The sequence below is a fragment of the Tritonibacter scottomollicae genome (assembly GCF_032924845.1).
Classification (GTDB): domain Bacteria; phylum Pseudomonadota; class Alphaproteobacteria; order Rhodobacterales; family Rhodobacteraceae; genus Epibacterium; species Epibacterium scottomollicae.
This window is the reverse complement of sequence record NZ_CP136707.1, coordinates 57,672-115,342: the sequence shown is the minus strand read 5'-3', so window position 1 is coordinate 115,342 and position 57,671 is coordinate 57,672. Positions and strand designations below refer to the sequence as shown.

The following is a 57,671-nucleotide window of genomic DNA, read 5'->3' as shown; positions in this document are numbered from 1 at the left end:
TGAAACCATGGGTTGGGTGAGGAATATCAGGGCATGGGCGGAGGCGCACGGGGCATCCGCCCATGCCGTAACGGCGGGGCGGTGCACGGTCAGCGGGTCGCCTCAGCCGCGGCGCGGATGGCGGGCAGCGAAGGCGATTTGGCGGCCCATTTGCTGTCCCATTCGGCGATGACATCCGCAAAGAACTCTGGCCCGGCCTTGGTCATCGTCAGGTCCAGCGCCTTCAGATTGTCCAGCCACTCCGGTTCCTTGGTGGCGTAGGTGTCGATGGTGCTGTCCAGATGCCTGGCCATCAGCTCTGCGATCATCGCGCGGTCTTCTTCGCCCAAGTCCTTCCAGACGCGGGCCGAGACCAGCCCGACCACCGGGAACATCATGTGATCGCTTTGCACGATGGTTTTGGCGTGCTCATGGTACTTCAGTACCCAGATCAGTTCTGCGTCCATGTCGATGGCGTCGACCTGACCATTGGCCAGCGCATCATAGACGCTGGGCAGTGGCATCGGGGTTGGCGCCGCACCGAGCTCTTCGTAAAAGTCAAAAATCGGCGCAAATGGCGTGATCCGCAGCTTCAGCCCGCTGAGGTCTTCGGCGCTGGTCACCTCCTCGCGTGAGACGATCTGGCGCAGACCCGCCATGCCGAGGCCGAGCCCGACAACACCGGCCTTTGCCGGCAGCGGCTTCAGCATTTCGCGAGCGGTGTCGGAGCGCAGTATGCGGCCGGCATGGTCGATGTCGGTGGCGAGGTAGGGGGCATAGAAGGCGCCCAGATCCGGCACGCGGTTGGACACTTCTGCCACGGTCAGGAACGCCATGTCCAACGCGCCGGTCTGCAGCTGCTGCATCATCTGCGCTTCGTTGCCCAGCTGGCGTGCGGGGAACACCTGTACGCTGTGCGCACCGTCCGAGGCGCTGTTGAGATCGGCGGCAAAGGCCTCTGCCGCCTTGGTCCAGATGTGCGGTGGCGGGGTCAACAGACCCAGCCGGAACTCCGCCGCCTGTGCGCCGAGGGCAAGGCAGCAGGCCGTTGCCGCCGCTGCTGCGGTCTTGAGTGACTTCAGATATGCCATGTGTGGTCTCCCTTTTGCGAGCTTGGCCCAGCATGGGGAAGCAGCTGATAGTTCAGCAACTTGGAACACGGCAATCTGATATTAATTAATGATATACCAAGAGGGGCGCTTGGCGCTATGCCAGCGCCCCTTTGGGGCGGCGCTCAGTCGGGCAGCGCGCGGCGATGCCGATTGCGGGTGAAAAGGGCGATGAAGGCCAGGTTCACCACCAGAAGGGCCAGCGCCACGGGGTAGTTCGCCAGCTCCTGCAGCGATCCGCCGGTGAGGCTGTAGCTTTGCGACAAGGTGGTCTCGAACCGGCTGCCCAGAAAGAAGGCGATGATGAACACGATGACCGAGATTCCCAGCGCGCTCAGCAACAGCCCCAACAACGTGCAGGCCAGCATGGTATAAAGACCGAACATGCCACCCGCGCCCAGATAGACGCCGGTGATGCAGAGCAGCAATGCGAGGGTAAAGATTACCAGTTCCGGCGCTTTGACCACCGTGGCCCACAGCCGCATGCCAGCCTGACCGACCCAAAAGTTCATGAAGTTGGCCGCGATCATCGCCCCGAATAGCCCGTAAATCAGCTCTGCCTGCTGGTCGAACAACAGTGGCCCCGGCTGGATGCCATGGATCTTGAATGCGCCGATCAGCAGGGCGGCGCCGACGCTTCCGGGAATGCCCAGCGTTAGCAGCGGTATCAGATTGGCGCCAACTACGGCGGAGTTCGCCGATTCCGCCGCCGCAATGCCCTGGATGTTGCCCTTGCCGAAGCTTTCGGGATCCTTGGCGCTTGCGCGAGTGGCGGCATAGGCGATGAAGGCCGCCGCGGTGGAGCCGATGCCGGGCAGTGCCCCCAGCACGGTGCCGATCGAGGCACCGCGTAGCATCGCAAAGCGGCAGGACCAGTACTCGCGCCAGCTGATGCGGCGGTCGGCGGCAGGCTGGCCTGCCGGGATCTCGATCGCGGGGTGCGACAGACCGCTGCCCTGTGCCAGGCGGCGCAGCACTTCCGGCAGTACGAGGATACCAAGGGCGATGGCTTCCAGCGGAATGCCGTCATAAAGCTCGGTCTGGCTAAATATCAGTCGCGGCGTGGCGTATTCGGGATCCAGCCCGATCGTGGCAAGCAGCAGCCCGAGGAACAGCGCAACACCGCCGCGCGCGATTGTGCCGCCGACGAGGCAGACGATCACGGTAAAGGCAAAGAGCAGCAGGAACAGGATCTCCACCGGTCCCAGTTTCAGGGCCACGATGGCCAGCGGCGCGGAGACGGTAATCAGGATGATATCGCTGGCGGTGTCGCCAGTGACGGAGGAATAGAGCGCCATGCGCATCGCCTTCACCGGCTTGCCTTGCCGTGCCAGCGGAAAACCGTCGAATGCGGTTGCCGCAGCATCGGGCGTGCCGGGGGTGTTGATCAGCACCGCAGGCACCGCACCGCCAACAAGCCCGCCCTTGCCGATGCCGACCAGGAAGGAAATTCCCACGAGCGGGTCCATGACAAAGGTGAAAGGAATGGCAATGGCAATCGCCATGACCGGCCCAATGCCGGGAACCGCCCCGACAAACTGGCCGATCACCACGCCAGCCAACACATAAAGCAGCACCACCGGGGTGAATGTCCCCGCCAGCCCTGCCAGAATTACATCAAACGGCACCATCGCACCCCCTCCTCAGGGCAAGAGACGTCCCAGCAGGACTTCGAAAACGGTCCAGATCAGCAGTGGCCCGCCAAGACCGCCCAGGGCCAGCCACAGCGGCCGGCGCTCGCCGACCAGCCACAAGAGCACCAGCGCCAGCGCCGGAGCGGCCAGCAGAAAGCCGACGTGCTGCATCGCCAGCACCCCGACCAGTGCGAGCAGGAAAAAACCGGCAGTCTTTGCCCCCTGGCGCAGGTCCAGCGCGGTTGCTTCCGCGCGCTGGCAAGCCAGCGCAACGCCGAACAGGCCGATCATCGCGGCATAGAACATGGGCAGAACCTCGGGCGGGATCGAGCCATCGGGGTAGACGGATTCAGTTTGCGCCGGGATGACGCCCCAGATCATCGCCACTGCAAAAATGACAAAGAAGACACCCGTTAGGCGGTGCAGCGTCATGGTTTTCTCCTGTCGCAAAACCCCGCGGCGCGAGTTGCAGCCGCGAGGTCGGGTCTGGGATTTACTGGTCAAACAGGGCACCGACGGGTGCCAGCGAGTCGTGCATCATTTGTCGGGTGCCCTCAGCTCCGAGGTTGAGCGCAGGGGCGCTGACCGCGTTCTGCACGACCGTCTGCACCGCGTCATCTGCCACCGCCTTGTCCATGGCATCAGCCAGCGCGGTTTTCACCTCGGCGGGCAGGCCGCCGGGGGCCGCGATATAGAAATAGGGCGCAATGAAGAAATCATGACCGGATTCGATCAGCGTCGGCACATCGGGCGCCGAGCTGAGCCGCTTGTCCGACAGGCTGGCGATGGTCTTCATCTGGCCCTCTTCGACGAAGGGCAGATGGGCGCCGGTGCCAAAGGCGGCATCGACCTGGCCGCCCAGCAGCAGCTTGTTCATTTCCGCGCCACTCTCGGCCTTGACCATGCGGAAGCTAACGCCTTCCTGCTGGCCGATCTTCTGCAGGATTGCCTTTGCGTCCGGCGCGTCCCAAGCAATTTTGGCAGAGCCTTCCGTACGGGCAAATTCCACCAGTTCCCCAATCGAGGAGAACGCCGCCTCACCGCCCGCGATCAGTGCGGTCTCCGCCACGGTGACGGTGCCGATGTAGTCAAAGCTGTCCAGCGTAAAGGGCACCGAGTCGGGACGCTGACTGAGCGCCATCAGTGGCGGGATGTTGACCGCCATGCCCATGACCAGCCCGTCGGGATCTTCTGCAACCAGGGCGCTGAGCATCGCGACGCCGCCGCCGCCGGGGCGGTTTTCCACCACCACATCCCAGCCGGTCTGGCGTTCGATGGTGGCGGCCAGTACGCGGCCCATAGTGTCCGTCTCGCCGCCGGCTCCAAAACCGATGCGCAGCAGGATGGGGTTTTCCGGCGTCCAGGCGGCAGCCGTCTGCGGCAGGCTGAGCGCGGCGACAGCCGCAAAGACAGCGGTCTTCAGCAGGGTGTTGAGTTTCATGTGGTCCTCCCGTTGGGTTTGAAAAATTATTGGCCTCTGCGCGCTCGTGGGGGCTAAGGGGCACCCTTCTGCATTCTTGGGGTGCAGCTTCAGGCGCAGGGCAGGGGGCATCACGGGAGACGCCGCCAAGGCGGTTGGTCCCGTTATGTCAAGGTATGGGGAAATGCCGCGCGCTGGGCGCGGCAACCGGTCAGGTCACCGTGTTGACGACGTTGAAGCGGTCCTCTTTCCACTCCTCGGTCTTCATCACCTCGTAGAGGTGGTTGGCGGCGTCCCAGGCATCGGCAAACCGCAGGTACAGTGGCGTGAAGCCAAAGCGCATCACGTTGGGCTGGCGGAAATCGCCGATCACGCCACGCGCAATCAGCGCCTGCACGATGGCATAGCCGCCTTCGGTGTGGGTCAGCGAGACCTGACCGTTCCGCAGCGTGCCGTCCTTGGGGCTGTAAAAGCCAATGCCGAAGTCTTCGGCAAAGCTCTCGACCAGCTGGATGAACAGGTCCGACAGCGCCCGACCCTTGGCATAGAGGTCGACGACCTCGACATCGTCAAAGACCGCCAGCCCAGACTGCAGCGCGCGCATCGACAGGGTGTGCTGGGTGCCGCACAGCAGCGCTCGGGCGCCCTCGCCCTGGCGGTAGCTCTGCTCGAACTTGAAGGGGGCAGCATGGCCGTGCCAGCCTGAGAGCGGCTGGGTGAATTTGCCGTGGTGGCGCTTGGCTGCATAGGCATAGGCAGGCGAACCCGGCCCGCCGTTGAGGTATTTGTAGGTGCAGCCGACGGCGAAATCGACGTTCAGGTCGTGTAGATCAACCGGGATCACCCCGGCAGAATGGCACATATCCACCATTACCAGCGCGCCGCGCTCATGCGCGAGCTTGGTCAGCGCCTTCACATCGCGGATCACGCCAGAGCGGTAGTCCACGTGGTTCAGCATCACCACCGCGGTGTCGGCGTCGATCATATCCTCGATCCGGCCGCCGTCCCGGCCTTCCAGCGCCAGGGTGGCGCCCTCCAGTGTCGATTGCACACCTTCCGCCATGTAGAGATTGGTCGGAAATGAGCTGCCCTCTGCCACGATCTTGCGACGGCCGGGCTGCATCGAAAGTGCAGCGTGCAGGGTCTTGTAGATATTGAGCGAGGTGGTGTCGCAGACCACGATCTCGCCCTCGCCGGCGCCCAGCAGCCGGGCGAGGCGGTTGCCCAGAGTGTCGGTGAGCATGAACCAGCCGGCGGTGTTGTGGCTGCGGATCAGCCCCTTGGCCCATTCTTCGCGCATGGTGCGGTCGATGCTGTCGAATACTGCTTTGGGCGCCGGACCCAGCGAGTTGCCGTCCAGATATATGGTGCCTTCCTCGACGAAAAACTCGTCACGCTTGTGCGCCAACGGGTCCTGACTGTCCAAAGCCTCGGCGGTGCTGCGGGTGGGGGTAAGGGCCATTGGCTTTCCTTCTCGGGCTGGGTGTGCAACTGATAAAACCAATATGCACACTTCAATCGTATATGATTTGATTTATCGTATACGATTATACTTCTGAAGGTCAATCAATGGATTTACCCGCGTCGTCAAAATCGGAAATGGCCTATCAATTCCTGCTCAAGCAGTTGATTGAGGCGAAAATTCCACCCGAGGCGCCGCTGCGGATCCCGGCGCTGGGCAAAGAAAGCGGCCTGGGCGTGACGCCGATGCGCGAGGCGCTGAGGCGCTTGGAGAGCGAGCGATTCGTGGTGATGGAGAACAACCGCGGCTTCCGCGCTGCGGCGGTGACCCAGGCAGAACTCATGGATCTGGAAGGCTGTCGCCTGGTGATCGAAACCGCGCTGCTGCGCGAGGCGATTGCGCATGGCGACGACGCTTGGGAGGCGGCGATTCTGTCCAGCCACCACCTGCTGGCCAAAGCGACCGAACCGGCGGAGACCAGCGATCTGGATGAGCTGTGGGTGTGGTCGGACCGTCACCGGGGCTTTCACAGGGCGCTGCTTGCGGCGTCGCGCTCGCAGTGGCTGAACCTGTTCTACGCGCAGATTTCCAACCATCTTGACCGGCATTTTTTCAGCATGTTCACGGGGGACAACCGCGACAAGTTTCTGGGCAGCCCGGAGTTGATCGCCCATAGTCGCGCCGCCCTTGGCATTGCCCACCACACCAAGCTCATGGAGGCGGTTCTGGCACGCGACGAGGAGCAGGCGGTACGTCTGCTGGAAGAACACGCGGGCTTTACACGTCGCTTCTTTGACCGGGTAGAGGATCAGGCCTAGCGCATCTCTTGGGCGAGTCTGCAGCCTTGCTATCAGCAAACGGCATATCAGCTTTCCCGGATATCAGTTGAACGCGTGTGCCAGGCCTGCGCCTAATCGGGCCGTTCAATGCAGGAGGCGCAGGCATATGTATCCCGATCTCAACCTCTTTATCGATGGCCATTGGCGCAAGGCGGAGCGCAGCATCGCTGTCGTCAACCCGGCGACCGAGGAAGAATTGGGGCAGTTGCCCTGCGCCGGGCGCGCGGATCTGCAGGATGCACTGGCGGCGGCGGAAAAAGGGCTGGCCATCTGGAGCCGCACTGCGCCGCGGGATCGCGCCGATATCATCCTGCGCGCCGCCGCGCTGATGCGCGAGCGGCAAGAGGAGATCGCCCTGACCATCACTGCCGAGCATGGCAAGCCGTTGGCGCAGGCCCGGCTGGAAGTGATCCGCGGTGCCGAGTTCTTTGAATGGGACGCGGGCGAGGCAATGCGCGCCTATGGCCGTGTCATCCCGGCGGCAGCGGGCTCCAAGCTATCGGTTCATCATCATCCGATCGGGGTGGTGGCGGCGTTCTCGCCCTGGAACTTCCCTATGAGCCAACCCGCTCGCAAGGTCGCAGGGGCACTGGCATCGGGCTGTTCGATCATCCTGAAGGCGGCCGAGGAAACGCCCGGTGGCGCGGTGCATATCGTGCGCGCATTCGAGGATGCGGGTCTGCCAGCCGGAGTGCTGAACCTGGTGTTCGGCGTGCCTGCGGAGATCTCCGAATTTCTGATCCCGCAGCCAGCGGTAAAGCTGGTGGCGCTGACGGGCTCCACCGCGGTGGGGCGCCAGCTGACGGCGCTGGCGGCGCGCCATGACACCCGCGCGCTGATGGAGCTGGGCGGCCACGCACCGGTCATCATCTGCGAGGACGCAGATGTGGAAAAGGCCGCGCTCAGTGGCGCTACCCGTAAGATGCGCAACACCGGTCAAGTCTGCACCTCGCCAACACGGTTCTTTGTGCATCACAGTATCTTTGAGGAATTCAAGACCCGCTTCACCAAACGCGCCGCCGCCACCGTTGTGGGCAACGGTATGGAACCGGGCGTCGAGATGGGGCCGACCGCCAACGAACGCCGTATCCCGGTTCTGACGGCGCTGGTGGAGGATGCTGTCGCCAAGGGTGGTGAGCTCCTGACCGGCGGCGCGCGGCTGGGAGACCGCGGCTATTTCTTCCAGCCGACGGTGCTGGCCAATGTGCCGCCTGAGGCACAGATCATGCAGGAAGAACCCTTTGGCCCGATTGCGGTGCTGAACCCGGTGGCGGATCTGGATGCGGCCATCACTGCCGCCAACGCGGTGCCTTATGGGCTGGCAGGCTATGGCATGACCAACCGCGCCGATTACATCGACCGGATGATTGACGAGGTCGAGGTCGGCAACCTGTCTATCAACACGCTGGAGGCCTCGCTGCCGGAAACTCCCTTTGGCGGGGTCAAGGCCAGCGGCCAGGGCCGCGAAGGCGGCGCCGAGGGCCTGGACAGCTATCTGACAGTCAAGAACGTCTGGCATTCCCGGTCCATCACCTGACGCATCGCACGCAAGGCAACAGTTACAGTCCCAAGGAGGTCACAAATGTCCAACCACCCCACGCTGAAGCCCTTCAATTTCCAGAAATGGCTGGCGGATAACGCCGACAAACTGAAGCCGCCGGTTGGCAACCAGCTGCTGCACAAGGACGGCGACGGCATGATCGTCATGGTGGTCGGCGGCCCCAACACCCGTTGCGATTTTCATGACGACCCGGTGGAGGAATGGTTCTTTCAGCAGAAGGGCGATATGATGATCAAGATCGCCGACGGCGGGAAAATCTATGATGTTCCGGTGCGCGAGGGCGAGGTGTTCATGCTGCCGCCGCATGTACGCCACGCACCGCAGCGCCCACAAGAGGGCTCTATCGGCATCGTCGTTGAAGCGCCGCGCCAGCCCGGCATGACCGAGGGCTTCGAGTGGTTCTGCTTCAAATGCGAGGCGCTCGTCCACCGCGAGGAGGTCACGTTGGAAGGGACCGACGGCATCGTCTCGGCGCTGCCCAAGATCTACGAGTCATTCCACGCCGATCTCGACGCACGCACCTGCCAATCCTGCGGCGAGGTTCACCCCGGCAAGGGCAAACCCCCGGAGGGCTGGGTACAGCTCTGAATTCACGACAAAAGGCAGACAGACAGCGCGCTCCGCATAGGGGCGCGCTGTTTTTGCTGTGCTGAGCGTATGCGAAGCTTAGGTGTTTGATCCCACGATTTGATGGTGCGATCCTTTCTCAGGAATGGAAGGAAGCCATATGGGACGAGTTCGTCACGGGAGCACCACGACCACGCACGCCGTCAGAGCTGCAATACAATAATCGCAAGCTTCGCTCGGGCAGTTGAGCAAGGAGTTGGGCATCAATCCCAAGACCGTTGCGAAGTGGCGCAAGCGTGCGACGGTTGAGGATCTGAAGACCGGCCCAAAGGAGCCGCGTTCAACCGTTCTCTCTAAAGTTGAGGAGGCGATGATCGTCGCATTCCGACGGCACACGCTGCTGGGAGCGCGCTACTTTGAAGTGCGACTCCTATTAGAAAACAATGAGTTATCTAATAGGAGATCATGGCACGGGAGCCGTTTACACGCAACTGAGCTTGAAAGAACGCCGTAGAATTGAGGATTGGTGGCATGCAAAAGTGCCCGTTCGAGAGATGGCACGGGTTCTGAAGCGCTCTAAGTCGACCATTCATCGCGAGATCAAACGCAATTTCTGGGCAGACGATGCCTTCCCAAAGAAGTATGCGGGGTACTTCGGTCATGCCGCCCAGTTGCAGACGAACAAACGCCGATCCGTGCAACGAAAGCTGATCCGCCATCCGGACCTGTGCAAGACCGTGATCGCCCGGATCAAACAATGCTGGACGCTTGAGCAGATCAGCAACCAGATGATCTATGAAGAAGCCAAATTGCGCGTCTGCCAGGAGACGATCTATCGCTACATCTACTCGAAAGAAGGCATGGACCAGGAACTCTGGTGGTACCTGCCAGAGCATCGCAAAGCCCGTCGTCCACGCCGTGCCAGAAGGCGCCAGAAGCCTAAGTTCGACCGTGCTGTCAGCATCTTGTTCCGACCGGATGATGTCGCGCACCGTCGCCAGTTTGGTCACTGGGAGGCCGATCTTGTCTTGTCCAACAGCGCTTTGGACAATCGAACGTTACATCACTCGTTGAGCGCGTCAGCCGGTTTACGGTGCTTTTGAAGAACCCGAACAAGCGTACCAGGCCCGTGACCTGCTCCCCGTGGAGTCCGCGTTTTTTAGTTCGCTCTGTTCAGTTTTTGGTCCAGTATTGACCGTTGGTGATACTCCCACGGTGTAAGCCCGTCGAGGCTCATGTGTGGGCGGAGGTGATTGTAGTCGTCGCGCCAAGCAGAGATCAGATCCCGGGCGTGGCGCAAGTTGGCGAACAAATGCTCGTTGAGGCACTCGTCGCGCAGACGGCCGTTGAAGCTTTCCACGAAGCCGTTCTGCATGGGTTTGCCTGGTGCGATGTAGTGCCACTCGATCTTCCGGTCCTCCTGCCATCTCAGGATGGCGTTCGATGTCAGCTCCGTTCCGTAACACCTTCGGAATGACATTGATTTAGAGGTTATGATTGGCTGCGCAGCCCCCAAATAGCGCAGCAGGTGATCATAGCCGGGTCTCAGGTACCTACAGTGGTTTTGCACAAACCACACCGCAAGGGAGACCGACTATGACCAAGACCAGTATTGCACAGACCGAGCCTGTTTTGGTGGCCGTTGATATTGCTAAGGCCCGCCATGAAGTCTTGATCGCTATTCCAGGTAGGACGCGCCGCCGCCTGACTGTTCTAAACCACCTCGACGACTTCAACCGATTGATCGACACACTCTCGGATTATGGCCGTCCTGAGCGCGTGGCGTTTGAAGCCACGGGCAATTACCATCGCGCTCTGGCGTATCGGCTCGGCGTCGCTGGTTTCGAGGTAAAGTTGGTGTCTTCGGTCGCATTGGCACGGACCCGTGAGGCCTTGAACAACAGCTGGGACAAGAACGACCCGAAAGACGCGCAGGTCATCCTGCACATGATGCAGATCGGGAACGAGCAGTTCTATCACGATCCAATGCTTTGCGGCACGAACGACCTGCAGGAACTATCCAAGACACACGGCATTGTCTCGCGCTCGAAGACCGAACTTTGGCACCGGGTCCTGACCCATTACCTGCCGCTGTATTTCCCTGAAGCTGATCGTTTCCACCGCAGTTCTCGCAGCGATTGGTTCTTCGCTTTTCTGGAGTGATGTGCCCCCATCGAGTGGTCCAATTTGAATGTTAATGCATCGTCGGTCTTTGGTCTATCAGGACGATGCTTTTGGGCGCTGGGGGCCGGTATCCTAAGGCGCTGTGGGGCCTAACCGTGTTGTAGTGGCGACGCCAGCGTTCGATGAGGATCTGTGCTTCACGCAGCGTGGTGAAGACCTCGCCGTTTAGTAACTCATCCCGGAAGCGGGCGTTGAAGCTCTCGCAGTAGCCGTTCTCCCAAGGTGAGCCCGGGGCAATGAATGCGGTCTTCGCGCCCACGGCACCGATCCAGGCGCGCACCTTCTTGGCAATGAACTCGGCTCCATTGTCCGATCTGATGTATTCCGGCGGGCCGCGCAGGATAAACAGGTCGGTCAGGGCATCGACCACGTCAACTGAGTTGAGCTTGCGTTTGACTTTGATCACCAGCGCCTCCTTCGTGAACTCATCTATGATGTTCAGGGTGCGGAAGACCCGTCCGTCGTGCGTGCGATCCTGAACGAAGTCATAGGACCAAACGTGGTTCGGGCGTTCTGGCCGCAGCCTCACGCACGAACCGTCGTTCAGCCAGAGCCGGCCCTTCTTGGGCTGTTTCTGCGGGACTTTCAGCCCTTCCTGCCGCCAGATCCGTTCGACACGCTTGTGATTTACGTGCCAGCCGCTGTTGTTCAGCATTCCTGTGATCATGCGGTATCCATAGCGCCCATACTCTTCGGCCAGCGCAATGATATCCTCGGTCAGCCGGGCTTCATCCGGTCGGCCACAAGGCACTTTGCGCTGCGTCGAGCGATGCTGACCCAATGTGCGGCAGACCCTGCGCTCCGATACGCTGAGGGTTTGCCGCACATGGTCAATGCATTGCCTGCGGCGGGAAGGGCTTAGAAGTTTCCCCGTGCGGCCTCGGCAAGGATCATCTTGTCCAAGGTAAGATCAGACACGGCGCGACGGAGCCGGGTATTCTCGGTCTCCAACTCCTTCAGCCGCTTGAGCTGATCGCGGCTCATCCCGCCATATTGCTTGCGCCACCGGTAGTAAGTCTGAACCGTCACACCGATTTGCCGAACGGCTTCCTGAACCGAGCTCCCTTGCCCGTGCAGCACCTCAACCTGTCGCAGCTTCAGCACGATGTCCTCGGGCTTCTCTCGTTTGCCTGCCATCTCGTCGTCCTCCTGAAAACGGGATATTCCTATCCCAAAAGGTGGACCACTTCAGTGGGGGCACTCCACGTCAGGAAGATCTAGACAACTTCAATAGGCACTACGTGACACTTAGAAATCTGGCGCGGCAGAGTGAGTTCAATTCACAAAGGTTTAAATCTATGCTGAAAAAGGCGCCGATTGAACCGCTTGATCGGTCTAATGAGAATGGTCGAAATATCTATCGTCGCAGGGACGTCGAACATGTTCTGAAAATGATACCTTCTGAAGCCGCGTTGGCTAACGAGAATACTGAAGTAATTTGACGAACGCGGCGGCTCGCTTCAATCGGCGTCTCTTATCATGTCGAGAACTCCGCGGCGAAGGTTATCTCTCGCGTCACATACGGTGCGAAGCGCGTGCTCAAATTTTTGTTCATCGCCACTATTAAACGCGTCCTTAATGAGTTGAAACTGCGCGTGCATGTCGCCTGCGAAGGCATATTCTCTTTCAAAGTCTGTGATCGAAATTTCCTTCCGTTGATCTGCAGCCGACACACTAAAAGATATTTGACCCCGGTTTTGTCACTGGCAAAAGGAACCGATATTGGCCATTGCGACACCTACGCCCCTGAAACCTCTTCGACAGCATCTCGGACTTTCTGGAGCACCCCGTCAAGTTCGTCAATTGGAACACCGCCAAATGCGAGCCGCAATGCCTGCGGTACAGCAAGCGTTGTTGCAAAGGGCTCCGCCCCAGAGGCGGAAACACCAAGCTCCTTGAGGCGCGTGACCACTGGTTCGGCACGAATCCCTTTTTCCAATGGCAACCAGGCGAAACCAGCGTTGCGATGCCCGAGAACCTCCGATCCATCCAGAACAGCCCTGCAAATTTGCTGGCGCTTCGCCCCATCCTGCTTTCGCGCCTCTTCGGATCTGGCGAGTGTACCGTCCTCTACCCAACCTGTGACCAAACCGGAAACTATGGCCGGGGCATTCCAGGTCGTCGCTCTGATCACTTCGAGCAATCGGTCGATATGGGTTGTCGGCGAAACCACATAGCCCAACCGCAACCCCGTCGCGATGCTTTTCGAGAAGCTACCGACATAGATCGTTCGCTTCGGTGCGATTGAGAACAGACTTGGCGGCGGATTCGACTCCAGAAATGCGTAAGCTGCATCCTCGATGATCAAAAGATCATGTTTCCGTGCGATCTCGATGATGCGGAGGCGTGTCATTTCATCCATGACAGCGCCCAGAGGGTTATGGACTGTCGGCATCAAATAGACCGCACGAACCCTTCTATCACGGCATTGCCGATCCAGTTCGTCCGGGTCCATGACACCAGCCCACCCTTCCACCGGAACAAGTTCGAGGCCCTGTAGGGCAGCGACGGATTTGAAGCCCGGATAGATCAGCGTATCGGTCGCAACCGCTTCCCCGCGCCGCAGCAGCCCCAGTACAATGGTTGCCAGCCCGTGCTGACCGCCGGATGTCATCAGAAGGCATTCCGGATCAATTGGACCAAGAATTGAAGCAAGACTTCGGGCAATGATCCGGCGTTCATGCGCTCGCCCACCGTGGGGTTGATAGCGCAGCATGGCCTCCAGGTCTCCCGCCACTGTGAGTTGTCGCAGTCCTGCACGCAGCATATCCGTGTCACCAGCATCGCCAGGCATGTTGAAGATAAGATCGACAAGGCCATCGGTGGCAGTTTGCTGAACGCCAAGTGTCGGCGGCAATCCGAGATCGCGCACGAATGTACCGCGACCGGCTTCGCCTACAACCAAGCCCCTCTTTTCAAGTTCCCGGTAGGCGCTTGTCGCGGTTGCAAGAGCCACACCAGCCCGTTCCGCAAAGGCCCGATGTGTCGGTAGCTTCGTGCCAGGAGCCAGCTTGCCATCCTGGATCGCGGTGGAAAGCACGTCTGCCAAACGCACGTATCTGGGTTTCTTCATATTCTCACTGTACCTAGTACAATAGAAAAATTGTCATATTGTTTTCATCATGGCATTTCGATCTCAAGTCAATCTCCGAGGTCCGCCCATGCCCAAAGTGATCCCGATTTCATTTCTCGCCGTTGGTTTATTCACGGTGACATTTGCCGTGAATCTGCAGGCCCCTCTCTATGATGCCTACGCGGCAGAAAGTAATGTGGGTGCGACGGCCGTAACGGTCGCATTTGCAGCCTATGTCGGGGGGCTCATGCCGACGCTCTTGCTGCTCGGTGGCCTATCAGACCGGATCGGGCGGCGGATTCCGATTGCACTGGCGCTGATCCTTGGGGCCCTTGCGACAGCGCTTCTCGTGCAAATCCCAAGCTGGATCAGTCTGGTTATCGCACGGTTCATGCTCGGGATCGGCACTGGCCTCGCAACAACAGCCGGAACCGCCTACATGACAGAAATCCTGGGCGCTGATCGCGCGAAGAGCGCTGCCCTTATAGTGACTTCGGCGACGTCTCTTGGTTTTGGCGGCGGCGCACTGGCAACTGGTATCAGTCTCGGCCTGCAAGGTCATACGCTCTTACCAGCCAGCTACATTGCCCTATTCGTAGCCGCGCCAGTTCTGGCAATGATTGCCCTGACATTGCCGCGCATTGACAAGCCAAGGCCAGTATCGCTTTTGCGCTTCCCGGTGTTCCCTGTGGGAACGTGGGTCTTCGGAGCAGCGATGGCACTGGCGTGGTCTACAACCGGCATGACCATCGCTGTCGTTCCGCTAGAACTGGCTGAAAACAATCTCGGAGGGTGGACAGGACTGGTCATTTTTCTGGCTATCTTCGTGGGGTTCCTGTGCCAGCCGATTGCACGACGTATGACCAACGCGCGTGCCCTCGCTCTAGGATTCATTCTGATCCCGCTTGGTTTTCTGGTTCTTCTGGCCGGTGTCTGGCTGAAGGTACTGGCATTTGTTCTTCTTGGCACCTGCATCACCAGCGCAGCGAGCTACGGTTTCACCTATCTCGCCTCTTTGGCAGAGGTTACCTTGCGTGCGCCGGATGATCGTGCGCGCGCAACAGCAGGACTATTTGTCTACGCCTACTTTGGCTTTTCTCTTCCGGTGATCGCAAGCGGTGTACTTGCGGATATGCTCGGCCTTCTATCTGCGATGGTTGTATTTGCGATAGCCCAGATCACTGTGACCGGGATCATCGTCCTGGTATGGAGCCAGCGTTCAGACCCGTCAGGAACTGCAATAAACGCCGGTTAAAAGCATGGTATCGGCGGCCCAGATCTACGAACGGCTGGTCCAGGAAATAGTGCATTTCGCTGCACGGTGCACGAACTGGAAAGATGCGGACAAACCGGCCTTTTGCTGGTGCAACGGTTGCTCACGCAGCATTAGTCAATACATGCAGCGGCGTTCATGCGGCGTCGCAATTCAAATCGTCGAAGCGGTCATTCCCAGCCGGTCTCGGCGTCACCATTCAAACTGCACTTCGTCGCATGATGTCCGGACAAGAGAGACGCGTGTCCGAGTGGACTTGGAAAGCTTTTTTGCTTGTGGCGCGCGTCAGCCAATGCAAATAGGTCCGCCCAGCCGGACAAGTTCTATGGTCATCTCACGTGAATTTTGAAGTCTTGTTTTGCTGTTCAGCGTTCAGTTCACCTTTTTAGTTGATGATCTTTGCCTGCAATAGTCTCTACTTTGACAAGGCAAGAATGCGCCACGGGACCTTGGGCCAGTCTTGATGTGCCTTTGTCACGGGTCAGCACGTTCGGGTTGCCACGGCGGCAGAGGTCGCCGTCAGAATAGAGCCATGCGCCGGTCGCAATCTGGATAACGCCGGGTCGGATCATGTCGCTGATCCGCAGTTCAGCAAGGCATGCGCCGCGGGTGTTGTGAATTTTGACAATCTGACCTTCGATCAGCCCGCGCACCGCAGCGTCTGAGGGGTGCATCGTCATCGGTTCAACGCCCTTTGGCCGGTCAGCCTGGCTGACCGCGCCGTGATCTAACTGGCTGTGCAGCTTGTTGCGGGGCTGGTTGGATATCATGTGCAGGTCATCCGGGGCTGCGCGGCCCAGCCATTCGGTCGGTTCCATCCACGAGGGGTGGCCGGGACAATCGTCATAGCCGAAGTCTGCGATGGTCTGCGAAAAGATTTCGATCCTGCCCGACGGTGTGGCGAGCGGGTTGGCCTCTGGGTCGGTGCGAAAAGCGTCCAGCATGACAGTGGGCTTGTCCGGCACCGGTACCTTGACCCAGCCGTCGCGCTGCAAGCTCTCCCAACCGGGCAGCTCAACACGTTGTCCTGCGGCCTGTTGGCGCGAAACCTCCCAGATCCAGCGTTGCCAATCCTGCGGGCTGCGCCCTTCGGTAAACGCCTCTTCCACGCCCATTTCAGCGGCAATGCCACGTAGGATTTCGTGATCATCACGCGCCTGTCCCACGGGTTTGATGGCGCGGTCCATCACCACTTGATAGGGGTCTTTGGGCGTCAGTGCGATGTCGCTGCGCTCCAGCGGCGTGGTGCAGGGCAGCACTATATCGGCATGTTTGGCCAATGCGTTCCAGCACCATTCATTGGCGATGATGGTCTCGGGCTTGGCCCAGGCCCTCCGCATACGGTTCAGATCCTGATGGTGGTGGAAGGGGTTGCCACCGGCCCACCAGACGAGCCGGATGTCGGGATACTTGTAAGACGCGCCGTCATAGTCGAATTTCCCCCCGGGGGTCTCCAGCATGTCTGTCACGCGCGCCACGGGGATGAAATCCGGCACAGGATTATGGCCTTGCGGAAAGGACGCATAGTGGATTGGCGTGCGGTTCAATCCGGTGTTGTTCATCGCCGAATAGCCAAAACCCAGGCCCGTCCCCGGCAGGCCGATCTGCCCCAGCATCGCCGCAAGTGCGATGGCCGCCCAAAACGGTTGTTCGCCGTGATCCTGACGTGTCAAAGCCCAAGCGGTTGAGATCATGGTCCGGCTGCGCGCCATGCGACGGGCCAAATCACGGATGGTGTCGGCAGGAATCTCGCAAATGTCTGCGGCCCATTCAGGTGATTTGGGAATGCCATCCGTTTTGCCCAACAGATAGTCAGCAAAACGCGCAAAACCGACGGTGTAGCGGTCAAGGAACGCTTGATCGTGCAGGTCTTCGTTGAGCAACACATGGGCCAGCGACAGCATCAGCGCCACGTCTGTATTGGGCCGGATGGGCAGCCAATCTGCGTTGACCCGGTCCAGCAGGTCCGCCCTGAGAGGAGAGATATTGACGAACTTGACGCCTGCCTTGTGTGCCGCAAGCAATCCGCCTTTCTGTACGTGTGCGCCGGTCCCACCCTGGCTGATTTGTCCGTTCTTCAGAGGCACACCGCCGAAAGCGACGAACAGGTCGCAATCTGATGCAATGCTTTCCCAGCTTGTGGTTGTATCCAAATGCCCGCGGAAGGTGCCGAGGACATGAGGTACGAGCACCTCTGCCGCAGCGAAGGAATACGTGTTTTTGGAACCGGTATATCCACCGATACAGTTCAGAAACCGCTTGAGCTGGCTTTGCGCGTGGTGAAACCGCCCTGCGCTGGCCCAGCCGTAAGACCCGGCATAAATCGCGCGGTTGCCATGGGTGGAGCGCACGCGGGTAAGCTCTGCAGCGACCAGCCGGTTGGCCTCAGCCCAGCTTACCTCCACGAATGCGTCCGACCCGCGTTTGTCACCCGCCGTGCCCGGGCCACCTTCCAGCCAGCTCTTGCGCACCATCGGGGCCGTGATCCGTGTTGGGCCGTCAAGCACATCCACAATCCCCGGCCCAATTGGCGAGGGATCTGGGTCATGCTCAAACCCGCGAAGGTTGGTGACACGACCATTCTCAACATCCACCCGGTAGGTGCCCCAATGCGTCGCCGTCAGCAGATCCCGTTCGGAATTCGTCATTGGATCACCTATGCCGTTAAAGGTGTGAGTTCACCGCGTTCGAACAAATCGCGCAAGGCGAATTTCTGGATCTTGCCGGACCCGGTCATCGGAAAGCTTTTGACCTCAATCCAAAGATTTGGCGTTTTTTGCGGAGACAATTCGGATCGGCAATGAGATTTCAGTTCCGCCGCGCTCAAAGTTGCATCGCCCGATGTCCGGAGGAAACACGCGATTAACTCGCCCCACTTCTCGTCGGCGATGCCGACCACAGCGACTTCTTGAATCTCTGGATGCGTTAGCATCGCATTCTCGATTTCCGCAGGGAAGTGGTTCTCTCCGCCACGAATAATCATCTCTTTTACCCGTCCGGTGATCTTGAGATAGCCTCGCGCATCCATTGTGCCCAGATCGCCTGTATGAAGCCAACCGTCTGCGTCAATCGTCTCGGACGTGGCCGCTGGGTTGTCGTGATATTCAAGCATAGTGCACGGACCGCGCGCGCAGATTTCACCTGACTCGTTCAGGTCAGCGCAGGAATTGTCAGTCAAACGTCGGATTGACACGTCTGTTTGCGGGATCGGCTGGCCAATCGTCTTGCAGATATCATCAATGCTGTCGTCCAAGTGGTGCTGGGTGATGACTGGGCAGTGCTCCGTCTGGCCATAGAGGGTCGAAAATCCGCATCCAAACGCTTTCTTCACCCGTCGTATCAAATCCGCGGCAACATTTGCGCCGCCGCAGCTGATCACGCGCAGCGCAGTTGTATCACGTGGGTTAAGTTCTTGTTCCTCAAGTAGGGCGACCACCATTGTCGGAACGCCCAGAATGACATCGGCCTTTTCGCTTTCAAGCAGATCGACGATGCGCGGCGCGTCAAACAAGCTGACAAGTACCATATGCGCGCCTACCTGCATTGCGCCCAACGTCACCATCCCACAGCCGGATGTGTGAAACATCTGCATTATGTTGATCCAGATGCTGTTTTGTGTGACGCCGCAGCGATTTGCATAGAAGCGCGCGTTGTTCAACAGCCCCCCATGGGATAACAGCGCGGCCTTTGGAAACCCGGTCGTTCCTGACGTGTATTGAATTTGTGCCGGATCGGAGGTCGACACTTCAGGAAGACGTGCCTCGTTTGAGCTTCGTGCAAACAAAACGTCGTGATCATCAAGATCAGTTACTTCCCGCAGGAAGTTATTGCCGTCGCTGGCAAGCGTGGCGATCTGTGCCATAGGGTTGCCCCTGAATTCCTGAACATGGAACAGGCCAACAGCGCCAGACTGCTCGAGTACATACCGAAGTTCTTTGGCTTGCAGCGATGGGTTGGCCGTTACAAGCACCAGACCGGCAAGCGCACAGGCATATTCCATCAAAACCCATTCAGGGCTGTTTGGAGACCAGACCACAATCTTTTCGCCCTTGGTAAAACGCGAACTCAAAGCAAGCGCTAATCGTTCGCAATCATCCCAAAGCGCGCCGTATGTCCAGGAGCGTCCCCGAGACCCATCTTGACGGATCTCAGTCAGTGCCGGCTTGTAAATGTTGCTTGCTGTGACCTCCCTTAGGCCTTCGCCAATAGGCACATCGATTGCATCCATGTCTGACTGAGCTGGGAAATACGCTTTTTCGAGGTGTAAGTTGTACATTTGTGGCTCTGATTATTCATTGTTCTCATGAAATATCAGAGGCAACGTGCCGCGAATTCTCAAATATCAAAAATCTATGTATTGATAATTATTTTACATCAAAGTCGCTGCCCAACGACTTGCGCACAGCGTCGACAAACGGGGCTACAATTGGGTTCGCGCTGTCGCTGCGCCAGATCAGTGAGGTCGTGATAACATCGCCAACATCGCTGATCGGAATAGCCCGCAAACCAAAGCGTGCGGCGTTCATGATGCAATTGGGATAGATCAGAACCCCCATGCCGCCCAGAACGAGGGACAGCATCTCGTCGCGCAAGTAAGCCCGCTGAGAAATCTCGAGCGAGAAGCCACGGGCAATACAATGCTCGTTGACCATATCCGTATACCGCTCCCATCTGGCGTCGCCCGCAATGATGGGTTCGCCTTTGAGCTCCTCCAGCTCCAGCGTGGCCCTCTTGGCCAACCGATGCGCTCTGGGCACAACAGCGGCAAGCCCTTCAACACTGAAAACCAATCGCCTGAAATCCGGCGGAATAGGCGTGTCCATGTCAAAAATGAACCCGATATCTATCTGGCCTTTCTGCATTTTTTCAATCTGTTCAAGCGTGCGGGCGAAACCTATGTCAATCTCTATCTTCGGGTTTTTCGACCGAAAGTTTTCCAGCACATCGGGCAATCCACCCAGGATCGCAAAATCCACGTAATTTAATCGTAGCCTGCCGCCTTTGCCGTCTGCCGCATCGCGGGCTTCCAATGTGGCAGTCTCAACCATCTCAAAAATCTGATCGGTGCGCGCATAAAGCGCGGTGCCAGCCGCAGTCAGTTCCACAGATCGTGTTGTTCGGAAGAACACCGACGTTCCCAGAACATCCTCCAGCGCCTTAACAGAGTTCGACAGCGCTGGCTGGGATGTGTTCAGGACGTCAGCGCTTTTTCGAAAACTGCCTTGCTCAACTACGGTTTTGAAGACGAGGAGTTGGCGAAGTGTTGGTAACATTATTGATACTCCAAAGTTATCAAAACATAGAAAACTAATAATGGAAAATATCAGGTTTGCCAACCATGCTCCCATAACCGGTCAGCGAACCGAGAGTCACAACTGGAGCAACGCACCTTGCCAAAAGTTCTTTACGAGAAAGACGGCCGCATTGGTCGGATCACCCTGAACCGTCCCGAGGTGATGAATGCCATCGACGATGACTTGCCAGGCGAGTTGGCTGCGGCGGTGGCGCAAGCGGATGCCGACAGGGACGTGCATGTGATGGTCTTGTCGGGTGCGGGCAAGGCTTTCTGTTCAGGCTATGACCTGGCGCATTACGCCGAAGGCAATGGTACAAATCAGGTTGTGCAAGAGATGCCTTGGGATCCGATGCAGGATTTCCAGTTTATGTGGGCCAATACGCAAAGTTTCATGTCGCTCTTTCGCGCGATGAAGCCAGTGATCTGCAAGGTGCACGGGTTCGCTGTGGCAGGTGGGTCGGACATAGCCCTTTGCGCGGACCTGACGATCATGGGCGACACAGCGCAGATCGGCTATATGCCCACCCGTGTTTGGGGCTGCCCGACGACGGCGATGTGGGTGCACCGGCTGGGGCCGGAAAAAGCCAAGCGTATGATGTTCACCGGCGACAAGATCACCGGGGCTGAGGCAGCCGAGATGGGATTGGTTCTGAAATCGGTGCCGGATCAACAGCTGGACGGCGAGGTCGAAGCACTGGCCGCCCGGATGGCGAGCGTTCCGATCAACCAGCTGGCCATGCAGAAGATGGTGATCAATGCGGCCGTGGAAGAAAAGATCAACCAGACCCAAAGATTGGCCACCGTCTTTGACGGGATCACCCGCCATTCGCCCGAAGGGATGAATTTCAAGGCCCGCGTCGAGGCGGTCGGCTGGAAACAGGCCGTTCAGGAACGCGACACCGGAAGTTTTGACTGGACCACCAACACACCCATCAACGACCGCTCGGAATAACCGCAGCGGCACATATTCAACACATCCAAGGGAGGAAACTCATGTTGAAATCACTCGCCACCATCGCAGGGATAAGTTTTGCAGTCGCCGCTGGAACGGCAGAGGCAGACGACATCCAGCCGCACCAGTTTAAGGTGCTTGGGACCTGGAGCAGTCTCAGCCAGTTCAAAAACTACGAAGCGCCGTTCTGGACCGAAACCTTGTCTGCAAACACCGAAGGTCAGATGAGCGGCGAAATCGTCTCCATCTCTGTCATGGGCCTGAAAGGGTACGAGACGCTCAACTTGCTACAAAACGGAGTATTCGATATGGGCAACATGGTTGTCGCCTATGTCACCGGATCGACGCCCGAGATGGAAGGCATCGATCTTGCCGGTGTAGCAACCGATATGGCCAGTGCACGTGCCAATGCCGATGCCTACCGCGACGTGATCAATGCACGTCTGGCGGAGCAGAACCTAATCATGCTGGCGCATTACCCCTTTGGTCGCCAGTTCGTGTTCTGCAAGGACGAGTTCGATGGCTTGGCCGGACTTGAAGGCCGCAAGATCAGGACCTCAAGCGCCACCCACGCAGACTTCTTGTCGGGCGCAGGGGCGACGAACGTGACGATTGCATTCGGTGAGGTTGTTCCTGCCATTCAGAACGGCGTCGTCGATTGCGCGGTCACTGGTGCGATCCCAGCCTATGACGCCAGCTGGCACGAGGTGATCAACTATGTTGGTGAACTGCCGATTAACATGGGCATGGCGGGGCTCTACGCGAACCTTTCCAAATGGCAGAGCATTGATGACGCATCCCGCTCCGCACTGGCCGAGCAGATCAGCAATTGGGAAGACACTACCTGGACGAACTATGTCACCGAAGAAAACGAGGGGTTGGCCTGTCTGACGGGTGATGACGCTGGTTGTTCCAAAGGTGATGCCGTCGGCATGAGCCTTATCCCGATGACCGAAGACGATAGCGCGCAGGCCAAAGGGATCCTGCAAAGCCATGTCTTCCCAGGCTGGCTCGACCGCTGCGGCGACGCGGACTGCGCAGGCCCGTGGAACGCCACGATCGGCGCCGCCAACGGTCTATCCATTCAGTAACGCGCCTGGCGGCACTGGCATGCTGGTGCCGCCATCCAACTTTGCAGGGGGTTTACCATGTTGATCCGAACACAAGGCGCGCTTGACCGTGTCTCAGAAATTGCCGTTTGGGTCGCAGGGGCGGCCCTTTTGATGACAGCTTTCATGGTGGGATTGGAAGTCATCATGCGTAAGCTTTTCAACGCGTCGCTTGGGGGCGCGGATGAAATTTCAGGCTATGTCTTCGCGGCAGCTACTGCCTGGTCCTACGCCGCAGTGATCAGAAAGAAAGGAAATGTGCGGATCGACGTTGTCTATAATCTGATGCCGCGCCCTTTGCGTATTGCATTGGACATTCTCAGCTTTCTCGCACTTGGCGCGCTGTTCGCACTTATTGGCTGGTACGGGTTTGAACTGGTCAAAGGAACGGTTGAAACCGGCCGTATCTCGGTCACGCCCCTGCGCACACCGCTTTCTATTCCTCAGATTGTCTGGATCAGCGGGATCGGACTTGCCCTGGCGATGTGGGTGTTGATTGCATTTCGTGTGGCAGGTAATGTGCTGCGCCGCAATTGGGATGCAGTCTCTGAGCTTATCGGCTCTGAAGGCATCGAGGGTGAAATCAAAGCGGAGCTGGTCGAGACGGAGGGCAAATCATGATCCTTATCGTCACGTTCTCACTTCTGCTTCTGTTCATCTTCCTTGCAATCCCGGTTGGCGCAGCACTTGGCCTGTTGGGTGTGGTGCTGGACGAGAGCTTTTCCATCATGCCTTTGCGTCGCGCCATTGGTGACATGATGTGGGAAAACTCGATCGAATTTCTGCTCGTTGCGGTGCCCATGTTTGTCATGCTGGGCGAGATCATGCTGCGCTCGGACATCGCTGAAAAGATGTATGATGCGATGGCAAAATGGCTGTCATGGCTGCCGGGCGGGCTAATGCATTCCAATATCGGTTCCAGCGCTATCTTTGCGGCGACGTCTGGGTCGTCCGTTGCCACGGCGGCCACCGTTGGGACGGTTGCGGTGCCGCAGATCGACAAGCGCGGCTATCACACACCCCTGTTTCTTGGCTCGCTTGCCGCCGGTGGGACACTTGGCATTCTGATACCGCCTTCCGTTGGCCTGATCATCTACGGGCTTTTGACCAATACATCCGTGCCCAAGCTTTACCTCGCGGGTATCCTACCGGGGCTGGTCTTGGCGGGGCTCTACAGTCTTACCATCGTCCTTCTGTGCCTCGCCAACAAAGGCTGGGGCGGCGAAAAGATCTCAATTTCGTGGTCTGAGCGTTTCGCGAGCCTGCCAAATCTGTTGCAGCCATTGTTCATTTTCATCGTGGTCATCGGCTCCATTTATGCGGGTTGGGCGACGCCAACGGAAAGTGCCTCTCTGGGCGTTCTTGCGGCACTCTTGCTGTCGTGGAAAAACGGCAAGCTGACACGGGATATGCTTCTGAAATCATTTGAAGGCACCATGCGGACAACAGCGATGATCATGCTGATCATTCTGGCAGCGGCATTCTTGAACTTCGTGCTTGCCGTCATCGGCCTCGCGGCCGCATTCCAAAGCTTTATCGAAGGCCTGGGCCTGTCCCCGTTTCAGGTGTTGTTGATCATTATCGCCATCTATCTGGTGATGGGGTGTTTCATGGAGAGCCTGTCCATGTTGATCACAACGACCCCCATTGTCGTGCCGGTGATCGTCGCCCTTGGGTACGATCCGATCTGGTTCGGTGTGGTGCTGATGTTGCTGCTGGAAACCGCTTTGATCACACCGCCGATTGGGCTGAACCTCTATGTTGTGCAATCCATCCGCCAAAGCGGACCAATCAAAGACGTAATCAAAGGGGCGATCCCGTTCGTCTTCGCCATGTTTGTGATGATTGGCCTTGTGATTGCATTTCCCTCGATGGCGCTGTGGCTGCCATCTCTTCTGTAAAAATTTGCGAAAGGAAAATCTCATGGATCTTAAGAATAAGACGATCATTATCACCGGCGGCGCACGCGGCATTGGTGCGGCCTTAGCCACTCGGTTCGCCAAGGAGGGTGCAAAGGTTGTTGTCGCCGATCTGGACGAAGGTGCTACGCGAGCAACCGCGGCCGAGATTGATGGTTTGGGTGTGGCATGCGACGTAACCAAGGAGGCCGATGTGCAGGCGTTGGTTAAGCGGGCAGAGCAGCACTTTGGCCCGGTGGACATGTTCTGCTCAAACGCGGGTGTGTGTTTGGGCGAGCCATCACATTCAGCCTCGGCCAGCAATGACACCTGGGGCCTTTGCTGGGACGTTCATGTGATGGCGCATGTCTATGCCGCTCGCGCGGTTCTGCCAGGCATGATCGAACGCGGGAGCGGCTATCTGCTGCAGATGTCTTCGGCTGCCGGGTTGCTGAGCCAAATCGGTGATGCGGCCTATTCTGCAACCAAACATGCTGCCTTAGGGTTCGCTGAATCCGTCGCGATCACCCATGGCGGTGACGGGATCAAGGTTTCGGTCATTTGTCCGCAATATGTGGCAACCCCGATGCTGGGGTATGCCGATAAAGGCGCATCAAGCGATCTGCCGGGTGTGATCACGCCAGAAGCACTTGCAGAAACCGTGGTTGAGGGTGTTGCGCAGGAAAGCTTCCTGATCTTGCCGCACGCGGATGTCGCGCAATTCATCCAATTCAAATCGGCCAACTACGACAAATGGCTGGGCGCGATGCGAAAACTGCGCAGCAAAATTGTAGACGAGATCGGTTCCACTGATCTGGAAACAATGCACAAGCTGGTGTGACGGCTGTGAGACCTCAACCTCGGCTTGAGACATTCGCTAACCAAAAGGTGAGCGTGAATGGGCAAGATATTTGCTTTAACTCCAACGGGATTGCGGTGACGTCGGAGCGACCTTCACTTGTACTGATTCATGGCTCGGGCGGGTCCAAGCTCGACTGGCCGCAGTCTTGGAGGAGTGTGGCGGCGGCGACAGCCCCTCTTGGCCTTCCGTCGTCGACGGCTGTTCTGCCCGGCCAGGGCGGGCAATCGCTGCATTCTTATCCAGTCTTTGCTATCGATCTACCCGGTCACGGTGGATCCTATGGCCAAAGCCTTAGTGATATCGACAGCTACGGTTCAGCGGTGTTCAGGTTCATTGAAGCGCTTGGTCTGGAAAACGTTTGCCTAGTGGGGCACTCAATGGGTGCCGGAGTTGTGTTGTCAGCCGCGCTGCAATCCAGCGAACGAATTTCCTCACTGTGTCTGATCGCTGGGGCTGCGCGAATGTCGGTCACACCCGATTTGCTGGAGGGATTAAAGAACCAGACCGAAAATACCGTCGCCGCCATCGCGCGCTCCTGTTGGCATAAATCGACGCCAGAGCACTTTGTGAAGACTACGCGGCAAAGGATGATGTCTGCTGGAGGAAACGTTCTGCTTGACGATTTCACTGCGTGTTCAAAGTTGGACTTGCGCGCAAAGTTGTCCGCGCTTCAAGTTCCGACATTGATTCTTGCGGCGCAGGAAGACCGCATGGTGAAAGCCACAGAAATCGAAGCCATGGCGCAAGCTATTCCAATGGCTCAACTTCAGATCTTCCACGCATGCGGACACTTCCTTCACGTTGAAATTGCATCGGAGATCGCAAAAAAACTTGTCGCCTTTCTGGGTGCACAGATTTGAGGCTCGGTTCCAAAAAAAGAACCGAATCCAGTTTTCACTCCCAACAGGTGACGGCTTTGACCTCGAGGAATTCCTCTAAGCCCCAAACGCCGCCTTCGCGCCCATTGCCGGACTGTTTCATGCCGCCGAAAGGGGAGCCCGCCCCACTGAATTTGCCATTCATTTCAACCATGCCAGAACGGAGTTGCCGCGCCACCCGGCGTGCACGGGCCTTATCAGCGGTCTGGACATAGTTGGTCTGGACATAGTTGGTCAGGCCGTAGGGCGTGTCGTTGGCCAATGCGATGGCCTCTTCTTCGGTATCAAACGGAGTCATGACCAGAACCGGGCCAAAGACTTCCTCCTTCCAAAGCGTCATGTCCGGTGTGACGTCTGCAAAGACGGTAGGTCTGACAAAGTAGCCTTGCTCCAACCCCTCCGGCAGGCCCAGTCCGCCCGCAACCCATCTTGCTCGCTCATCAAAACCGCGCTTGATCAGGAATTGGATCTTGTTGAACTGGGTTTTTGAGACAACTGGGCCGATCTGTCGACCTTCAACGTTTGCCGGTCCGACTTCAGTTTTTTCTGCAACTGAATGCGCGGTTTCGACGGCCTGTTCATAGATTGAGCGTTCAATCAGCATCCGGGTCGGTGCGTTGCAAGACTGGCCGGAATTATTGAAGCAATGGCGCACACCGCGTGTGGCCGCCTTTTCATCGGCATCGGCATCGGCATCGGCATCGGCATCGGCATCGGCATCGGCAAAGATGATGTTGGCGCCCTTGCCGCCCAGTTCAAGGCTGACGCGTTTGACGGTGTCTGCCGCGGATTTGCTGATCGCTACACCTGCACGTGTCGAGCCGGTGAAGCTGACCATATCCGCGTCCGGATGCGCGGTGAGGGCGCTGCCCACGCCTGCGCCATCTCCATTGACCAGATTGAATACACCTGGCGGAAAACCTGCTTCGTCAATCATTTCGGCCAGCAGCATGGCGCTGAGCGGTGCCTGCTCGGCGGGTTTCAGAACCATCGTGCAACCCGCTGCCAATGCAGGCGCGACTTTGAGCATCACCTGATTCATCGGCCAGTTCCAGGGGGTGATCAAAGCGCAGACGCCGACCGGTTCATAGAGGATCATGTCATTGGGCGCGTGGTCGCCCAAGCGCCGTTCGAAGGCAAAGCCCTTCGCCGTGCGGATGGTGTTTTTCAGATGCCCGGCTCCGGCCCCCACCTGAGCCGTCTTCGCCAAGGCAATCGGTACGCCCATTTCGTGGCTTATCGCCTGTGCCATTTCTTGTGCGCGAGACTTATAGATGTCCATTAGCCGTTCGAGCGCGGCGACCCTAGCCTCGGGTTCCGTGGTCGCCCAGTCCGGAAAGGCAGCTTTGGCTGCGGCAACAGCCGCATCGGCATCCGCATCACCGCCTAGCGTGATAGTTGCGATCTTCTCTTCGGTGGAGGGGTCTTCCACGGCCATCTCTCGACCGTCGATTGAGGTGACACACCCTGGCTTCCATTCACCAACCTTGTCAGAGATCTCTGCATCGAACGGGGGTTTGTCCCAAAGACCGGTCAGGTTGCGTACCTTCGGGATGAGTTCTTCACGTTTGTGCTGCTGGGCATGGGCGTCCTGATTTATCCAGAGAGCGTTGTGCGCGCGCGCCGGGCAGGGCTCAGCGCTGTGCGCATCCGGGATGTGGGAAAAGTGGTCGACATTTCGGCGGTTTGGCTCAAGGAAGCACACAATCCGGCACTTTATAGATTCCTCGACCTGTTGCCCAACGAGATTGCAGCATCCTGATGAGGGGAGACGCCGAAGTGCCTGCGATAAAGTCTGGAAAAATGGGATTGGCTGCTAAAGCCGCTGGCAATGGAAATTTCGATGATTGGCAACGCTGTTTGATGAAGCAATCGCCGCGCATGTTCGAGCCTCAGTTTTCTGTAGAATGCTTTTGGACTTGTAGACAAAAGCGCCTTGAAGAGACGTTCAAGCTGCCGCACTGAAATACCAACCGACAAAGCTATTTCTTGAACTGGAATAGGTTCCTCCAAGTTTGACTGCATAAGTCTGATTGCGCTTGCGAGCTTGGTGTTTCGCTTTCCTGTATGCAGGAACTCAGCAACCGACTGCTCTTCTTGCCCAGTCCTAACAGAGCCGCAAACAAGCCTGTCTGCCACCCAGTTGGCTATACTGCTGCCACTGTTTTCGGCGATCAGCTGCAACATCATATCCAAGGTCGCAGCCCCTCCGGCACAGGTCAGGCCTTTTTTGCCAATACAGAAGATGTTCTGCTCCAAATCCAAGTCTGGGCAAGTTTCGGCAATTGCTCCCCTGTATACCCAATGCGCAGCTACCGGTTCGTTCAAAAGTACCCCGGCTTTGGCCAAGGTGAAGACAGCGCTTCCCACCGCGCCTATGCGCGAACCTTTCCGGGAAACACTTCGCAACCAGGCCAGAACTGGCAAAGTAGATGCGTCGACGTATTCTTTGCCTCCCAGCACGATCACCGTGTCTCTTCTGCTGACCGGCATCATCGGACCATCCACATTCATGGACAAACCGTTAGACGTCAACACAGCGTTTCCGTCTTCACTGAACAGAGACCACGAATATCTGGGCGTCTGGTCAAACTGGTTAGCTTCATTCAACACGTCCAGCGCAGCACAAAGATCCAAGGAAGAGGACGACCTCAACAGTAGAAAAGCAAAGTGCGTGGAGACGGCCGAAGCCGCCTCTGGTTCGCAACTCCCGATGCGTGCTGTTGAAACGCCGGGCATGAAGGTCACTAATCTGCATTCGGTTTGGTTGGAATATTCACCAACTTGCCGCGCGGGATCAGGCGGTCGGCGTCATACATAGGCAGGGTGCAGAGCTCACCGCTCTGGGTGGACCCATCAGCACAGAGCACATCGACCTGCGTGCCGGGACCCCGCGCAGGGTCGTCCATGCGCACGATGCAGACACCGCAGCCCTGATAGGGCGAATAGCCCGAGGAGCAGACCAGGCCTGCGTCTTTGCCATCAATGGTCATGACGCGCCCAAGCTGAGCGACGCCGCCGGTAACCCGCATGCCCCAGGTGCGGCAGGATTTTTCTACGGACTCCAGCGCTTTGCGGCCAACAAAACCGCGATCATCAAATTCGACAAACCCGCCAAGACCCGCCTCGAACGGCGTCGTGTCCGCCCCGAAATCCGACCCGGCATTGAGCAACCCGGCCTCGATCCGCCGTGCCCGGAACACTGGCGTTCCGGTCAGCAGAATGCCGAAGGCAGCACCTGCCTCCATGATCTTGTCACCGATGGCGGGGATGTCAGTGTCGGGCAGCATGTAAACTTCCCAGCCTAATTCGTTGGTGAAGCCCGAGCGGCTGATCCAGCAGGCCTGCCCCGCGATGGAAACCTCGGCGCAGTCGAAATAGCGGAAAGGATCGGGCATGGGGCCGTCCAGCACAGCAGCCAGCAAGTCCAGCGACCGTGGGCCTTGAATCTGGCTGACCCAGACATTCGGGTCGTGGATTTTCACGTCCAGCCCTTCGGCGTGTGCCTTGTACCAACTGAACAGGTCGCCGTCGGCCTGCGCCATCCAGAACCTGTCTTCCGCAAGCCGCAGCAGCACCCCATCGGTGATCATGCCGCCATCGTGATAGCAGGCGAACTGATAGGAACAGCGCCCCGGCTTCACCTTGCTGACGCTGCGGGTGAACACTTTGTTCAGCAAGGTTTCGGCATCCGGCCCGCTGATCTCGATCGGCAATTCGCCGGTGTGACGCAAGATGACGTTGGTGCGCACGGCCCAATACATCTCGTCATCCGTGGCCGTGTCGAGTTTCTCCGGCGTCAGGCGCGAGTTGTAGAGCGTGTATTCGGGATCATAGGGCAGCTCCATGTAGCTCAGCGGATGTGCAGGCATGGTGCGGGCCAATTCGCGCGGGCGCGCGCCCTGATTGGGGAGCGCCTTAGCGACGAAGCGGAAGTGGGAAAGGTCAGTTGTCATATTGTTCACCGTTCAGAGTTGTTAGACGCCTGCGGGTGATCTTCGACAAGGACAGATGGGTGCCACGCATTAAGTTGGTAATATTGGACCAATTGCGCTCAGCGCAAATCTAATGATTTGCACAAGTCGTTCGAGAAAATTAGACAATAATCATGCGCTTTCGTTCTTATGATTCCCTCAAGACCTTTGATGCCGTTGCCCGCAGTCTGTCGATGACCAAGGCGGCGGACGAGATGCATCAATCGAAAGGGTCGATCAGCTACCAAATCAACAAGCTCGAAGCCGAGCTCGGGTTTCGACTGTTCGAGCGTGCACATGCAAAGCTCGTGCTGACAGAAGAAGGGCGTAGGTTGTGGCATGTGTCCCAAACAGCCTTGAGCCAGATCGACCGTGAAATCGAAGATCTGCGTGGTACCGCGTCAGGTGCCGTGACCGTTGGCGCACTGACCTATTTCTCGTCGCGCTGGCTATCACCAAGGCTCACTCGCTTCTTCGAGGCCAATCCCGGTATCAGCCTGCGGATCGAACCGTTCAACTCCGTCGAAATGTTGAGATCTGTCAAAGTCGATATGGCTATCCTCTGGGGAATTGGCGGCTGGGAGGACCACAAGAGCGAACTTCTTCTGTCCCTGCCTGCCGTCCCGACCGCCAACCGCGCTGTCGCAGAGCGGGTAACGCAGCTTGGATTGCCCGAGGCGGTCAGGCAGCTTCCGCTTTTGGGGGACAGCTCCGGCGATGCGGGTTGGCGGGCCTGGCACAAAGCCGCTGGGCTCGCTTACGCGCCCAGCCGGTCCAGCCTGACGATTCCGGACTCCAACAGCCGCGTTCAGGCGGTGGTGGATGGTCAGGGGATCGCCCTTTGGGATGATCTGATAACACCTGAATTTGACGACGGAACACTTGTCAGATTGTCCGATGTCAGGGTTGAAAACGCGGGGTACTTTGTCATTTTCACGGATCGGCCGATGTCTCAGGGTGCGGAGGCATTTTTGAACTGGTTGCGGGCTGAAAATGATCGCAGCTAGAGGCGGGCCTGAAATCCTGTGGACGTTCAGCTCATGAACGGCGGTTTTGGGGAAATTTGCAAGAACACCGCGCGCTCTGCGCCGAATTTACCAAGGTTTTCTGCGTCAGCGAAAGAGGCAAAAGCAAAAGGCGGGATTGTTCCGCAATTTTCGAATTCATGGTTTCAGATTTGCTGCGCATTGCATGAACGGCTGCTGTTTCCGCTGCCAGGCAGCATAAAATCTTTCGCCGCTTCGGAAAAATCTCTGCTGCGCGCGCATGCAGCGAAATTTTGACACTTCTGCAATGGGCTCTCTTCCGCTGTTCGCTACAATCTGTACCAATGACTGCTATCATGTGCTGCGTAGTCTAGAAAAGAAGCCTGGCTGCTTTGCTCAGCTATTGGTCGGGCTTTGTATCAGTCAGTGAGCGTGTGCCGTTATCATGGCCAATGCTGCATCATTGTCTTTACCAAGCCTGGCCGGAGTTACGGGGCAATGGTGGGCATGGTCTGGCCAATCTCAAAAAGGTGTTAGGGCTTCAATTCAAACACTATGATGCCGGAGAAGATGCACGTGCTGCTGCCGAAGTTACTTTGAAAGCAGAAGCTTCAATGGGGCGAAAAATCAGGCTGCTGAATGCTTCACGGCAGTTGATCTTTGATTTTCAGTGATGCGAGAGGGCGACTTCGTGGGCCGTAAGGCATCAAAACAACCATCAGCTCAAACTGAGGGCTCAAATTTCATGAGAAATAGTACTTAGACTTAATGTACATGCTATGTGTATTTTATGGGCGCCAAAGAGTAACATTCAAAGATGGGTCTCGGTTAAGGCTATGATTTGCATGCCAAAAGTGTTTACCAAATGGGCAAACTATGGGTCATTTTACAGTAGGGCTGCCCATTGCTCCAGACTCTGACGCCGCCAGGATGTTTCGTTTGGTCTTGAGTGAAGGGCGAAGCCTGATCGCGCAACGCAATCAGATTGAGGATCGTGCCGTCGAGCTGCTCAAGAACAACGACGACTACCAACTGCTGACATCCATCCCGGGGATCGGCCCGATCAATGCGCTGACCATCCTGGCGGAGGCAGGCGATCTGCGCCGCTTTCAGCATCACCGCCAGTTTCTAAAGTTCTGCGGTATGGATCTGGCAACCATCCAGTCCGGTACATTCCGAGGCCAGACCAAGCTGTCCAAATACGGCAACGCCCGACTGCGCCGCACGCTTTGGATGGCCAGCCAGGTCGCCATCATGCAGCGCACCAACCTCTTTCGAGACAAGTTCGAGCGTTACATCGCCAAAGATCGACAAAACACTCATTTGCGCCGAAAGGCGTATACCGCAATCGCCGCTAAAATGGCCCGAACCGTACACGGGATCATCAAACGCGGCGAACCCTATCGCCCTTTCTTTGAGGGGTGATCGGCAGCAGAAGGACCCTTCTCTGACAGGGCCTTAGAGGCGACCATTCGACCTCGCAGATAATGTTCAGGCCTTCTGCTCAACGACACAAAGATCTCGTCTTAAGGACGGTGAGAGCCGCAAGAGCGTACTCTGTGTTTGTTATGGGAGAGACACGTTGTTGACCAAAATGCCGAACTGACACACACTCAACCATGCTGGAGCACTTCAGCATGACCATGACCTGATGCCAAATCAGCCAATCATTCCGCGCATAGGACGTTGTCGCTGACCACCATGCAGGGATAGCCACGCACCCGGGCGATGTTGTCGAGCTCACGACCAACGCGCTGCCCGGACAGGGAGGTGTCCACGACCGTTGCCAGGCATTCCCAGCTGAAGTCGTCGATGACGCAAAGCACACGGAAGCGGCGACCGTCCGAGAGGCTGTCTGAGACGAAGTCCAAGGACCATCGCTGGTTGGGTCCTTGCGGGATCGCCATGGGCGCCCTCGTTCCAATCGCGCGTTTGCGGCCGCCGCGCTTGCGCACAGTCAGCCCCTCTTCACGATAGATCCGGTAAAGCTTCTTCCAGTTCACCTTCCAGCCCTCGCGGCCAAGAAGCAGGTGCAGTCGACGATAGCCGAAGCGCCGCCGTTCGCTCGACAGTTCCTTCAGCCTCTCTCGCAGCTCGGTGTCCGCAGGTCTGGTTGATCCGCGCCGATAGACGCGCGGATCGATCCCGGCCAGGGCGCAGGCCCGCCGCTGGTTGTAGCTCTTCTCTGTCATGGCCCAGTCCACGGCTTTCCGCCTTGCACCGGGCTTCAGAAGTTTTTTCCCAGCATCTCCTTCAGCGTGCCGACATCGAGCATCTGCTCTGCCAGCATCTTTTTCAGCTTTGCATTCTCAACCTCCAGCGCCTTCAGCCGTTTGGCCTCCGACACTTCCATGCCGCCATACTTCGAGCGCCACTTAATGGGATGGATGTCTCTCCCGCAATCAGCAACGCTGCGGGTGTGACGCAGTAGAATGGAGAGAGATATGACAGTCGCATTCATTGGAATTGATTTGGCCAAGAACGTGTTCCAGTTGCATGGAGTCGACGCTAACGGACAGGCCGTATTGAAACGCCGCCTCCGCCGAGAAGGATTACTCGCCGAGATTGCTGAACTGGAGCCCTGTGTCATTGGTGTCGAAGCCTGCACAGGGGCATTTTATTGGCAGAGGCAGTTCGAGGCGCTTGGCCATACGGTCAAGGTGATCGCGCCGCAGTATGTCAAGCCCTTCGTCAAGCATCAAAAGAACGATCAGAACGATGCCGAGGCCATCTGTACCGCCTTGATGCTTCCGAACATGAAGTTCGTGCCGACCAAATCAGAAGAACAACAGGATATTCAGGCCCTGCATCGGGCGCGCCGCCGCCTCGTCAATCACAGGACCGCACTCGTGAGCCAAATGCGGGACCTGCTGTTGGACCGCGGCATACCTATCGCTTTATCGACCGGACGGGCACGGCGGGCCATCCCAGAGATACTTGAGAACCAGACGAACGGGCTGAGCGCAATGAGCCGAGAGATCATTGGCGACTTGTTCGACTTCTTGGGACAGATTGATGCTCAGATCACAACCTTCGACCGCCGCATTGATGCAGTGTTCAAGTCCAATGAGGATTGCCGCCGGATCGCACGCATCTGCGGTGTCGGCCCAAAGACAGCGACCGCTGTTGTCGCAGCCGTGGGCGATGGCCGTGAGTTCAAGAACGGCCGACATCTGGCCGCATGGATGGGGCTGGTTCCACGGCAGCACTCAAGCGGCGACAAGAGGCTACTCATGGGGATCAGCAAACGCGGAGACAGACATCTCCGAACCCTTCTGATCCATGGTGCCCGATCAGTAGTCCGTGTAGCGCAGCGAAAGACGGACCCCTTCAGTCGATGGGTCAACAGCCTTCGCGAACGACGCGGTATGAACCGCGCTATCGTCGCCGTGGCCAACAAAAACGCCGGGATCATCTGGGCCATGCTGAACAGAAACGAAGAGTTCCGCGCCCACGCTTAAGCACGCAACAAGGATTGCAAGAAGATCAATGAAATGAACCGACCGGCAAACTCCGGTGTGTGAGGAACCTGGCTTTTATAATGGCCTGCTGAGGCCGACCATTTGTTGAGGCTCACCACGCGGAATTCCCATTTGGGCGCACCATCGAAGGGTGACGCCGGATAGATGTTTGCAACCTGGGACCTGGCGGTGGAACAAATCAGCGAAAATCTTGCAAAGGGAGAGACATCCATAGATGTAAAACGTGCCATCGCTGATGCCGTGCTTCCGGCAGAGCTCTTTGGCGCCCATCCCGGCTTGGTGCTCCTTCAGGACCCCAATGATCTGCTCTTCGCTGAAACGGCTCTTCCGCATCGTCTGTCTCCTCGTTTGGAGAACAGGCTAACTTCAAACCGCGGACTTTTCAGGGCAGCAGGTCAAAAGAGCCGCCCTTCGCCGCAGGTGCCGCCAAAAATCATCATCGAACGGCAGCCAGCTCAATCACAAAGGTCATGTGAATTTCAGCGGTGCCCGGTTGCAAGCACGAACAAATCCGCCCGACTTCCGGAGCGGAAGTTCACATCTTCGTTGGCGATCAAAATAGCACTGCACACACGTTGGAGCTGGCCGAACGCTGCAGGAGATCTTCGCCAAAACGGACACAGCTAGTGGTTCGGATCACGCGCACTGGCCCGAAGTCCGTGCAGGACGCTATCCAAATCGTCAACGAATGTTGTGAGATCTAGACACCCTCTCTCTAAGACCGTCAGATCAGACAGAATCTGCGGGTCGAGCGTCTCGTCGTTACGGATCAATGCCTTCATACCACGAGTTTTCTTGATTGAATTCTTCAAGATATCCCGGATATCTGGTCCACAAGTGAGCATGAATCGCTGAACGACTTTAGCGACTTCGCGATTAACCATCTTGCTAGCGGAAATTTCAGCATAGAGCATGCGCCGTTCAACCGCAGTCGCAACCGATTTTGTTAACGAAGCCACTGTTAGCTCTTCCTTTACGAGATAGTCGGCACATCCATTCCGCATCGCATCCATTGCGATTTTAAGATCGTTGGCGCCGGTGACCATAATCGGAATCGCCCCGGACTGGTCTTCATGTGAGATGACCATATGGAGTGCGTCCAGTCCGCTATCACGTCCTAGGTTGTGATCCAGGAACACAATGTCGAAGGGTTCTTGGTCCAAAAGAGACCGTAGTTGGCTCAAGTTTTCCGCTTCTGAATATTCAAAACTCATCCCCGACTTCTCACAGATACGAATCAAACGCATTCTGTCCACGTTATCGTCATCCAGCGTCAGAACCTTGAGACGTGTTTTGCTAACAGCTGTCCCCTCAATGCCGATTTCAGTCCTGAGGTGCGATGGTAGTAGATCCCGATTTCCGAGAGGTCGATCTGACGTCATGACGTGGATTCCCTATTTAGTGGCGAGAGGCCTGTCTCAGTTGCGATCAGCGCTAGAGCATAGTTCTGTTTGAGTAGGATCGACCGATTACATCCGGTCAGGTTTGATGCAAGTCAGAAGCTAGGCTGCATTCATGGGTGGTTCACAGATGTTCCAATAGCCTCTAATAGTATCCAGTATGCTATGCATGCCGGCCTTTCCATGCGGCTTAACAATGTAGCCGTTTACTCTCTCGCTATAGGCTTTGGCGATATCTCGAGCGCTGTCAGATGTTGTGAACATAAACACCATGCTTCCAGAGTCCCTTTTGTTCATCCGTAGTTTTTGCAGAAACTCATGTCCATTCATACGAGGCATGTTGACATCGAGCATTATGAAATAGGGTCTAGGAATATTATCGGCGTCGATAATTTCCAGCGCCTCTACACCATCCACTGCTCTGATTACAAATGCATCCGGATCAACTTTTGACAATGCACGTTCGACCATCATTGCATCGAGATTATTGTCTTCTACCAGAAGGATGTTCATTTGACGTTTCATCTTAGGCTACATTCTCCAACTCAATTTCAGCCTGCATTTGGTTCTTCGGCCAATCGAACTTGAACTCTGCGCCGTGCCCATCGGATGAACTTAGCCAGATGTCAAATCCATTCCGCTGAATGGCCTTCTTCACAATCGCAAGACCAATCCCCGTGCTCTCCGGTCCAGATCCCACCCTAAGGGTCTGAAAAACAGCGAATATTTTTTCATGAAACTCTGCGGGAATTCCATCTCCGTCGTCTTTGACAGCGACGCGCAGGTGCTCTCCGAGATCTTCAATCGAAACCTCTATTCTGGCAATGCGCGGGTTAGGGTGATACTTCAGCGCGTTGCCAATGAGATTTTCCATGACACGCCGAAAGTTGTGACTGTCATAGCGTATAAACTCTACATCCGAACTGCACTGCACTGTAGTGGCATCAACTTCAAAATCGGCAACGCAATCCTCGATAAGTTTGCTCACCGACAAGTGCTCTCCAGCGTCACTATCGCGATGCCCAACGCGCGAGAACTCCATAATCCCCTTGGTGAGGTCGTTCATTCGACTAACTCGTTCTCGAATCATGTCTATTTGAGATTTGATTTCCGGGTGTTTCGCAAGCGGGCCAATTATTTCCTCAAGGTCTTCTTCTATCACATCTGCCAGGAAACCTATCCCTCGCACTGGTGTTTTCAGATCATGAGAGGCAACATAGACAAATTGCTCAATTTCGGCATTCGCCTTTTCAAGGTGGTCGGTCTTCGTCCGAAGCTCCTTGGTGAGCTCCTCGGCATAACGATGTGCCTGTTGATTTGAACGAGTTAGCATTACCAGCATGGAGATCACCAGAATCTCGATGATCAATCCTCCTGCGAGGATCAAGTTCGGCTGATCAAAACTGTTTTGCGCCCTGAAAGCCTGATTGGTCCTCACATCGACTGTCCATATCCGGCCGTACATGTCCAACTCGACTGTATCTGTGAACAATGGAGCGTCGTCGTGAAGGGGTTCGTCCGGATCATGTTCATTGTAAATAAGCTGTTCGCCATCGCGTAGGCTGAAACGGACATCGCGGAGGTCCTTGGAGAGCAGTCCTTCGACGAGCTTGCGCACCACAAAGGGCGCATAGACCACGCCTGCAAAACGGTCTCTACGCTCGCTCAAAGATGTTGGTGCTGCGCCTGAGTAGAACGGCGTGTAGAAGAGAAAGCCAGGTGTATGACCGCTATCCTGCACGAGGAAAATCGGACCAGTAATCTGTGCTCCACCAGAGTCTCTGCTTGCCAGGAGACCGGTTCGTCTGTTGGTTTCATGGGCAACGTCCAGCCCGACTGCAGCGGCATTGATGTTTTCGGGCTCGATAAAGGTGATCGGCAGCAAGAAATCGAGGTCATGTTCAGGGAAAATTGAGAAGTCTCTCTCCTCGCTTTCCCGCGCAGTCATATAGGCTTGGAGGTTCTGTCTATCCACGAACTGGATAAGGCCGATGCCATTCACACCAGGATATTTTTCCTCAATGTTGAGAGAGGACGCGAAGTGCTTCCAGCTTGCTGCGGTGACATCCGCGCCTAACGTATCGACGTGGGCAACCCCCGACCAGAGAGCGTCCTCGTACCGCGACATTCGGTCTACAATGAGATCTATTGTGCGGTTTTTTGAGGCCTCAAAACGAGACTCAATCTGAAGATTTACCTGCTGCTTGGAATACAACCAAGCTCCGATGGTCATCATCAAGGATAGACTGACTACCAGAACATGAAGAGAGGAAATCTTACGTTCCTGAACATTAGCTGACGTCATGTAGGCACCTCATCAAGGTAGATCTACCATACCAGCGCAAATCTACAGCAACACACTCTGAGATATTTCTCCACGAAAGTTATTAACTATCGGTGTGTTTCAGCCATTTATCCCGTCATTTAGCGTGTGCGCTTCGTGACACAGAAACTGAAAACGCAGATTTCACACACCGATGGCTCCCGCATACCGGCGTCTTGGTGGAATTCAGCTGTGACTGAACGATGTAGTTAGCAAAATAGCGTCTTCCGCTCGCACTATGGCAGCACCAACACCGCTCCATTTGGCAAAGGGCTAGCGTAATAACACCGAGCATCGGCGCTCCACTTTCACTTGAGTGGGGCGCGGTATCTCACCCCTCGGGTCCCTGACCCGAATGACCTGTATGGAGGTATGTGGACCCCGCCTAATTGCAACGGTCTGTTTTGGCTCTACATCGGAGGTCGCGATTCCTGATGTATATCGGGCTTCTTAGGGTCAGGATTCATAACCAGTAAATGACGAGAGCCGCGAGGGCGATGGCTGAGAGGAACACCTTCGGGCATCGATCATAGCGGGTCGCGACGCGCCGCCAGTCCTTGAGCCTGCCGAACATGATCTCGATGCGGTTGCGCCGCTTGTGTCTCCTTTTGTCGTATTTGACCGGTGTCTTGCGTTTCTTCCGGCCTGGGATACAGGCGCGTATCCCCTTGTCCAGCAACGCTTCTCTGAACCAATCGGCGTCATAGCCACGATCCCCGAGTAGCCATTTGACGTTTGGCAGACCACTGAGCAGCGCGCGTGCGCCGATATAATCGCTGACCTGTCCGGCGGTGACGAACAGGTCGATTGGTCGTCCCTGACTGTCGCAGATGGCATGCAGCTTGGTGTTCATACCGCCTTTGGTTCGACCAATCAGGCGACCACGCCCCCCTTTTTGGCGGCCATGCTGGTCGCTGTTCGGTGGGCCTTGAGGTATGTCGCGTCGATCATCACGGTCGTCTTCTCGCCGTGTTCCGCCGCCAGTCCGGCCATCATCCGCGCGAAGATGCCTTTCTCGCTCCAGCGCTTCCAGCGGCTGTAGAGCGTCTTGTGCGGGCCATATGCAGCAGGAGCGTCACGCCACCGCAAGCCATTGCGATTGATGATGATAATCCCGCTCAGCACCCGCTTGTCATCAACCCGGGGCTTCCCGTGTGACTTGGGAAAGAAGGGAGCCAGACGTGCCATCTGCGCGTCGGTCAGCCAGAAGAGATCGCTCATGTCATCGCTCCGTTTTCGGAAGCGTGAATCACGCAGCGCAACAGAAATCAATGCATCCTGACCCTAGGGCAGCCCCACCATCATCCAAGCGAAAACACATGTCTCACTCCAGCGCTTCCAGCGACTGTAGAATGTTTCCGGAGCCACGGTCCCCTTCAACTGTGAGGGCCATAGGCGCTAGGAGCATCGCGCCACCTTAACCCATTGCGGTTGATGAAGATAATACCCGCTTAAAACACACTTATCTTCAACTCGAGGCTTGCCATGAGACTTCGGATAAAAAGGTTCCAGACGTGCCATTTGCTCGTCGGACAGCCAAAAAAAACCGCTCATAATCACCGCTCTGTTTTCCGGCGCGTGAAACACGCAGCGTGGCCGAAATCAGTGAATTCTGACCCTAGCTGTGTTGGCTTTGGTGATGTAAACGCCCCCGACGGCATCAATTTGCCAAGGTGGGTCTGCAACGATCCACATAGGAGAGCGGTTGAGGCACGGTTCAGGGCGCGTCTGACAGGCGCGCAGCATCAAGAGCGGCCTCCGACCCGACCTGCAACGTCGCCACCGTCTCTTTGATGCATTCTTCCAGAAAGCGTGCCGCGGGCGAGATAGACGAATCGGCCTTACGCAGCAGGTGAATTTCGCGCCGCGCCGTCGCATCCGCTAGCGGACGAAACACCAGTTCACCCACAGCTGCAGCCGATATGGCCATTTCCGGCAGCAGTGTGACCCCGATTTTCGCGCGCAGCATGCCAAAGATCGAGGTCAGGTTCTGCGCCGTCAGTAGCGCCTGCGCATGCAGGTCCCGCGCAGCGGCCGCTTCGATCCCGGCCGAGAGGCTGTTGGCAATCAGGCGATGTTCGGCCAGCTCTGCCCAGCTCACTGGCCCATCCTGCTGCGCCAGTGGATGGTCAGGTGCGCAGATCACCCCAAACTCGTCCGACAACAGCAACTCGCTGTGAAGCCCCGCATCATGTTTGCCCTTGGTGGCAATGCCAATGTCTATACGATTGCGCGACAGCTCATGCCGGATAGAGCTGGAGTCCATGTCGCGAACCTCGACGTCCACCTCCCCGAAGTCGTTGATGTAGCGCGAAAACACCTGCGGAATGATGGTGCCTGCAACCGAGGGCACGGTTGCGATCCGCACCCGCCCGTAGACGGCGCGGGCATATCCCTCGATGGCGCGCACGGTGGTGTCGAAATGCTGAACCTCCCGCTCCGCCTGCTCGAGCACAAAAGCGCCCAAGGCCGTCAGCCGGTTCTTCCGATCCGTCTCGAACAGCGGTTCGTCCAGATGCGCCTCTAGCTGTTTCAACATCATCGACAGGGCCGAGGGAGTTCTGCCCAGAACCTCTGCCGCGTCGCTCAGGTTGCCGCTGCGGGCCACGGTCACATAGGCGCGCAAAGTCTCAATTTTGAGCATGGTTTTGCTCCTGAATTTCAGCAAATCTGAAATTTACTTAAGAACTTTAAGTTTGCCTGAATGAAATCAGCGAGTCCATACCGGAGAAAACGGACTCCTGACAAGGCAAGACATCCATGAGAGAGATTCAAAAGAACCTGATTGCAGGCGAATGGCAGGCTGGCGAAGGCGAGATCGAGAACCGCAATCCCTCCGACCTCTCCGATCTGGTCGGGCTGTTTACCCAGGCCAGCAGCGATCAGCTTGATGCGACGCTGGCGCATGCCCGCAGCGCGCAGCAGGAATGGGCCGCCTACGGGATGGAACGCAAACAGGCGGTGCTGATGGCGATCGGCACCGAGCTGATGACCCGGGCCGAAGAACTCGGCACGTTGCTCTCGCGCGAAGAAGGCAAACCGCTGGCCGAGGGCAGGGGCGAGATCTATCGCGCCGGTCAGTTCTTTACCTACTACGCTGCCGAATGCCTGCGCCAGTTGGGCGAGAACGCCGACTCCGTTCGTGCTGGTGTGGAAATCGACGTGCGCCGCGAACCCGTCGGCACCGTGGCGATCATCAGCCCGTGGAATTTCCCCACCGCCACCGCCGCGTGGAAGATCGCGCCGGCGCTGTGCTATGGCAATGCCGTGGTGTGGAAACCGGCCAATGTGACCCCGGCCTCTGCCGTGGCCCTGACCGAGATTATCGCGCGCCAGGATATTCCCCGGGGGCTGTTCAGCCTCGTTATGGGCGCTGGCCGCAGCATCGGCCAGAGGCTTGTTGAAAGCCCGCAGATCGACGCGATTTCCTTTACCGGCTCGGTGCCGGTGGGCAAGGGCATCGCGGCGGCGGCAATCCAGAACCTGACCAAGGTGCAGATGGAAATGGGCTCCAAGAACGCGCTGGCGGTGATGGACGACGCGGATCTGGACCTGGCTGTGACGCTGGCCGTTGGCGGCGCATTCGGCGGCACCGGTCAGAAATGCACCGCGTCTTCGCGCCTTGTGGTCCATGAGGCCGTGCACGATGCCTTTGTTGAGAAACTGGTAGCCGGCACCCAAGCGATGACGGTCGGCCATGCGCTGGAGCACGGCACCCAGATGGGCCCGGTGGTGAGCAAGCAGCAACTGACCGACAACCTCGCCTATGTGGATCTTGGCCGTTCCGAGGGCGCGGAACTGGCCTGCGGCGGCCAGCGGCTGGAGAGGGCAACCGAGGGCTTCTACATGTCGCCGGGCGTGTTCCTGAACACCACCAACCAGATGCGCATCAACCGCGAAGAGATGTTCGCGCCGCTGACCTCGGTCATCAAGGTCGCAAGCTATGACGAGGCGCTGTCGGTGGTGAATGACACCAACTTCGGCCTGACATCGGGCATCGTGACCCGCTCGCTCGCCTGCGCCACCCATTTCCGCCGCAACGCACGTACCGGCGTGGTGACCGTGAACCTGCCGACGGCGGGCACCGACTACCACGTGCCCTTTGGCGGGCGCGGTGACAGCTCTTACGGGCCGCGCGAACAGGGCAAGGCCGCGGCAGAGTTCTACACCACGGTCAAGACCGCCTACATCAGCGCCGGGCCTGTGTAATGCGGATCGACGGCCTGCAATATGCCAACTGGTCGGAAAAGATCTTCCGGCAGCTGCGCGAAGGTGGCGTGGACGCGATCCATGTCACCATCGCCTACCACGAGAATTTCCGCGAAACGGTGCTCAACTTTGAGAAATGGAACCGCTGGTTCGAGCAATTTCCGGATCTGATCCTCAAGGGGCAGACAGCCGCCGATATCGACACCGCCCGAGCCACCGAACGCACGGCCGTGTTCTTCGGATTCCAGAACCCAAGTCCGATCGAGGATGATATCAGCCTAGTGGAGATCGTACACACCCTAGGCGCCCGCTTCATGCAGCTGACCTACAACAACCAGTCGCTGCTGGCCTCGGGCTGCTACGAGGACGAGGACACCGGGCTGACCCGCATGGGCAAGCAGGTGGTGCGGGAGATGAATTGTGTCGGCCTGGTGGTGGACATGAGCCATTCCGGCGATCGCTCCACCATCGCGGCGGCAGACCATTCCGACCGGCCCATCGCAATCACCCATGCCAACCCGCATGCTTGGGCCCCGGCGCTGCGCAACAAGCGCGACGACGTCATCCGTGCGGTTACGGAAAACGGCGGCATGTTCGGCTTTTCGGTCTACCCGCATCACCTGAAGGGCAAATCGGAATGCAGCTTGCAGGACTTCTGCGAAATGGTGGCCCGCACCGCCGAACGGTTCGGCGCGACGCAACTCGGGATCGGCACCGACCTGTGTCAGGACCAGCCCGACAGCGTGGTGGAATGGATGCGCGTGGGCCGCTGGACCAAAGAAATCGACTATGGCGAGGGGTCAAAATCCGCGCCTGGTTTCCCGGACATGCCCGAATGGTTCCGCGATAACCGCGACTTTTCCAATATCGAGCGCGGCTTGCGCGCCACCGGCCTAAGCGAGGCGGAGGTGGGCGGCATCATGGGCGGCAACTGGTATCGCTTCTTTTCTGAAAACTTTGGCCCCAAAACAACAACATAACCGGTCGAAGAGGACAACTTGCCCGCGCGGCAGACGCGGCACGGGCGGACAACGGGAGGGACTTATGTCCGACGCAACACAAGACGAAATCAAAAAGGACAGCCGCGTGAACGTGCCGCTGTTCCTGATCTCCGGCGGTTTTATCGCACTGTTCTGCCTGGCGGCGCTGATCAACCTCGACGCGCTCTCGGCAGCGGTCGACTGGGGGTTCAACATCGCGGCCACCTACTTTGGGCTGTATTGGCAGGTGCTGCTGCTGGCGACCTTCCTGATCGGGCTGGTGCTGTGCGTTCTGCCTGGCGGGCGGGCGATCATGGGCGGGCTTACGGCACCGGAATTCACCACCTTCCAGTGGGGGTCGATGATCATGTGCACCCTGCTTGCGGGCGGGGGCGTCTTCTGGGCGGCGGGAGAGCCGATTGCCCATTTCCTCTATTCGCCGCCGCTTTATGGCGCCGAAGGCGCGACAGAGGCCGCGGTGAACCCGGCGATCGCGCAGAGCTTCATGCACTGGGGGTTCCTTGCCTGGGCCATCCTCGGCTCGCTGACCACGGTGATGCTGATGCATTACCACTATGAAAAGGGACTGCCACTCGCGCCTCGTACACTGCTCTACCCGGTGTTCGGCGACAAGGCGATCCACGGCCCCATCGGGCTGATTGCTGACGCATCTTCCATCATCGCGGTGGTGGCCGGGACCGTCGGGCCGATCGGCTTTCTTGGTCTGCAAGTCAGCTATGGTTTTAGTGATCTCTTTGGTCTGCCCGACAGCTTTGCCACTCAGTTCGCGGTCATCGCCGGATTGGTCACGATCTATACCATCTCCGCAATGACCGGTTTGTCGCGTGGCATCCAGATGCTTTCAAAGATCAACGTTGTGCTGGCTGCTCTCTTGCTGCTGTTCGTGCTGGTAGCCGGGCCGACCACGTTCATCTTCGGCTCGTTCTTTTCCGGATTTGGCACCTATGTCGGCAATTTCTTCCAGATGGCCCTGTTCCGCGGTGAAGCGGGCGTGTTCGGCGATCCCGGCTGGCTTGGTTGGTGGACAGTGTTTTTCTGGGGCTGGTTCATGGGTTACGGACCGCTGATGGCGATGTTTATCGCCCGAGTCTCCCGTGGGCGCTCTATCCGCTCGATCATCCTCATGCTCTCGGTGATTGCACCGATCGTGACCAATTTCTGGTTCACCATTGTCGGCGGCACCGGCATCGCGATGGAACTGGCGGAACCCGGCACCATCTCTGCCGCCTTCGAAGGCTTCAACCTGCCCGCCGCTCTGCTGGCGATCACCACCAACTTGCCGATGGGCTTTGTGATCTCGGTCCTTTTCCTGATCCTGACCACCATCTTTGTGGCCACCACCGGCGATTCCATGAGCTATGTGATCTCCGCCACCATGAGCCGCGACGACACGCCGCCCACAGCCGTGCGGGTGTTCTGGGGCGTTGCCATGGGTGTCATGGCGGTGATCCTGATCTCCGTCGGCTCTGGCGGTGTCTCCAAGCTACAGAGCTTCATCGTGGTAACGGCGGTGCCGGTGTCGCTGCTCCTGCTGCCCTCGCTCTGGGATGCGCTGCGCATCACGCTAGCTAAAGGCAAAGAAAGCTGAACCTTTGCCCGGGCGCACCTGCGTGCCCGGGCGTCTATCCTGGCTGGAGGTGCTCCGGTCGACATACACACGGACTCTATCGACGCACACCCATTTTAAAGGCTCGACCGCATGACCGACGTTCCCGCCCGTGATCCAGATCTGGTAATGCGCCTCGCGCGCCTCGGCTCGATCCACCAGTTCCGCCTGTCGTTCATGCGGATCCTAACCCGCCGCATGGCGCGCGAAGGTTGGCGCTTCGAACAAACAGTGTTCGAGATCAACGAGCGCGGTGAGGGCCATGCAGTCTATACTGCCCACACACCTGACCGCGCTTATTCGCTTATCGCCTTTGCGCATGACCTGCCGCCGGAGAAACGCTCCGACCGGGTGATCGCCGACGCCTGGGACGCGACCTTCACCCTGTTTGACGGTATCCCGACGCCTGAGGACATCGCGCGGCTGGCACAGAATATCCCCCTGCAGGAAGCAGGCCGCGTCACCGGCAGCGAGCTTTCGGTCTCTCGCGCCAACCGCTCGGTGCGGCTGTGGGAGCATGTGGTGACCGCGCTGACCGCCGGACAGCAGCCCGACGCGGTACAGATCGACGCCGTCGGCTACCTGATGCGCACCACCGCAGTTTACGGCTCCGGCAAGTTGGGCGCGGCAGATCGCGAGATGATCGCCGACCGCCCCGAATTCCGGGTGCCGTTTCAGGCCGAGATGCTCTCGGTCTACCTGACCCGCTGGTTCGTCACCGACCTTGTACAACATATGGCGGATTGCCGCGCCGCGCGGTTGGGCAAGACCGCCGCGACCCTTGCACCCGAACTGGCGCGTTCGATGGGGATCGGCAATTCCACCGGGCTTGGCATGGCCCCCTTCCTGCTGAACCACCCGGTGCTGTTCAACAACTGGATCGCCGCACGGGAGACTGCCCTCAGCCGGGTGCGCGGCCTCGATCAGGCCAGCCCTGTGGACATTGCCCTGTTTCGCGACCTGTTCGACCGCGCTGTGCAGCTGGTCAACAGCTGGCACTCCGAACACCCGGTTCAGTTGGGCAAACTAAAGGCGCTGAGGGACGACATCGACCAGTTGCGCGGCTACCTGGAGCGGGCGGATCTGTCGGCGCCCACCCCATGGGATACACTCTACCGCTGGGCCGAGACCACCCTGTCGCTGGAAGGGCAGGAATGGATCGCCTCTCTGATGCTGGAACCCTACGGGACACTGGTGGATGATCTGGCCGCCACCATGTCTGCCGACAACACTGCCACTTTCCGCATCGCCGGCGCCATGTCGATCAGGGATTTGCGCAACTTGCTGGACCGGATCTATGCCTGGGCCATAGAGACAGACTGGTCGGAGCCGGGCAACAAGGCCCGCGCCTGGTACGTGTCCGAGGAAAAGCTGGAACCGCGCCTTGGCGAACGGTTCGAGGAGCCGATCGAAGCCTATGAACAGCCGCTTGCTCCGGGCCGCGATGCCGCCCTGCTGCATGCGGCGCTGAAACACTGGCCGGACGAGGCGCAAGTTGCCGAATTCATCCTGCGCCATCCCGAGCACCGGCACGTGCTGCGCCGGGTCCAAATCGTGGGCCGCGCGCCTTATGCGGAAATTCGCGACAACACGATTTCCGACCGGGTGATGCCGATAGACATGCTGCGGTGCAAGCTGGCGTTCTTCGGTGCGACCAAATTCGATCCGCGCTCTGATCGCTGGGTACGCATCTGCATGTATGGCAACGCCCCGCTGCCTTGCGAATTGTCGCCGGAGACCGCCGATCTCTGGGTCTACCCCACTTTACCGGAGGGCCACGCATGAGCCACTCCCTTAATGAAATCGAAGCCATGAGCAAACGCGCGGCGCGCGGTGCAGGTCTGTCCTGGGGTCTCGCGGAAGAGGCGGCCAAAGGCACCCGCTGGCTGTCGGCATTCGGTTTTCCCGGCACCGACCTGTTAGCGGATCTCTTGGAAATGAACGACCGCATCCCGCCTATCGATGTCTCGCCCGTGTCCCTGCGCGCGCCCGTCTGGCATGCTCCCGCGCGTCGCATGAGCCCGCTGATCGCGGGTGCATCGCTCAGCGACTGCGCGATGCGGTTGTTGGAGCGTGGCACCATCGCGATGGAGAACATCTGCGTCCCGTTGTTGACCGTGCCATTCATGGCCGGGGCCGCGCTGCGCCTCAAGCATCCAGTGATGGCAGAATGGGATGGGGCCCGAGTGGCCACGGACGGGCGGCAGCTTTGCCTGCAAGGTGAAAGCGCCACGCTCCAAGCGCCGATGACCGCGCATATCTGCTTTGGGACCCCGGCAGAGATGACCGGACGCCGCGAACAGGTGCTGCGCGCCGAGGTCTCCGACCAGAGCTGGCGACGGCTGTCGACCTTTGCGCAGCGAACCTTTGCCCCGGCAACCGAAGAAAGCCGCCTGCGCGGCGCCGGGGCCGGGCTCAGCGACAATGACTGACCGCCCGGTGTCTCTCTCCCGTCGCCGCCCCAAACCCTAGCAGAAGAAAGATCCGCAATGACCGCCACTGAAACCCTCTCCTTGGGTGCCATCGAAGACCTTGCCTTTCGTGCGCTGGTCAAGGCTGGCACATCACCGCAGAACGCCCGGCCGCTGGCCGTCGCCACCGCCATGACCGAGGCCGATGGCGTCGCTTCCCATGGGTTGGCCTATATCCCGATCTACGCGCAGCATGTGGTCTGCGGCAAGGTGGACGGCACCGCCATCCCGATCCTGTCGCAGCCACGTCCCGCCGTCATTTGCGCCGATGCCGCCACCGGATTTGCCCATGCGGCGATCGACCAGGGCTTTGAACAGCTGATCCCGCTGGCCCGAGACATGGGCATCGCCCTGCTGGCGGTAAACAATTCCTACAATTGCGGGGTTCTGGGCGTGCACACCCGGCGCCTTGCTGAGGCCGGCCTGCTCGGGCTCGGCTTTACCAATGCGCCCGCCTCGATCGCGCCCTCGGGCGGGGCCACGCCGGTGGTCGGGACGAATCCGATTTCCATCGCTGCCCCGGCCACAGGCACGGGTGAGCACGACAGCGCCGCCCTTCTGATCGACCAGTCCGCCAGCACGATCGCCAAAAGCGAGGTGATGAAATACGCCCGAGAAGGCCGCTCGGTGCCCGAAGGCTGGGTACTGGACGAGGCCGGACAACCGACCACGGATCCGGCAGCCGGGCTCAAGGGGTCCATGGTGCCCTCGGGGGGCTATAAGGGCGTTGGGATCGCGCTGCTGGTCGAACTGCTCGCGGCGGCAATGACCGGAGCGAACCTAGGCACCCAGGCCAGCCCGTTCTCCGGCACCGCAGGCGGGCCGCCGCGCACCGGTCAAGTATTCATCGCCATTGATCCGCAGGTAAGTTCCGCTGGTGGCTACGCCGACAAGCTGCGCTGCCTTGTCGAGTCTATCCACGCGCAGGAGGGCGCGAGGCTTCCAGGCGATGGCCGCAATACCCATCGCCAACGCGCCGGGGAGCGCGGCGTCGAGGTCAACGCAGCCTTGCTTGAGACCGTGCGTAGCCTGAGCTGATCTCCGCACTCTCGCCGGGGCGCCACTAGACGCGCTGTTACCTTGACTGCCGTCACCTGTGATAGGGGTCTGTTCCCGCTGTGGGCAGAATGACACCTCTCATGAGCGTTTTTGATTTTCCCGGCACGATAAGACTACCCCGCTGGCGCGAGATGGTCAAAATCTGTGGCCTGTACAGGCGCTGGAGACGGCAGGCCGAACCGATGGTTGTCATTCTCTCATCCGCGGATTGGATACCGCCTGACCAAATTCGATACGGGTGACCTCTCTCTAAGACCGGATATTTGTCCCAAAGCGTAGACCGAGGATTTCCCTATCCATGGCCGCCATCTCCAGCGTGCTGCACAGGCAGTCTGAGTTGGCGTTCAAGCTGTGAGTGGTGTCTTTCGCGCGATATCCCAAATGACCCCAGCCAGTTCCCGGGCGATTGCGGCCAACACTCTGGGCTGCGGTTTGCCTGTCCGGCTCAGGTCGCGATACCGTTTGCAAAGCCGCGTCTGAGCTTTCCAGCCAATATCCTTGATCTCCTGCGGCAGATGCGCCGAGCGCTTCAGATACGGATGTCCTTCTTTGGGAGGATGTCGGTATGACCACCCCGCCTCGACCAGCATGGTGCGCGCCAGCGCGTTCCCCGCTTTGGTCAATCGTCCTCTCCTGACGGTGCTGCCACTGGAATGCTCGCTTGGCACGAGGCCGAGCCAGGACATGAGTTGGCGCGGGTTTTCGAACCGCGTGATATCACCGATCTCTGCCACAACAGTCGCGGCAATTGTCGTGTTCACACCGCGCAAGGCGCGTAGGGCATCAACTACCGGCGCAAAATGCCAATCAACGATAGCAGTTTCGATTGCCTGATCCAGCGTAGCAACCCGTTCCTCGGCTTGGTCCACCGCGCGTTTGAGTTCCTCAAAGACGAGTTGCTGATGCGTGAAACGGAACCGGCGCAACTCGGCGAGCCACCGGCGGTGCCGCTGCGTCCAGTAGCTACCCGTCTCATACGTGAGTCCATGTCGCAGCAGGAAGCTGAGCAGTTGCAGCTTGGCCACCTTCACCGCATCCATTGCCTGCTTGCGCGTGCGGATCAGGTCTCGCATCGCTTCTTGCTCTTCATCGGGCGTCCAGATTGGCGTCAGTTCTCCAGCGCGCCAGAGCCGGGCCAACATCTCCGCATCACGCCGATCTGTCTTGATCCGATCCCCCACTTTACGTGGGATCATCGCGGGAGAGACAACGGCACACTCAAATCCGAGCTTCACCAAGTGCCGGTGAAGGCCGTAGCCGCATGGACCTGCTTCATAACAAAATGATGGCCTGTGGTCATTCCGGGTAAGCGTTTTTGTCAGCCGCAGCACTGCATCCGCCGAATTGGCAATGACCCCATGGAACCGGATCTCACCGCCGCGTCCATCCTCAGCGACAGCCACTGCAATCCTATCCTTGTGGACGTCTAAGCCCACATAAAGCGTTTTGTTCATTTGCATTTCCTCCGTCGAACAATCCATGTTCGCCGAGAAAACCACGGGCACCACGCCCGCCGCAAAACGCTCATCTGGTCTAAGGCAACTAAGGCAACTCGGCTGTGTTTACCCACTTCTTTGATCAGCCTGTAAGCAGTTGACCTTGCGATACCGAATTGTTTCGCGGCTTGGCCGGCGGTCATTCCGGCTTGAACGAGATTTTGCAAACCCACCCTGGCACATTGATGCCGTCGGGAGGGGCATCCACGCCATCAACAGAGCCCTGTGAACTGCGCCGATTGTGTGAACCGCCACCGAGATAAATTCGCAAAAAACGACAAAATCTGTTTATTTTCAAAAGTCTAAGCGCGAAACTTTATGTCCGACATTATTGTTGATTTTGTCGGACATTATGTGCAAGCCTTGTCTCAGCAAACGCAGAGCAGGACCCGCCGTGACCCAGCCGACCAATCCCAACCAGCAAACACAGACGCAGGCCGCAGGCGAAACGCTTGAGATCCTGCCGCCCGGCAGCACCAGCCGGGATGTGCTGGATGCGCTGTCGCGGATGATTGACCGCGAGGGGCTGCGGATCGGGGACAGGCTGCCGCCAGAGGTGGACATCGCCCGGCGGCTGGGGATCGGGCGGGCCAAGGTGCGTGAGGCGCTGACGTCCTGGCAGAGCATGGGCATTGTGGTGCGCAACAAAAAGGCCGGCACCAGGCTGGCAGCTGAAGTGGCGGCAAACGCCATCCATCTGCCGGTGACCATGAAACTGGAAGCCGAAAGCCTGCTTCGGACCCATGCGGTGCGGCGGCCACTGGAAGTAGAAGCGGTGCGGCTGGCCGCGCGCAATCGCAGCCCCCAGGACGCCGCCATAATCACCACCCGCGTCAGCGAGTTGATGCAGGTCTATGGCAGCAACACAGACTGGCGCCCGGCCGACGACCTGTTTCACCGGGCCATCTATGAAGCCTGCGGCAACCCGCTGTTTGGTCAGCTGATCCAGCAGATCCAACAAGGGTTCAAGGAAGTCTATGAAGCCCCGCTGGGCAAGCCCCATCTGGGCCACGAAACCATCCCGCTGCACCCGCCACTGGCACAGGCGATTGCAGAGGGCAACGAAGCAGAAGCCACGCGGCTGATGGACGAGATCCTGTCCATCGTCGAGGCCGAAATCCGCCAGGTTCTGGAGACCAAGAATGATTGATGAAACCGCCCTTGCAACACTGCTTGCCGCCACTCACGGAGCAGATGCCCCACTCGGGCAGATAGGGCAGTCGGGGCAGGCTCGGGTAGGCGGGTCGGTGCCCCCCCCCATCGTGCAAAGCTCGCTGTTCACATTTGACAGCTATCAGGCCTTTGCGGACCGCATGTCAGGCAAAACCAGCTCCCCGATCTATACCCGCGTGCAGAACCCCACCGTGGCTGCATTCGAGGACTTGATGGCCAAGGCAGAACGGGGCGAGGCGGCCATTGGCTTTGCCTCTGGCATGGCGGCGATTTCGTCGACCCTGCTGGCCTATGTGAAACCCGGCGACCGGATCGCCTGTGTGGAACATGTCTACCCGGATACGTTCCGATTGATGGAACGGCTGCTGCGCCCCTTTGGGGTGGAGGTGGAGTACCACCCGGTCAGCGCCTTTGAGAACGATCCAGAACTGCTGGCGGGTGTCACCATCGCCTATCTGGAGAGCCCCAGTTCCAACACCTTTGAGGTGATGAACCTGCCGCGGGTGACGGAACATGCCAAACGCCATGGCGCGGTGACGATGATTGATAATTCCTGGGCAGGCACGCTGTTCCAACGCCCTCTGACGCTGGGCGTGGATATCGTGCTGCATTCGGCCTCGAAGTATATTTCGGGCCATTCGGACACGGTTGCGGGCGTGGTTGTTTCCTCCCACGATCATATTGCCCGCATCCGTGATCTGACCGTTCCCTTGCTGGGCGCCAAACTGGCCCCGTTTGAGGCGTTTTTACTCACCCGCGGGCTGCGCACGCTGGTGGCGCGGATGCGCCAGCACGAGGCCACCGCAAATCTGTTTGTGGATCGGCTGAGCGTGCTGCCACAGGTGCGCAAAATCCGCAGCCCCGGCCCCAATGACGTGCCGGGCCTGACCGGAAGGTCCGGCCTGATGGGCGTGGAGTTCGACGACAGTGTGGATATTCCGGCGTTCTGCGACGCGCTGACCCATTTCAAGCTGGGGGTCAGCTGGGGTGGGTTCGAGAGCCTGGTGATGCCGGCCCGGATTGGACTGGCGCAGGCCGGTGAGCAGAACTCTATGCAGAAATTTGGCGTCTCGCCAAATCTTGTGCGGCTGAACCTGGGCCTGGAGGAAGCCGAGGATCTATGGGCGGACTTTGCCACGGCACTGGCCGCAAGCCAGCGCTGACCGCGCAGACAAGACGACCAACCAATACCAACAACAGGGAAGGAACTCATGAAACATCTTCTGAAAGGGATCGCTGCGGCGGGCATGCTGATGTGTTCGGCAGCTTATGCGGAAACAAACCTCAAACTGGTTGAGGTCATCACCAGCCCCGAGCGCACCAAAGTGCTGCAAACGCTGGTCGATGAGTTCGAGGCCGCCAATGAAGGCGTCAACATCGAGATCGTGTCGCTGCCGTGGGGCAGTGCGTTTGAAAAGCTGGCAACCATGGTTGCGGGCGGGGATGTGCCGGACATCGTCGAGATGCCGGAACGCTGGGCGGCGCTGTATGCCGGGTCGGATCAGCTGGTGGCGCTGGATGATTATGTTGCCAGCTGGGACCATGGCAGCACGCTGACCGAAAAGACCGTGCAGATGGGTCGCCAGACCGGCGAGATGCATATGCTGCCTTATGGGTTCTATCTGCGGGCGATGTTCTACAACAAGACACTGCTGGCTGAGGCCGGCGTTGATGGCCCGCCTGCCACCATGGAAGAGTTCATGGCGGCCTCGGCTGCGGTGTCTGAGCTGGACGGCAAGTCCGGTTACTGCCTGCGCGGTGGTCCCGGTGGTCTGAACGCTTGGGTGATGATGGCGGCCGCGATGAACGGCACCAATGAGTTCTTCACCGAGGACGGCAAGTCGCGGATCAACGAACCGGGCTCTGTAGCGGGCATCCAGTATCTGATCGACATGTACCAAAAGGGCTATGCCCCCAAGGACAGCGTCAGCTGGGGCTTTAACGAGATCGTGGCGGGCTTCTATTCCGGCACCTGTGCCTTCCTGGACCAAGACCCGGATGCGCTGATTGCGGTGGCAGAGCGGATGCCAGCCGAAGATTTTGCCGTGATCCCGATGCCGGTTGGTCCGGCGGGCAAGGCGTTCCCGACCATTGGGTTTGTCGGCTGGTCGATGTTTGAAGCCAGCGAGCACAAAGACGAGAGCTTTGATCTGATTGCGCATCTTTCGGCCCCTGAGGCCAACGCTACCTGGGCCAAGCGCATTGGTGTGATCCCTGTACACAAGGGCGCCGATCAGGATCCGCACTTTAAGACCGAGCAGTTCAAAGGCTGGTTCGACACGCTAAACGGCGACGAATATGTGCCGACCGTGATGCCGGTCTATCTGGAGCAGTTTGGTTATTTCGCGGACAGCATCGCGCTGGATTCCAGCCAGGAAGCCCTGCTGGGTCAGCGCAGCGCGCAGGACATTGCCGATGAATGGGCCGAGTTCCTGACCAATGAATATGCCACATGGAAGGCCGCGCAGTGATTGCCCGCGCCACAAAAACAGTCGTGCCCCGGAGACCCCGGGCACGACGCTCCCTGTATCTTCAGTATCTGGTGGAGCCTTTTGCCTATCTGTCGCCTGCGATCGTGTTGATCGGCACGGTGATCCTGATCCCGCTGATCATCGGAATTTCCTACTCTTTTCAGTCGATTGAACTTCTGCGCCCATTCGACAGCGGCTGGGTTGGGTTTGAAAACTATGCGGCGCTGTGGAGCGACAGGAAATTCTGGATCGCGTTGGAGAATACGTTTTTCTGGACCTTCTGGTCGGTGAGCTTGCAGTTTCTGCTGGGGCTGGGGCTGGCCTTGCTCCTGAACACGCAGTTCTTTGGCAAGCGGCTGTTTCAGGCGCTGGTGTTCCTGCCCTGGGCGGTGCCAACGTTCCTCTCCGCACTGACCTGGGCCTGGCTGTTCAACCCGGTGATCGGCCCGTTGCCGCATTGGCTGGCGGATCTGGGTATCCTGAGCGAGCCTTATAACATTCTGGGCGACCCGGAGCTGGCGATCTGGGGGCCGATCATGGCCAACATCTGGTTTGGAGTGCCGTTCTTTGCCATCACCCTGCTGGCCGCGCTGCAATCGATCCCCGGTGAGCTGTATGAAGCCGCCGAAATCGACGGTGCCAGCGCGTGGCAGACCTTTAGCAAGATCACCCTGCCGTTCCTGGCGCCGATGATTGCCATCACCGTGATGCTGCGCACCATCTGGATTGCCAATTTCGCCGATCTGATCTTTGTCATGACCGGCGGTGGACCCGCCAATTCGACGCAGATCCTGTCGACCTATATCTTCACAACCGCGTTCCGCAAACTGGACTTTGGCTATGCCTCGACGATCGCGGTGGCGCTGCTGCTGATCCTGCTGATCTATTCGCTGATCGTGCTGTGGCTGCGCAAGAAACTCATCAAGATCTAAGGACACGCCATGCCTGCCGCTCTTCGCCGCAGCCCAGCTGCCACCGTTGCCAAATATGCCGCGCTGCTGTGCTATCTCGTGTTTGCGCTGTTCCCGCTGTACTGGCTGATCAAGATCGCCGTGACCCCGGATGCGCTGGTCTTTACCGAAGGCACCCAGGTGATCCCCAGCGCGGTGACGCTGGACAACTTCCGCACCGTGCTGCTGCAAACCGACTTTCTGTCCTACTTTGGCAATTCCCTGTATGTGTCGCTGGGCACCGCGGCGGTGACCACGCTGGTGGCGGCTGCGGCGGGATATGCGTTCTCTCGGTTCGACTTTGCGGGCAAGAAGCTGTTGATTGCGGTGATGCTGATCACCCAGATGTTTCCGCTGCTGATGATCATCGCGCCGATCTACAAGATCATCTCGCAGATGGGCATGCTGAACTCGCTCACCAGCCTGATTGTGGTCTACACCGCCTTCAACATCCCCTTTGCCACCTTCCTGATGCAGTCGTTCTTTGATGGCATTCCGAAGGATCTGGAAGAAGCGGCGATGATGGATGGCAGCACCCGGTTTCAGGCCCTGTACAAGGTGGTGTTCCCGCTGACGCTGCCGGGGCTGGGCGCGACGCTGGGGTTTGTGTTCACCGCCGCCTGGTCAGAGCTGCTGTTTGCCTTGATGCTGATCTCAAAGAACGACGCGATGACCTTCCCGGTGGGGCTGCTGACCTTTGTGTCCAAATTCTCTGTCGACTGGGGGCAGATGATGGCGGCGGGCGTTCTGGCGCTGGTGCCCAGCTGCCTGTTCTTCATCTTCATTCAACGTTACCTCGTGCAAGGGCTGACGTCCGGCGCGGTCAAAGGCTAGGGAGGCCAAAATGGCACGTATCCAACTGAACGACGTCAAGAAAAGCTATGGTGATGTCAACGTCCTTCGCGACATCAACCTGGACATCCAAGACGGTGAATTCATCGTGCTGGTCGGCCCGTCGGGCTGTGGCAAATCCACCCTATTGCGGATGATCGCCGGGCTGGAGCCGATCAGCGGCGGCGATTTCATGATCGACGGGGAACGCATGAACGATGTGCGCCCGCGAGATCGCGACATTGCCATGGTGTTCCAATCTTATGCGCTCTACCCGCATATGGATGTGGCGCGCAACATGGGGTTCTCGATGGAGATCCGAGGCGATGCCGCAGAGGAGCGCAAATCCAAGGTGGCCGCCGCCGCCGAAACCCTGGGCCTGTCGAAACTGACCAACCGCCTGCCCAAGGCCCTGTCTGGCGGCCAGCGGCAACGGGTGGCCATGGGCCGTGCCATCATCCGCGACCCGCGCGCGTTCCTGTTTGACGAACCGCTGTCCAATCTGGATGCCGCGCTGCGGGTGGAAATGCGGCTGGAAATCGCCCGGCTGCACCAGAAACTGGGCGCAACCATGATTTATGTAACCCACGATCAGGTTGAAGCACTTACCCTGGCCGACCGAATTGTGGTGCTGGAGGGCGGCGACATCCAACAGGTTGGCAGCCCGCTGGAGCTGTATGAACGCCCGGCAAACAAATTTGTGGCGCAGTTCATTGGATCCCCCACCATGAATGTGGTTCCGGTTGAAGGCGGGGCAGGGGGCATCACCCTGGCTGACAGCAAACTGGCGCTGCCGCATCTGGGCGATACCTCTGCCGCTGTGGAACTGGGCATTCGCCCCGAACATATCGATGTAGTGGCCCCGGATCAGGGTATGCTGAAAGCGGTTGCCGATGTGATCGAACATCTGGGATCGGATACCAACATCTATGCCCGCGTTGAAGGCATCGGCCCTATGATGGTGCGGGTGCATGGCAATATCCCGGCCCGGTCCGGTGATCCGCTGGGGCTGAACATCCAGCCGCTGAACGCCCATATCTTTGCTGCTGATGGTACCGCCCTGCGCCGTGCCGACGCGATTGCTGCCTAAGGCCTCATTCAATGACACAGACTGATCAAATCCGCGCCGATCTGGAGCGCAAAACCTTGTGGCTGTCCGCATGGATGATCCACCACGCCAACAATCTCCGCGAAAAGGGCAGCATCAAGGTGGGCGGGCATCAGGCGTCTTCTGCCTCGATGAATGCCATTCTGAACGCGCTGTATTTTGACGTGTTGCGCCCCGAGGACCGGGTGGCGGTGAAACCACACGCCAGCCCAGTGTTCCATGCCATCCAATATTTGCTGGGCAACCAAAGCCAGGCGCAGCTGGAGGATTTCCGCCGGTTGGGTGGGGCTCAGCCGTATCCGTCGCGCACCAAGGACGCGGATGACGTGGATTTCTCCACCGGGTCGGTGGGCATGGGAGTGGCGATGACCGCCTTCGCCAGCCTGACGCAGGATTATCTGGCGGGCCATGGCTGGTTGCAGCAGCCCAAGGGGCGGATGATTGCGCTGGTGGGTGATGCTGAGCTGGATGAGGGCAATATCTATGAGGCGCTTCTGGAAGGCGCCAAACACGACCTGCGCAATTGCTGGTGGATCATCGATTACAACCGCCAATCGCTGGACGGGGTTGTCTCGGACGGGCTGAACGCGCGGTTCCGCGATATTTTCACCGCCTGCGGCTGGCAGGTGATTGAGCTGAAATATGGCCGGTTGATGCAGGCTGCGTTTGAACGCCCCGGCGGGCAGGGGCTGCGCAACTGGATCGACCAATGTGACAACGGGTTGTATTCGGCGCTGACCTTCAAGGGCGGTGCCGCGTGGCGGGCGAAGCTGGAGCGGGATCTGGCAAGCAATACGGATGCGCTGGCGCTGGTCGCGGATCATGATGATGCTGCCTTGGCCGCGTTGATGGGCAATCTGGCGGGCCATGATGCGGCCCTGCTGGCCGACACCATGAACGGCATCGACCATGACCGCCCGGTGTGTTTCATCTGCTACACGGTCAAGGGGCACGGGCTGCCGTTGGCCGGACACAAGGACAACCATGCGGGGGTGCTGACCGGCGGTCAGATCGAGGGCTTGCGCCGTGAGATGA

Annotated in this window: 48 protein-coding genes and 8 pseudogenes (1 of these 56 only partly in view); 32 read left to right on the top strand and 24 right to left on the bottom strand. The window is 58.5% G+C overall.

Annotated elements, in window-relative coordinates; all coding sequences use genetic code 11:
- Positions 1 to 89: 89 nt before the first annotated feature.
- From R1T40_RS21635 to kynU, 5 genes are all read right to left on the bottom strand, one after another.
- On the bottom strand, positions 90 to 1,070 hold the full coding sequence (locus R1T40_RS21635) for a TRAP transporter substrate-binding protein (RefSeq protein ID WP_106165589.1): 981 nt from the start codon (positions 1,068 to 1,070) through the stop codon (positions 90 to 92).
- Positions 1,071 to 1,213: 143 nt separating this feature from the next.
- Positions 1,214 to 2,719 carry a tripartite tricarboxylate transporter permease gene (locus R1T40_RS21630; protein WP_317385330.1) on the bottom strand — a complete coding sequence of 502 codons (1,506 nt, stop codon included), beginning with the start codon at positions 2,717 to 2,719 and terminating at the stop codon, positions 1,214 to 1,216.
- A 12-nt stretch (positions 2,720 to 2,731) separates the two neighbouring features.
- Complete coding sequence (locus tag R1T40_RS21625) at positions 2,732 to 3,154, bottom strand: tripartite tricarboxylate transporter TctB family protein (protein WP_317385331.1); 423 nt, start codon at positions 3,152 to 3,154, stop codon at positions 2,732 to 2,734.
- 61 nt (positions 3,155 to 3,215) lie between these two features.
- On the bottom strand, positions 3,216 to 4,163 hold the full coding sequence (locus tag R1T40_RS21620; protein WP_317385332.1) for a tripartite tricarboxylate transporter substrate binding protein: 948 nt from the start codon (positions 4,161 to 4,163) through the stop codon (positions 3,216 to 3,218).
- Positions 4,164 to 4,353: 190 nt separating this feature from the next.
- Positions 4,354 to 5,604: a kynureninase gene (gene kynU, locus R1T40_RS21615; protein ID WP_317385333.1), complete on the bottom strand. Its 1,251-nt coding sequence runs from the start codon at positions 5,602 to 5,604 to the stop codon at positions 4,354 to 4,356.
- Between the two features lie 107 nt (positions 5,605 to 5,711).
- Between kynU and R1T40_RS21610 the strand changes: the two genes are divergently transcribed.
- From R1T40_RS21610 to R1T40_RS21590, 5 genes and pseudogenes are all read left to right on the top strand, one after another.
- Positions 5,712 to 6,422, top strand: coding sequence for a GntR family transcriptional regulator (locus R1T40_RS21610; RefSeq protein ID WP_317385334.1), 711 nt, complete (start codon positions 5,712 to 5,714; stop codon positions 6,420 to 6,422).
- 127 nt (positions 6,423 to 6,549) lie between these two features.
- Entirely contained in the window at positions 6,550 to 7,980 is a 1,431-nt protein-coding gene (locus tag R1T40_RS21605) for an NAD-dependent succinate-semialdehyde dehydrogenase (RefSeq protein ID WP_317387191.1), read from the top strand.
- Positions 7,981 to 8,025: 45 nt separating this feature from the next.
- Positions 8,026 to 8,592: a 3-hydroxyanthranilate 3,4-dioxygenase gene (locus R1T40_RS21600; RefSeq protein ID WP_317387190.1), complete on the top strand. Its 567-nt coding sequence runs from the start codon at positions 8,026 to 8,028 to the stop codon at positions 8,590 to 8,592.
- 139 nt (positions 8,593 to 8,731) lie between these two features.
- Positions 8,732 to 8,974 (top strand): annotated as a pseudogene (locus R1T40_RS21595) (IS481 family transposase); the annotation flags it as partial.
- Between the two features lie 40 nt (positions 8,975 to 9,014).
- Positions 9,015 to 9,703: pseudogene (locus R1T40_RS21590) on the top strand (IS30 family transposase); the annotation flags it as partial.
- A 27-nt stretch (positions 9,704 to 9,730) separates the two neighbouring features.
- Here the strand turns inward: R1T40_RS21590 and R1T40_RS21585 are convergent.
- Positions 9,731 to 10,030: pseudogene (locus tag R1T40_RS21585) on the bottom strand (integrase core domain-containing protein); the annotation flags it as partial.
- 137 nt (positions 10,031 to 10,167) lie between these two features.
- On the opposite strand from R1T40_RS21585, the pseudogene R1T40_RS21580 reads away from it, so the two are divergent.
- Positions 10,168 to 10,731: pseudogene (locus R1T40_RS21580) on the top strand (IS110 family transposase); the annotation flags it as partial.
- Between the two features lie 34 nt (positions 10,732 to 10,765).
- On the opposite strand, the gene R1T40_RS21575 reads toward R1T40_RS21580, so the two are convergent.
- Together R1T40_RS21575 and R1T40_RS21570 are read right to left on the bottom strand one after the other, a co-directional pair.
- A protein-coding gene (locus R1T40_RS21575) for an IS3 family transposase (RefSeq protein WP_317387189.1) occupies positions 10,766 to 11,892 on the bottom strand; the annotation gives its coding sequence in 2 pieces (ribosomal slippage) (positions 10,766 to 11,628 and positions 11,628 to 11,892; 1,128 coding nt in all).
- 601 nt (positions 11,893 to 12,493) lie between these two features.
- Positions 12,494 to 13,828, bottom strand: coding sequence for an aminotransferase-like domain-containing protein (locus R1T40_RS21570; RefSeq protein ID WP_317387188.1), 1,335 nt, complete (start codon positions 13,826 to 13,828; stop codon positions 12,494 to 12,496).
- Between the two features lie 88 nt (positions 13,829 to 13,916).
- Here R1T40_RS21570 and R1T40_RS21565 point away from each other — a divergent pair, with 88 nt between their 5' ends.
- The gene (locus tag R1T40_RS21565) at positions 13,917 to 15,083 is read left to right on the top strand and encodes an MFS transporter (RefSeq protein WP_317387187.1); all 1,167 of its coding nucleotides are present in this window, start codon (positions 13,917 to 13,919) and stop codon (positions 15,081 to 15,083) included.
- A 395-nt stretch (positions 15,084 to 15,478) separates the two neighbouring features.
- On the opposite strand, the gene R1T40_RS21560 is transcribed toward R1T40_RS21565, so the two are convergent.
- The 3 genes from R1T40_RS21560 to R1T40_RS21550 all read right to left on the bottom strand — a co-directional run bounded on the left by R1T40_RS21560 (position 15,479) and on the right by R1T40_RS21550 (position 20,437).
- Entirely contained in the window at positions 15,479 to 17,749 is a 2,271-nt protein-coding gene (locus R1T40_RS21560) for a molybdopterin guanine dinucleotide-containing S/N-oxide reductase (RefSeq protein WP_317387186.1), read from the bottom strand.
- A gap of 8 nt (positions 17,750 to 17,757) precedes the next feature.
- Positions 17,758 to 19,377 (bottom strand): class I adenylate-forming enzyme family protein, encoded by a 1,620-nt coding sequence (locus tag R1T40_RS21555; RefSeq protein ID WP_102875627.1) that lies wholly within the window; start codon positions 19,375 to 19,377, stop codon positions 17,758 to 17,760.
- 88 nt (positions 19,378 to 19,465) lie between these two features.
- Positions 19,466 to 20,437, bottom strand: coding sequence for a LysR family transcriptional regulator (locus tag R1T40_RS21550; protein WP_158526392.1), 972 nt, complete (start codon positions 20,435 to 20,437; stop codon positions 19,466 to 19,468).
- A gap of 54 nt (positions 20,438 to 20,491) precedes the next feature.
- On the opposite strand from R1T40_RS21550, the gene R1T40_RS21545 reads away from it, so the two are divergent.
- Genes R1T40_RS21545 through R1T40_RS21520 form a run of 6 tightly spaced genes read left to right on the top strand, consistent with a single transcriptional unit; the run spans position 20,492 to position 26,078 of the window.
- Complete coding sequence (locus R1T40_RS21545) at positions 20,492 to 21,349, top strand: crotonase/enoyl-CoA hydratase family protein (protein WP_058274579.1); 858 nt, start codon at positions 20,492 to 20,494, stop codon at positions 21,347 to 21,349.
- 41 nt (positions 21,350 to 21,390) lie between these two features.
- Positions 21,391 to 22,440 carry a TRAP transporter substrate-binding protein gene (locus tag R1T40_RS21540; RefSeq protein ID WP_102875625.1) on the top strand — a complete coding sequence of 350 codons (1,050 nt, stop codon included), beginning with the start codon at positions 21,391 to 21,393 and terminating at the stop codon, positions 22,438 to 22,440.
- A gap of 57 nt (positions 22,441 to 22,497) precedes the next feature.
- Complete coding sequence (locus R1T40_RS21535; protein ID WP_102875624.1) at positions 22,498 to 23,079, top strand: TRAP transporter small permease subunit; 582 nt, start codon at positions 22,498 to 22,500, stop codon at positions 23,077 to 23,079.
- Entirely contained in the window at positions 23,079 to 24,359 is a 1,281-nt protein-coding gene (locus R1T40_RS21530; RefSeq protein WP_394805046.1) for a TRAP transporter large permease, read from the top strand. Before R1T40_RS21535 ends, R1T40_RS21530 begins: the two co-directional genes overlap by 1 nt.
- 22 nt (positions 24,360 to 24,381) lie before the next feature.
- Positions 24,382 to 25,197, top strand: coding sequence for an SDR family oxidoreductase (locus tag R1T40_RS21525; protein WP_317387185.1), 816 nt, complete (start codon positions 24,382 to 24,384; stop codon positions 25,195 to 25,197).
- A 53-nt stretch (positions 25,198 to 25,250) separates the two neighbouring features.
- Entirely contained in the window at positions 25,251 to 26,078 is an 828-nt protein-coding gene (locus R1T40_RS21520) for an alpha/beta fold hydrolase (protein ID WP_158526391.1), read from the top strand.
- A 34-nt stretch (positions 26,079 to 26,112) separates the two neighbouring features.
- On the opposite strand, the gene R1T40_RS21515 is transcribed toward R1T40_RS21520, so the two are convergent.
- Positions 26,113 to 27,534, bottom strand: a complete 1,422-nt coding sequence (locus R1T40_RS21515) for an aldehyde dehydrogenase family protein (protein ID WP_317387184.1) — start codon at positions 27,532 to 27,534, stop codon at positions 26,113 to 26,115.
- Between the two features lie 66 nt (positions 27,535 to 27,600).
- Between R1T40_RS21515 and R1T40_RS22325 the strand changes: the two genes are divergently transcribed.
- The gene (locus R1T40_RS22325) at positions 27,601 to 27,858 is read left to right on the top strand and encodes a LysR substrate-binding domain-containing protein (RefSeq protein WP_102875619.1); all 258 of its coding nucleotides are present in this window, start codon (positions 27,601 to 27,603) and stop codon (positions 27,856 to 27,858) included.
- Here the strand turns inward: R1T40_RS22325 and R1T40_RS21510 are convergent.
- Entirely contained in the window at positions 27,813 to 28,835 is a 1,023-nt protein-coding gene (locus R1T40_RS21510; protein WP_123619117.1) for a GlxA family transcriptional regulator, read from the bottom strand. The genes R1T40_RS22325 and R1T40_RS21510 overlap by 46 nt on opposite strands.
- 8 nt (positions 28,836 to 28,843) lie before the next feature.
- Entirely contained in the window at positions 28,844 to 30,052 is a 1,209-nt protein-coding gene (locus R1T40_RS21505; protein WP_317387183.1) for an aminomethyltransferase family protein, read from the bottom strand.
- A 152-nt stretch (positions 30,053 to 30,204) separates the two neighbouring features.
- Here R1T40_RS21505 and R1T40_RS21500 point away from each other — a divergent pair, with 152 nt between their 5' ends.
- The 4 genes and pseudogenes from R1T40_RS21500 to R1T40_RS21485 all read left to right on the top strand — a co-directional run.
- Positions 30,205 to 31,077, top strand: coding sequence for a LysR substrate-binding domain-containing protein (locus R1T40_RS21500; protein WP_317387182.1), 873 nt, complete (start codon positions 30,205 to 30,207; stop codon positions 31,075 to 31,077).
- Positions 31,078 to 31,110: 33 nt separating this feature from the next.
- Positions 31,111 to 31,353 carry a hypothetical protein gene (locus tag R1T40_RS21495; protein ID WP_102875615.1) on the top strand — a complete coding sequence of 81 codons (243 nt, stop codon included), beginning with the start codon at positions 31,111 to 31,113 and terminating at the stop codon, positions 31,351 to 31,353.
- A gap of 95 nt (positions 31,354 to 31,448) precedes the next feature.
- The gene (locus tag R1T40_RS21490; RefSeq protein WP_394805045.1) at positions 31,449 to 31,730 is read left to right on the top strand and encodes a 3'-5' exonuclease family protein; all 282 of its coding nucleotides are present in this window, start codon (positions 31,449 to 31,451) and stop codon (positions 31,728 to 31,730) included.
- A 214-nt stretch (positions 31,731 to 31,944) separates the two neighbouring features.
- A pseudogene (locus R1T40_RS21485) lies at positions 31,945 to 32,507 on the top strand (transposase); the annotation flags it as partial.
- Between the two features lie 234 nt (positions 32,508 to 32,741).
- On the opposite strand, the pseudogene R1T40_RS21480 reads toward R1T40_RS21485, so the two are convergent.
- Positions 32,742 to 33,433, bottom strand: a pseudogene (locus tag R1T40_RS21480) (IS3 family transposase); the annotation flags it as partial.
- Between the two features lie 67 nt (positions 33,434 to 33,500).
- On the opposite strand from R1T40_RS21480, the gene R1T40_RS21475 reads away from it, so the two are divergent.
- Positions 33,501 to 34,517 (top strand): IS110 family RNA-guided transposase, encoded by a 1,017-nt coding sequence (locus tag R1T40_RS21475; protein WP_317387181.1) that lies wholly within the window; start codon positions 33,501 to 33,503, stop codon positions 34,515 to 34,517.
- Positions 34,518 to 34,754: 237 nt separating this feature from the next.
- Here R1T40_RS21475 and R1T40_RS21470 read toward each other — a convergent pair.
- The 7 genes and pseudogenes from R1T40_RS21470 to R1T40_RS21440 form a co-directional block, all read right to left on the bottom strand.
- Positions 34,755 to 34,871: pseudogene (locus R1T40_RS21470) on the bottom strand (transposase); the annotation flags it as partial.
- A 290-nt stretch (positions 34,872 to 35,161) separates the two neighbouring features.
- A complete protein-coding gene (locus R1T40_RS21465; protein WP_106165742.1) occupies positions 35,162 to 35,920 on the bottom strand; it encodes a response regulator in 759 nt (252 codons plus the stop codon).
- A gap of 120 nt (positions 35,921 to 36,040) precedes the next feature.
- A complete protein-coding gene (locus R1T40_RS21460) occupies positions 36,041 to 36,451 on the bottom strand; it encodes a response regulator (RefSeq protein WP_317387180.1) in 411 nt (136 codons plus the stop codon).
- Between the two features lie 13 nt (positions 36,452 to 36,464).
- On the bottom strand, positions 36,465 to 38,243 hold the full coding sequence (locus R1T40_RS21455) for a CHASE domain-containing protein (protein ID WP_317387179.1): 1,779 nt from the start codon (positions 38,241 to 38,243) through the stop codon (positions 36,465 to 36,467).
- 481 nt (positions 38,244 to 38,724) lie between these two features.
- A protein-coding gene (locus tag R1T40_RS21450; protein ID WP_317387178.1) for an IS5 family transposase occupies positions 38,725 to 39,482 on the bottom strand; the annotation gives its coding sequence in 2 pieces (ribosomal slippage) (positions 38,725 to 39,158 and positions 39,158 to 39,482; 759 coding nt in all).
- Between the two features lie 69 nt (positions 39,483 to 39,551).
- A pseudogene (locus R1T40_RS21445) lies at positions 39,552 to 39,815 on the bottom strand (transposase); the annotation flags it as partial.
- Positions 39,816 to 39,978: 163 nt separating this feature from the next.
- Positions 39,979 to 40,905 carry a LysR family transcriptional regulator gene (locus tag R1T40_RS21440; RefSeq protein WP_106164978.1) on the bottom strand — a complete coding sequence of 309 codons (927 nt, stop codon included), beginning with the start codon at positions 40,903 to 40,905 and terminating at the stop codon, positions 39,979 to 39,981.
- Positions 40,906 to 41,021: 116 nt separating this feature from the next.
- Here R1T40_RS21440 and R1T40_RS21435 point away from each other — a divergent pair, with 116 nt between their 5' ends.
- From R1T40_RS21435 to R1T40_RS21410, 6 genes are all read left to right on the top strand, one after another.
- On the top strand, positions 41,022 to 42,470 hold the full coding sequence (locus R1T40_RS21435; protein WP_317387177.1) for an aldehyde dehydrogenase family protein: 1,449 nt from the start codon (positions 41,022 to 41,024) through the stop codon (positions 42,468 to 42,470).
- The gene (locus R1T40_RS21430; RefSeq protein WP_317387176.1) at positions 42,470 to 43,450 is read left to right on the top strand and encodes a membrane dipeptidase; all 981 of its coding nucleotides are present in this window, start codon (positions 42,470 to 42,472) and stop codon (positions 43,448 to 43,450) included. The genes R1T40_RS21435 and R1T40_RS21430 overlap by 1 nt, the downstream gene beginning before the upstream one ends.
- A 64-nt stretch (positions 43,451 to 43,514) precedes the next feature.
- The gene (locus R1T40_RS21425) at positions 43,515 to 45,059 is read left to right on the top strand and encodes a BCCT family transporter (RefSeq protein ID WP_106164981.1); all 1,545 of its coding nucleotides are present in this window, start codon (positions 43,515 to 43,517) and stop codon (positions 45,057 to 45,059) included.
- A 111-nt stretch (positions 45,060 to 45,170) separates the two neighbouring features.
- A complete protein-coding gene (locus R1T40_RS21420; protein WP_317387175.1) occupies positions 45,171 to 46,862 on the top strand; it encodes a hypothetical protein in 1,692 nt (563 codons plus the stop codon).
- Entirely contained in the window at positions 46,859 to 47,509 is a 651-nt protein-coding gene (locus R1T40_RS21415) for a DUF3726 domain-containing protein (protein ID WP_106164983.1), read from the top strand. The genes R1T40_RS21420 and R1T40_RS21415 overlap by 4 nt, the downstream gene beginning before the upstream one ends.
- Before the next feature lie 57 nt (positions 47,510 to 47,566).
- Positions 47,567 to 48,586: an Ldh family oxidoreductase gene (locus R1T40_RS21410; RefSeq protein ID WP_106164984.1), complete on the top strand. Its 1,020-nt coding sequence runs from the start codon at positions 47,567 to 47,569 to the stop codon at positions 48,584 to 48,586.
- Between the two features lie 365 nt (positions 48,587 to 48,951).
- On the opposite strand, the gene R1T40_RS21405 is transcribed toward R1T40_RS21410, so the two are convergent.
- Both R1T40_RS21405 and R1T40_RS22320 read right to left on the bottom strand, forming a co-directional pair.
- Positions 48,952 to 50,061 (bottom strand): IS110 family RNA-guided transposase, encoded by a 1,110-nt coding sequence (locus tag R1T40_RS21405; protein ID WP_317387174.1) that lies wholly within the window; start codon positions 50,059 to 50,061, stop codon positions 48,952 to 48,954.
- Entirely contained in the window at positions 50,058 to 50,246 is a 189-nt protein-coding gene (locus tag R1T40_RS22320) for a hypothetical protein (RefSeq protein ID WP_110684137.1), read from the bottom strand. The genes R1T40_RS21405 and R1T40_RS22320 overlap by 4 nt, the downstream gene beginning before the upstream one ends.
- Before the next feature lie 251 nt (positions 50,247 to 50,497).
- On the opposite strand from R1T40_RS22320, the gene R1T40_RS21400 reads away from it, so the two are divergent.
- The 7 genes in view from R1T40_RS21400 to R1T40_RS21370 are tightly spaced (at most 48 nt apart) and all read left to right on the top strand, a layout consistent with a single transcriptional unit that may run on beyond the window.
- Positions 50,498 to 51,253: a FadR/GntR family transcriptional regulator gene (locus tag R1T40_RS21400; RefSeq protein WP_227538597.1), complete on the top strand. Its 756-nt coding sequence runs from the start codon at positions 50,498 to 50,500 to the stop codon at positions 51,251 to 51,253.
- Positions 51,246 to 52,439 (top strand): PLP-dependent transferase, encoded by a 1,194-nt coding sequence (locus R1T40_RS21395; protein ID WP_317387173.1) that lies wholly within the window; start codon positions 51,246 to 51,248, stop codon positions 52,437 to 52,439. Before R1T40_RS21400 ends, R1T40_RS21395 begins: the two co-directional genes overlap by 8 nt.
- 48 nt (positions 52,440 to 52,487) lie before the next feature.
- The gene (locus R1T40_RS21390) at positions 52,488 to 53,747 is read left to right on the top strand and encodes an ABC transporter substrate-binding protein (protein WP_317387172.1); all 1,260 of its coding nucleotides are present in this window, start codon (positions 52,488 to 52,490) and stop codon (positions 53,745 to 53,747) included.
- The gene (locus R1T40_RS21385) at positions 53,729 to 54,679 is read left to right on the top strand and encodes a carbohydrate ABC transporter permease (RefSeq protein ID WP_106164989.1); all 951 of its coding nucleotides are present in this window, start codon (positions 53,729 to 53,731) and stop codon (positions 54,677 to 54,679) included. The genes R1T40_RS21390 and R1T40_RS21385 overlap by 19 nt, the downstream gene beginning before the upstream one ends.
- Before the next feature lie 9 nt (positions 54,680 to 54,688).
- A complete protein-coding gene (locus R1T40_RS21380) occupies positions 54,689 to 55,531 on the top strand; it encodes a carbohydrate ABC transporter permease (RefSeq protein WP_114963848.1) in 843 nt (280 codons plus the stop codon).
- 10 nt (positions 55,532 to 55,541) lie between these two features.
- Positions 55,542 to 56,618, top strand: coding sequence for an ABC transporter ATP-binding protein (locus tag R1T40_RS21375; RefSeq protein WP_317387171.1), 1,077 nt, complete (start codon positions 55,542 to 55,544; stop codon positions 56,616 to 56,618).
- A gap of 11 nt (positions 56,619 to 56,629) precedes the next feature.
- Positions 56,630 to 57,671, top strand: the 5' end (the start) of a protein-coding gene (locus R1T40_RS21370) for a transketolase (RefSeq protein WP_317387170.1). 1,343 nt of this gene lie beyond the right edge of the window; the window shows 1,042 of its 2,385 coding nt (coding positions 1-1,042); it begins with the start codon at positions 56,630 to 56,632; its stop codon lies beyond the right edge, outside the window.

Coding starts and splice junctions, on each gene's coding strand:
- R1T40_RS21560 (WP_317387186.1), bottom strand. CDS start 17,749: ATGACGAATTCCGAACGGGATCTGCTGACGGCGACGCATTGGGGCACC.
- R1T40_RS21495 (WP_102875615.1), top strand. CDS start 31,111: ATGAACGGCGGTTTTGGGGAAATTTGCAAGAACACCGCGCGCTCTGCG.
- R1T40_RS21505 (WP_317387183.1), bottom strand. CDS start 30,052: ATGACAACTGACCTTTCCCACTTCCGCTTCGTCGCTAAGGCGCTCCCC.
- R1T40_RS21500 (WP_317387182.1), top strand. CDS start 30,205: ATGCGCTTTCGTTCTTATGATTCCCTCAAGACCTTTGATGCCGTTGCC.
- R1T40_RS21440 (WP_106164978.1), bottom strand. CDS start 40,905: ATGCTCAAAATTGAGACTTTGCGCGCCTATGTGACCGTGGCCCGCAGC.
- R1T40_RS21610 (WP_317385334.1), top strand. CDS start 5,712: ATGGATTTACCCGCGTCGTCAAAATCGGAAATGGCCTATCAATTCCTG.
- R1T40_RS21465 (WP_106165742.1), bottom strand. CDS start 35,920: ATGACGTCAGATCGACCTCTCGGAAATCGGGATCTACTACCATCGCAC.
- R1T40_RS21630 (WP_317385330.1), bottom strand. CDS start 2,719: ATGGTGCCGTTTGATGTAATTCTGGCAGGGCTGGCGGGGACATTCACC.
- R1T40_RS21375 (WP_317387171.1), top strand. CDS start 55,542: ATGGCACGTATCCAACTGAACGACGTCAAGAAAAGCTATGGTGATGTC.
- R1T40_RS21510 (WP_123619117.1), bottom strand. CDS start 28,835: ATGCCCGGCGTTTCAACAGCACGCATCGGGAGTTGCGAACCAGAGGCG.
- R1T40_RS21460 (WP_317387180.1), bottom strand. CDS start 36,451: ATGAACATCCTTCTGGTAGAAGACAATAATCTCGATGCAATGATGGTC.
- R1T40_RS21525 (WP_317387185.1), top strand. CDS start 24,382: ATGGATCTTAAGAATAAGACGATCATTATCACCGGCGGCGCACGCGGC.
- R1T40_RS21475 (WP_317387181.1), top strand. CDS start 33,501: ATGACAGTCGCATTCATTGGAATTGATTTGGCCAAGAACGTGTTCCAG.
- R1T40_RS21415 (WP_106164983.1), top strand. CDS start 46,859: ATGAGCCACTCCCTTAATGAAATCGAAGCCATGAGCAAACGCGCGGCG.
- R1T40_RS21565 (WP_317387187.1), top strand. CDS start 13,917: ATGCCCAAAGTGATCCCGATTTCATTTCTCGCCGTTGGTTTATTCACG.
- R1T40_RS21410 (WP_106164984.1), top strand. CDS start 47,567: ATGACCGCCACTGAAACCCTCTCCTTGGGTGCCATCGAAGACCTTGCC.
- R1T40_RS21380 (WP_114963848.1), top strand. CDS start 54,689: ATGCCTGCCGCTCTTCGCCGCAGCCCAGCTGCCACCGTTGCCAAATAT.
- kynU (WP_317385333.1), bottom strand. CDS start 5,604: ATGGCCCTTACCCCCACCCGCAGCACCGCCGAGGCTTTGGACAGTCAG.
- R1T40_RS21605 (WP_317387191.1), top strand. CDS start 6,550: ATGTATCCCGATCTCAACCTCTTTATCGATGGCCATTGGCGCAAGGCG.
- R1T40_RS21570 (WP_317387188.1), bottom strand. CDS start 13,828: ATGAAGAAACCCAGATACGTGCGTTTGGCAGACGTGCTTTCCACCGCG.
- R1T40_RS21535 (WP_102875624.1), top strand. CDS start 22,498: ATGTTGATCCGAACACAAGGCGCGCTTGACCGTGTCTCAGAAATTGCC.
- R1T40_RS21555 (WP_102875627.1), bottom strand. CDS start 19,377: ATGTACAACTTACACCTCGAAAAAGCGTATTTCCCAGCTCAGTCAGAC.
- R1T40_RS21395 (WP_317387173.1), top strand. CDS start 51,246: ATGATTGATGAAACCGCCCTTGCAACACTGCTTGCCGCCACTCACGGA.
- R1T40_RS21620 (WP_317385332.1), bottom strand. CDS start 4,163: ATGAAACTCAACACCCTGCTGAAGACCGCTGTCTTTGCGGCTGTCGCC.
- R1T40_RS21625 (WP_317385331.1), bottom strand. CDS start 3,154: ATGACGCTGCACCGCCTAACGGGTGTCTTCTTTGTCATTTTTGCAGTG.
- R1T40_RS21390 (WP_317387172.1), top strand. CDS start 52,488: ATGAAACATCTTCTGAAAGGGATCGCTGCGGCGGGCATGCTGATGTGT.
- R1T40_RS21515 (WP_317387184.1), bottom strand. CDS start 27,534: ATGGCCGTGGAAGACCCCTCCACCGAAGAGAAGATCGCAACTATCACG.
- R1T40_RS21435 (WP_317387177.1), top strand. CDS start 41,022: ATGAGAGAGATTCAAAAGAACCTGATTGCAGGCGAATGGCAGGCTGGC.
- R1T40_RS21430 (WP_317387176.1), top strand. CDS start 42,470: ATGCGGATCGACGGCCTGCAATATGCCAACTGGTCGGAAAAGATCTTC.
- R1T40_RS21405 (WP_317387174.1), bottom strand. CDS start 50,061: ATGAACAAAACGCTTTATGTGGGCTTAGACGTCCACAAGGATAGGATT.
- R1T40_RS22320 (WP_110684137.1), bottom strand. CDS start 50,246: ATGACCGCCGGCCAAGCCGCGAAACAATTCGGTATCGCAAGGTCAACT.
- R1T40_RS21455 (WP_317387179.1), bottom strand. CDS start 38,243: ATGACGTCAGCTAATGTTCAGGAACGTAAGATTTCCTCTCTTCATGTT.
- R1T40_RS21600 (WP_317387190.1), top strand. CDS start 8,026: ATGTCCAACCACCCCACGCTGAAGCCCTTCAATTTCCAGAAATGGCTG.
- R1T40_RS21425 (WP_106164981.1), top strand. CDS start 43,515: ATGTCCGACGCAACACAAGACGAAATCAAAAAGGACAGCCGCGTGAAC.
- R1T40_RS21420 (WP_317387175.1), top strand. CDS start 45,171: ATGACCGACGTTCCCGCCCGTGATCCAGATCTGGTAATGCGCCTCGCG.
- R1T40_RS21385 (WP_106164989.1), top strand. CDS start 53,729: ATGGAAGGCCGCGCAGTGATTGCCCGCGCCACAAAAACAGTCGTGCCC.
- R1T40_RS21635 (WP_106165589.1), bottom strand. CDS start 1,070: ATGGCATATCTGAAGTCACTCAAGACCGCAGCAGCGGCGGCAACGGCC.
- R1T40_RS21540 (WP_102875625.1), top strand. CDS start 21,391: ATGTTGAAATCACTCGCCACCATCGCAGGGATAAGTTTTGCAGTCGCC.